Below are 57,671 nucleotides of genomic sequence, written 5' to 3'. Positions count from 1 at the left end.
GGATAGCGGTTCAGTATATGGGAAAGGAGCCGCCGATTCAAGAAAGACGGCATGGATGAAAAGAATGAAGTGAAGAATAATAGTACCAAGGGCTGTCTGCTGTCTATCCGGTTGACAGGAAGACAATCTACGAGACAAAAGAAGGAGCTTTTGAGTAGATTTTAGAAGGACATAATAATGTCAAAAGACGAGTATTTAATCACAGACACACCACTGAAAGCACTGACTGTTTTTGCAATGCCCCTGATTCTCGGCAGCTTCTTTCAGCAAGTATATAATATGACGGATTCAATCATAGTCGGTCAGTTTGTTGGATCCTCAGCACTTGCGGCTGTTGGTGCTTGTGCCGCACTTACGAATGTTTTTATTTGTGTGGCACTAGGTGCCGGTGTGGGTGCGGGTGTGCTTGTGAGTCGATATTTCGGCGCCAGAAATTACAGCAAAATGAAAACAATCGTATCAACATCATTGATTAGCTTTTTATTTCTAAGTATAATCCTGGGCGCTTTTGGCTTTTGTTTTTCTCATTTGATGATGAACTTATTAGAAACACCTGCTGATATACTGGATGAAGCAGTGCTGTATTTGCGTGTATATTTTGTGGGATTCCCTTTTTTATTTATGTACAACATACTTTCAACCATGTGATATTGTCAATAATGGTTGACAGATTTTCCTCAAGGATTTACAACCCTAAGCTGATTCCTGTAAAGATGAATAGTATTGTTGTCTCTTGACCATGGGTGGAAGGCCATCATTTGCGGAACAGATTCGACGGTTATTCCAGTAGCTCATGTAGTAACGCCAGATAAGCTCTTTTAGCTCTGTTACAGTCATCTTCTCGGTATCATAGCGATCATATAAGAGTTCAGATTTTCATTCTCGCCCACATGCTCTCGCAACGAGCATTATCATGGCAACGGCCACCATCACTGTTCATGCTCTGTGTTATATGGCAGTCCTGGACGGCTCTACGGTAGCAATCACTGGTGTACTGTACTCCGCGATCGCTATGGCAGATCGCACCTTGATCTCCGGGTAAGCCTTATGAGCATTCCTCAGGGTTCGGGCACACAACGGGGCCTTCATGTTGGTAGCCATTGCCAGTCCTAAGACAGCCAGATCGAAGCAGTCAAACATAGCAGAAACATAGAGTCTACCATCACTTGCCTTGATTTCGGTTATGTCCGTAACACATTTTGTCAGTGGCTCTGTTGACCTGAAATCCCGCTTGAGCAGATCATCCGATTTACGAGCAGCCTTGTCGGCTTTCGTTATTCCATTTGGCTTACGCTTTGGACGATGACTGATGCCGATTTCTTCCATTACTCGATAGACGGTCCGCTCACTCGGGATATCGATATCCTTCGGCTTCTTCTGCAGAAGAGCGTCGCGCATCCTGGAACGACCATAGGTATCATTACATTCATCTTCCTTTAGGATATCCCGCATAGCATCGGCCAGCTTCTGATATTTCCAAGGCCGATCCTTACGTTGCAGGTATTTATAGAATGCCTGGCGGCTCACATGGAGCATCCGACAGTAGAATGTAAGTTTCCCTTTAATCATGCCGCCTTCTGTCTTAACAGTGATATATTTCAGTCTTTCATTTTTGCTGACTTCAGACGGCTCGCGGCAAAAAAAGCGCTGGCTTCCTCCAGGAACTCGTTTTCTTCTTTAAGACGGCGAATTTCCTTATCCTGATCTTTGACCTGCTTACGTAAGGTGATCAGCTCCTCATTCAGGGTCATAGCACTTTTGGGGGTCTGGGATCCCGCTCCAAGATCCAGATTTCCGAGCCTATTAGCGCGTATCCATGTATAGAGCGTGTTTTTGGGGATGCCTAGTTCACGTGCAGCTTTTGCCTGGCCAATCTCTTTTGCCAGCTTAACTGCCTGGATTTTGTACTCCTGATCGTACTGTCTGTTAGTTGCCACCGTAAACGCCTCCTTATTCTCTTATAATTATAATGAAATCCTTGAGAATAAGATGTCAACTTTATTTATACAGCATCAATGTTTACTTCAATCGGAGAATCAAAAATTCCGTTGGGCCTTCTGATATTCTCATCTGTTTTAAATATTTTTATGGATCTTTGGATGGTGGCCGGCCTTGGTCTTGGCGTGCTCGGTGCAGCGCTTGCAACCCTTATTGCGCAAGGAATTTCCGCAGTATTTTCGCTTTTGCTTTTCGTTTATCGGATTCGGCAATATAAAGGTCATTTTAACTGGTTTGTCAGGCAGGAATTACATTCAATGCTTCAAATTGCCGTTCCGTCGGTTCTCCAGCAGTCCACAGTGTCAGTCGGTATGATGATAGTACAGGCAGTTGTGAATCCCTTCGGAACACAGGCACTTGCAGGTTATGCGGCGACGATGAGGGTAGAGAATGTTTTTTCACTGATGTTTGTATCCATTGGTAATGCCGTTTCGCCATATGTTTCCCAGAATCTTGGAGCAAGGAAAACCGGGCGGATCAAAAAGGGTTACCACGCTGCACTGGTATTAGACATATGTTTTGCAATCCTTGCCTTTATAATCATTGAAACACTGCACACGCAAATCTCTTCGCTATTCCTGGGGAAAGATGGAACGGCCCTCGCATATCAGGTATCCGGTGATTATATGAGATGGCTCGGCTATTTTTTCATCTTCATGGGTATCAAAATGGCAACAGACGGAGTCATTCGTGGACTCGGGATCATGCGTCCGTTTCTCGTTGCAAATATGGTAAACCTTGCTGTTCGCTTGTCGGTTGCTTTGATCTTTGCACCGCGTTTTGGCATTGCGTTTGTCTGGCTTGCTGTACCGGCCGGCTGGCTTGCAAACTTTTTGATTTCCTATATGGCGCTCAGAAAATCATGGCCAATTGATAAAGCGACATCGTAAGGCGTGCGATTATTAAGACTCGCTCTAGGTGTTGAGTTCATATGGTTTACGATGCGTTTTACGTCTGTCTGCGTGAGATATTCAATGCGGGCTCCTTTTAGCAGGACATCTCGAAGTATGGTGTGCGCCTGTTCGAGGACACCCTTTTGACCACTTCTCATAGGATCACAGAAGTAGATGCTGGAAGACTGGATACCATCGACTCGGGTTTCTAAAGTTTCCAGATCACCAATTCACTTCCGAGGTCAGTCAAGACATATTTGAAATTGCTCCTGGAAATGAAAGATTCCCATTCATCTCTCTAAACGATCAAAGACAGCCCGTACAGCACCGATAGAGCAATGATTGATTGGAAAAGCGAGAAGTTTCTCTTCGGTGCAGAAAAGTGTCAACTTTATTTATACGGGATCAGGAAGGGGATTACAACATTGTGTTCACAGGCTTTGATTGCTTGTGAGCCATAATCGCGCAGGCTGTGATGGCATTCTTCAGCAATGGTCAATGCCATGAGTAATCAGAGATTTATTCCGCGAACATCTGATTACCATGAATGGAACTGCGTGCAGAATACAGTTTCCGGTACTGGGCGGGGGTAGTGCCCGCCTCATTCCGAAAGCATTTGATGAAATAGTTGGGCGTGCGGAAAGCCAGCTGCTCGGAGATGCTCCTGACGCTCAGATCACTGGTCTCAAGAAGAAGCTTGGCCCGCGCAATCTTGGCCCGGCGGATGTAAAGGAAGAGGGGAAGTCCGGTCTCCTTCTTGAATTTCTCTGTCAGATAGTAATTGCTGTAGCCGGTCAGGGCGGCCAGGTCAGAGATCCGGATGGCTTTGCCCAAGCTCAGAGCAATGTAGTCGCAGCATTTCTGGATGGCAGTGGAGTAATGAGGATTGGTCTTGTTCTGGTGAACCCGGCAAATAAAGTCGTGGTACATGGTCGCAGCTAGAGCGCTGAGTTCTCCGAAGTCCCTGCTTCTAAGGGCGGCGGCGATGTATGAGTCACCTAGAGGATAGGCGATCTCCGGGTGAAGCCCTCCTTCCATGGCGGCGCGGCTGACAAGGGTGGTAAAGATAATAATATTTGCCCTGGTCTGCTGTATGGCGTCTGGCAGAGGAACGCCGGAACTCATGGTAAGACTCTGGATCAAAAACCCCTCATAGTTGATATCCCCTTCACGTACCATTCTCAGCAGAGCCTGCTCTGCCAGGTATATCTTGCTGCGGTCGTGGTTATGACTGGGAGAGGGCTCCTGGCATTTACTTCCTTTCGGACGGAAGACTGAGATGTCCAGCTGTTCTTTGGTCAGCATATTATGGACCATGATAACGTAGCGGATGAAGACAGCGTAGGGAAGGACAGGCAAGCTGGAGAGATGGGAGAGGAGCATTCTTTCCAGCCGCAGCTGGCGGACGCCATGATCAGGACTGCGCATGGCGGTCTGAATCTGCTCTTTGCGGGGACTGCTGTAGAAGACGGGACCCATAACGAAGAGAAGATCGGATCCCCGTTCTGTCTCGCAGGTGACGGCCCACTGCATGCCAAGGGAGGAACTGATCAGCAGGGGAATCCTCTTGTCCAAAGCGGCATAAGCGACTGCCTGATCAAGTCCGCCTAAGCTGCGAAAGAGAGTCTCTAAGAGAGGGCGAACCTCTGCGGGACAGGTGGAGCTAAGGCACCTTCCATCCCGGCCAAAGCACCAGAGATAGAATTTCTCTGCGGCCGGAATGACCGAGTGCAGGAAAATCAGATTTTTCTCTGTGGCTGTGATCCGTGTATCTTCCATTTGTAGTGAATCCTCAGTGATCTTTTTCGTATTTTGTGCCAGGGGATGTCAGGAAGTCCCGGAATCAGTATCATTTTTCCCGAATGAATAGCTTTGCCCCTTTGAACTTCTATCATATCATGTATCTGAAAGAGAACAAAAAGATATTTTGGGAAATAGCGTGAGTGTCAGATTGGGGAGTTCAGGTTGGGGTGTTTTTGTAGAGAATACCCGGCTATAAACTTACAAACGAAGAAAAGGGAGGTAGGAACAATGGAGAAGCTATCACAGAGCCAGGTGGATGGAGTTCAGTACAGAAGAGCCAAGCTCTGGCAGATCATTTTGGTGGCCTTTAATGCGTTCAACGGAATGGCAGTCTATTTTTTGATCGGATTATCGAGCTACTCTGCCAGTATCGGTTATGGGATCGCAACGCTTGTGGTCGGAGGGCTTTTGACTTTTACACGGATCTTTGATGCGATCACAGATCCGCTGTTGGCCTTCGTCTATGATCGCTTTCAGTCACCCTTTGGCAAGGTCCGGCCCCTGATGCTGATCGGCTGGACAATTCAGAGTACGGGTCTGCTCTGCCTTTTTCATTTCTTTTCCGGCAAGGGTCACGGGATACCGGTATTCCTGGCTTTCTATATGCTCTATGTTATCGGCTATACCATTGTCAATATGACGGCACAGACCCTGCCCGCCCTGATGACCAATGACCCCAGACAGCGTCCCACGGTCGGCGTGTGGCAGACTGTACTCAACTATCTCACTCCTATGGCTTTAAATATTGTGGTTTATACCAGAATTCTGCCGGCAATGGGAGGCAAGTTCAATCAGAATTTCCTGAATGCGGTTACCTGGCTCTGCGTTGCCATCTCCTTCGTTGGGGTTGCCCTGGTCTGCATCGGCATCTCCGCCTATGATAAACCGGAAAACTTCAAGGGAATCGGAAAGACAGAGAAACTTAGACTTAAGGATATGCTGGATGTTCTGGGACACAACAAACCTCTGCAGAGCTACATCATCTCTGCCTCCTCTGACAAGATCGCCCAGCAGGCAGCTTCTGTCTCTATTGTGGGAACCATGGTTAACGGTATTCTGATTGGAGATATGGGACTTGCAACCACCCTGGGCGTGATCGGGATGCTTCCTTCCATCCTCTTTGCCATGTATGGAGCGCACTATGCCGGCAAGCACGGTAATAAGGAGTCCATCATTACCTGGACGCGGGTCTGTATTCTGGCTAATATCGCAATGATCGTCTTCTTCGTTGCCACCTATATGACGGTGGGGACGCGGGTGATTTCCCAACAGATGATCTTTAAATGTCTCTTTGTCATTCTGACTTTCCTGACGAATGGCTTTGCTATGGGGATTACAACGGCAAATGCTGCGTTCATGGCAGATATTATTGATTTTGAATTGGATCGAAGCGGCAAGTATATTCCGGCTGTTGTCACCGGTACATACAGCCTTGTAGATAAGCTGGTATCTTCTTTTTCAGCAGCGATTGCGACAGGTTGTGTGGCCTTGATCGGGTATACAAGCACTATGCCGCAGCCAACGGATCCGATGACTCCGGGAGTCCTGGGAATCTCCATGTTCCTTCGCCATGGATTGGCCATTCTGGGATTCCTCTGTACACTTATCGCCATGCGCAGCTGTAAGCTGGGCAAGAGCCAGATGGTTGAGGTACAGAAGAGAATCGCGCAGAAGAAGGCACAGATGCAGGAAAAATTTTACACAGAGCAGTTGCATAAAGGAGATCCCGGTCAGGTGTAATGTGGCTCAGCAAATGGAAGAATGGAGGTGACCATGCACTATATCTGTAATCCTTTAAATATCAACTATCGCTATCAGTTCAATGCTGACCCCCGCAAGCGAGGATTGCTTCAGATATGCCGGGAGGCAGCAGATCCTTCTATGATTTTATTTGGTGGCCGCTACTATATCTTCGCCTCCATGTCCCTGGGTGTCCTTGTCTCGGAGGATTTGGCCCACTGGGAATATCACTCCCTGCCCAAGGAGCTCCCCCTCTATGACTATGCGCCGGATGTGAGGGTTATGGGAGACTATGTCTACTTCTGCGCATCCAATCGGGAGAAGAACTGCGACCGCTGGAGAACGAAGAACATCTTAGAAGGACCCTACGAGAAGCTGGAGGGGAGCTTCCCATTTTGGGATCCCAATCTTTTTGTTGATGAGGATGGAAGAGTTTACTTCTACTGGGGCTGCTCCAATATCACTCCGATCTATGGCGTGGAATTAGACCCGAAGACGATGCTGCCTATGGGAGAGAAGGTCGCCCTGATTGAGGGACATCCTGAGACGATTGGCTATGAGCGGGTGGGGGAGAACAACAGCAGGCTGCCAGCCTCAGAGGAAGAGATTGAGCGGCGCTATCAGGCCTTTATTGCAAATGGTAGGGTTTGTGAGGATCAGATTCCGGAGGGAGTTAAGCCGTTGATCCGCGGTATGCTCTCAGATAAGCCCTACATTGAAGGTGCCTGGATGGATCGTTATCAGGATAGGTACTACCTGCAGTATGCGGCGCCGGGAACCCAGTACAATACTTATTCGGACGGAGTCTATGTCGCTGATCATCCCCTGGGGCCTTTCTGGCTGGCAGAGAACAATCCCTACTCCTATCGGCCGGGCGGCTTTATGCCGGGGGCAGGACATGGATCAACTATGCGGGACAAAAAAGGAGCTTACTGGCACACGGCAACGATGCGCATCTCTGCCAACCATGACTTCGAGCGAAGAATCGGCATCTGGCCGGCTGGCTTTGATGCAAATGGACAGCTCTTTAGCAATCAGCGCTATGGGGACTGGCCCATGTCTCTTGAAGCCGCCGCTGAAGATCCCTGGAGGGACCCGGACTGGATGCTTTTAAGCTTGGGAAAGAGGGCCAGTGCCTCATCCTCGACCGAGGGACATGGAGCGGAGCTAGCTTGTGAGGAGAACGCTAAAAGCTGGTGGCAGGCCAAAAGCGCAGACCGATCTGAGTGGCTGCAAGTGGATCTGGGCAGCATTTACCAGGTGTATGCCATTCAGATCAACTTTGCGGATGATAAGATTAATATTCCCTGCCCGGGTCAGATTCATCCCGGCTCACAGGCTCGCTATATTGATGAGGCAGACCATGTCACGCAGTGGAAACTGGAGGGAAGTCTGGATGGAGAGAACTGGTTTGTCATTGAGGATAAGAGCCGGGCGAAGACGGATCTTTCCCATGACCTTCTGATTCGGGAGGAGGGATTGCAACTTCGCTACGTTCGCGTCAGTCAGATACAGGTGCCTTTCGATCAGGCTCCCTGCATCTCTGGTCTCCGTATTTTTGGAAGAGGAGAGGGAGAAATACCTGCGGTGCCCGACTTCACAGCGCACCGGGATTCTGACATTGATATGACGGTTGCGATTAAAGAGCAGGAGGATGCCTTAGGCTACAATATTCTCTTCGGCAATTCCGAGGATAAGCTCTACCACAGCCTGCTCTGCTTTGAGGCGGGGACGCATCGGGTCGGTGCCTTGATTCAGGGAAGAGAGTATTTCGTCCGTGTGGACGCCTTCAATGAGAATGGAATCCGCAGGGGAGAATGCAGGAAGTTGTAGGAAAATCATGGCAGACGATTCAGAAAGTGCAGTTGTCTCAGCTCATCCACTTCATCACAGATGGGATGAAGGGGGCAGAGATCACAGTCGGAAACAAGACCTTTCAGGATGTGGTCGAAGGCATCTGTGATTTCTTCGATCTTGCGGGCCTCCTTCTCCAGCTGTCCGATGGCATTCAATTCTTCTGTGATAAAGATGATTTCAGCCCGATTCACGCGAGCTGCTTTTTTGTAATGATCAATAAAAAGCTTTCCGATCGTCGTGAAGTCCAGTCCGTTCTGGATGGCCTTTTTACTAACTCTTATGTTCTCGCGGTTTTCCATGCTGGAAGACAGGATCATATACCCCTTCGGGATGATCTTGAATCTTGTGAAGTCCAATCTCCTGACGGTCTGATAGGCCTTGTTCGGATCCTCGATGGGATCGATATGAAGGAAGGTAATTCTGGAGAAGACCGTGTCATTCTTTATTTCGGGCAGATCTCTCCCGTAGAGGAGAATACGGTCCTGCTCCAGAAGCTCGCTGTCGCTGGTGACGGCATTGTAGCAGACACCGGGCCTGGTTCGGATGCCGAGCTCGTAGGCGACATCTCTCTGCAGAAGGAATTCATTTTCTTTGAGTAAAGGCCAGGGCTTCCCCTTGCTCACGGGAAGCTCTCTGGCTTGATAGGAGGAGAGAAGCTCACGGGTCTCTTTGATGACGCTGTCATAAACATTCATAGTTAAATCTTGTCCTCAACCACTTTATTGTGGTGGAATTCCCAAAGCTTATCATATATGAATTCAACCAGCTTTGAATCGGCATTGGTGATGTACACAATGAATAGAATTCCGGTGAGAAGCAGGAGGACTGCCAGAAGTATCTCAAACTTGCGCATGATATCTTTCATATTTCGTCTTCTTTCTCATTGATGTGTCGGGCAGGTTCTTCGAATCTGTCGTCAGGGAAACTGCAATGGATCCGCCGGTCGTAATTTACAGAAGTTCCTTGTCCAGACCTTTCTGGCGGGCAAATTCAGCGGCGCCCAGAGCGCCCATCAACTGAGGATCGATATTCAGGTCGATGACTTTGATCCGCAGAACCTTCTCAATCGCGCGCTTTAAGCCCTCGTTCTTGGCGCAGCCGCCGGTGAGAGTGATTGAATTCTTTGCGCCTGCCTTTTTCGCCATGACAAAGCATCGCTTGGCGACAGCCTGCTGGATTCCGGCCGCGATTTCATCTCTGGGTTGTCCCTCTCCCACCAGGGTAATGACTTCGGATTCCGCAAATACCGTGCACTGTGCTGTAATGGGAATCACATTTTTGGCAGTAAGACTCAGTTTTGAGAACTCATCCAGCGAGACTTCGAAGGCATTCGCCATAGACTCAAAGAATCTGCCTGTTCCGGCCGCGCACTTGTCATTCATCGCGAAGGTTTTTACTGTTCCGTCGGAGTCTACGGCAATTCCCTTGACATCCTGTCCGCCGATATCAATGATTGCCTCTACCTCAGGATTCGTAATGTGAACGCCCATGGCATGACAGCTGATCTCACTGATGTTTTCCTGAGCCTGAGGGACCTTGTTTCTTCCGTAGCCTGTTCCGATCAGGTATGAAAGGTCTGAGATTTCTTTCAATCCGGCGTCATTCAGAGCATTTTTTAAACTCAGCTCGGCGCTTTCACGGCTGTTGATTTTGCTCTTGATGGTATTTGAAGCGACCATCTTGCCCTGTTCGTCTAAAATCACGGTCTTTGTGTAGGTTGAGCCTACGTCACATCCTCCAAAATATTTCATATCGACACTTTGTCCTTTCTGCTCTCTTACCAGGTGAGTTCATCTGAATAGTCAGCATAGGTCGGATCCAGAGGCGTTTCCCGGAACACATTGACCATGTACTTGTTGACGGCATCTCTCATCGCTTTTCTTGAGACCGTGCGCGGATCCATAAGGTCATGGGATACCCAGATCAGATGGATTCCCCTTTCCCGGGCCTGATCTTCGAAGAGGCCGTGAAGCCCGCCGAAGTTCTTGCAGGATACGTGATCGTACATAATGACGATGTTCGCGTTGAATTTCTCACACATTTTCCAGCACTCATCCAGAGCGTTTGCGTATCCTCCGTTAGAGTGGGATCGCATCATCATGCGTTCATAGGCCATTGCAATATCCGCAAGAGCCGCGTCCTTTTCGCCGATGTGGTAGAAGTGGTGGCTGAGCATACTCTCCATATCGACCAGGGTTTTGATCCCCCATACCTGTTCGGCCCAGGTCGTAAAGTGCGTATAGTAGTGGGCGGGACAGCACCATACGATAGCCCGGTATTTGTAATCGCGTCTGTCTGCCAGCTTATCTTCTTCGTATCCCTGAAGCATCATATCCGTGACCTTAAGATCCTGACTGGTCATATAGGGATCCAGACATCCCGCAGTCTGGAATTCATATTCTCGCTGGAGAGAGAGGGCGCTTCCTGTCACTTGGGGATAGGGCGTGCAGTTGACATCCCATTTATCGAGCATGCACTGCGTTGTGAGGTTGTATTCCTTGGCTTTTTCCCAGAAACGATCCCAGTTCCATTTGACGCCATAGGTCCTTTCGATGAAATGGATGCAGTTGCGAACGTCTTTCACCGCATACGCAAGTGTCTCGGGCTCGTTAAAACGCTGCGGAGGCGTGAGCGCGAATCGCGGAAGATCATGGAAGTATCTGCCGGTGAAGAGAGCGGCGCCGATGGAGCCGTCACAGGGCATGGAGCTTGTCACAAAGGAGGATCCCACGCGGGGATAATCATCAACAATGGCACATCCTACTTCCGCGGAGGGGAGGGGACATACATCCGCTGCCAGTCCCTGCCGTTCAGCTGCGTCTACGTAGTAAATATTGGCAAACTGATCCACTTCTCCCGGAAGGCAGACGGGAGACATGGCGACATCAATCCAGTCAAGGTCCGGAAATCCGGCCATGATAATGGAGGGAGTCATTTCGTCGAACATGACTGTCTTATCTCTGAGTCTTGCGGCTCTCCTGTTGTTGGGGCTGTGCAGGTTGGCGTCCCGCTCAATGATGTGGAGAATCACTTCAACGGAGTTGTGGATGACACCGAAGAACTGTTCTTCCGTGTATCGAAGCTGCCTGCCTCTGAGACCGAGCTTGTGCCGATCCATCATGTTCGCGGCGGTGAGATAGCTTGCCATCCAGGGGTATCTGATGAAGGCCTTCATGAGGGCATAGGGGTGAGTGCCTAAGGTCGCAAGCATATAGCCGTAGAGTTTCAGCCATCGTCTGAAATCATAGGCGGTGTCCTTGACCCCTTTCCATTCTCTTTGATTAAATGACCGGTAGCCCTCCGTATAGTAGTCGCCCTTTCCTTCAATATGAAGGCGGAATCTCGGTTTGAGATAGTGCCTTGCGTCCTCCGCCGCCTGCGTCTTCAGGGTTTCTTTGTTTTCTTTTATGTAGTTTGTGATCACGGGTACGGCAGCCTTCATATCGTTGACCATATATGGGATGTCTGCGGCTGCTCCTCTCAGGTATTCCATCAGCGCAGGAAGCCTGCTTTTTCGTTTATTGAACATGTTGAGCCTCCCTCTTTGCGGCTCTCGCCTTGATCTGTTTGATCTCCAGACTCTCGACAAATGCCTGCACTCTTGTCTTGAGCTGACCGGATGCCCCTGCCCGGTAAGGCCTGTCAATGGAAAGGGTGGGAATCCCGTACTCCTCAGCCAGCACATGGCTCTGCAGGGTTCTCTCATAGGACCAGTAGGTACAGAACTTCATCTGTTCATAGATAATGCCGTCTGCGTGGTAGTCTTTGGCCAGCTGTTTCGCCTCTTCCTGCCGGTAGAGAATCTTATTGTCCGTAATATACCTGGGGCAGGAGGTCTGCCGGATATTGATCCTTACAATCTGGGAGAGTGCGTCTTCCCTGTCATTCAGTTCGATTCTCTGTCTCCCCGGAATGGAACCATAGCAGAAACGATCCGCCACAATCAGCGCTCCGCTTTCCTCGCAGAGCTCAATCATTTCGGGGTCGTCGATCTCTCCGCCTACAATTACAAGCCTTGCCCTGAATTTCTTCTCATCTGCCGCTCTTGTCCTGATTTCTTCCAGTGTCTCCTTGAGTTTGTCTTTGATCAGATACTGGGGACAGACATAAGTGGCAAGACAGATTTTGTGAAATTCAGCTCCCGTGATTGGAGCGGGATCCAGCTTTCTGAAGTTGCCGATTTCCGTGATCAGATCGCAGATTTCATTGTGATCTTCGACCGCTTTGCGCAGAGCCTGATCGGATATGTCGATGCCGTAGTTTACATGCAGGGGCTTCAGCAGTTTCCTCTGCAGCTGCTCTGTGACGTGATCGACCGAAATCTCCTCGTCTTTTCCGGGAACGTCAATATAGGACAGGAAGAATTTGTCGTTTCCTTCCCCTACGCAGCCGAGAAGCTCCATGTTTTCGTAACAGCGGTTCATGCACTCGCAGATATCCACGCCCGCAATGGCATCGAGGAAACGGTATCCGCCCTCAATGCCCCGTTCCAGAAGCGCCCTGGAGAATTCACATGAGCTGCTGGCCAGATAATAGGTCGCAATGTCGGTGGACCCCATAAAAGGAGCGCGGAGTCGAACCGAGAAGCATCCGGGCAGATTCAGAATCGCCTCCGGAATATGGAAGCAGGTATAGCCGATGGCAATTTTTCCGTCTTTTTCCCGGGCCTGTCTGACCAGGTCGTTGTGGGCGCTTTCGAGGACTTTCTCGAAGAAAATCATATGTTTCAGATCTTTCATATTCAGCCTCCAAGATTCTCTAATGCCCTTTCGGCTCCTCTGACTGCGGCGGAATCACCGGGAAGTTCAAGGAGACTTCTCCCCTCGAAATCATATTCAGCCAGTATGGGATCCGATGCAATTGCGGCAAGGAGCTTCAGATCCGCCAGGCCGAGCTTATCGACTCTTGATATGTCTTCCACCCGATTTACAATCACGCCGAGTTCGTCGTATGAGACCATGCCGGAGGCGACACGGGCTATGGTTTTGATGACTTCAACCCCCTTTTTGCTGGTGTCGGTTACCAGAAGCAGGTGGGTGACCTTCTCCATGACTCTTCGGTTGATTTGCTCGATGCCGGCTTCCCCGTCGATGACGACATAGTCGAACTGATCGGCGACCATGGTGATGACCTCTTTCAGATAGGCGTTGATTCTGCAGTAACAGCCTGCTGACTCCGGCCTGCCGATGGCCAGAAAGGCAAACGAATCTGTCTCTACGATCGCCTCCGCGATTTTGTATCTTGACTCCGAAATCAGTTCCATTGCCGCCTTGGAATTCCCATCTTCTACATGCGCGACAATTTCATTTCGTATGTCATTCAGTGTGAGAGAAGCCCGGATTCCCAGGGCAGTTGCCAGGCCGATTGCCGGGTCCGCGTCGATTGCCAGAATCTTTTTGTCGGGATATTTTTCGGTCAGAACCTTCACGAGAGCGGCGGAAACGGAGGTCTTTCCGACACCGCCCTTTCCGGTCAGAGCATAGATCTTTGGCTTGTGTTTCATTTCTGTTGTCAATCCTTTCATAGGGGATTCATCTATACGCGGATGCCTGTTCTGTAGGCGGCCCTTGCCGCCTCGAGCACTCTGCCGGCTCTTTCGCTGTCGCCGATATTCAGGATCTCGGGAGCGAGATGGCCCTTAAGACAGTTAAAGTACAGATCCTGATCCGCTTTTCCGCCCAGTGCCAAAACCACCAGGTCTGCGTCCACTGTGATAGGGTTTCTGGAATTGCCGGGTTTCTTAGCCAGGGGGTTGGGAATATTGTCGGGCAGCAGGGGCTGCCAGGTATTGTAGGGGTTCGGAACCGCAGCCGAGCTGTTCCTGAGGATATGCACCTGATTCTTTCCAAAAGAAATCACTCTGGCACAGTTCATCAGCTTTACCCCGCCCTTCTCAAGGTAATGGAGCAGATGTCCTCGGTTCGCCGTGCATACGCCCTCCATGAAATCGGGCATCATTTCTACGACGGTCACGTCTCTGCCATATTCGTATTTCAGCCAGTAAGCGGTTTCACATCCGACTACGCCTCCTCCGATGACTGCGATCTTCTGAGCGTCTCCCATGAGAGAGGGATTATCCAGGAGATCAACGCCGAGGACCCAGTGGACTTGATCGAACCCTTCAAAAGGCGGGACGATTTCACGGGTTCCGTAGGCGCATACGATGGTGTCGTAATTTCCTGCTTTGAGAAGATCCGGATCAACGTTTGTATTCAATTTCAGGGTTAGATCACAGTTCTCTTCCGCCATCTTCAGTTGATGCTTCAGATAATCAACATAGTTTGCCAGGTCGAACTTGATCTTCGGTACGCTTCCCGGATTTAACTTGCCGCCCACCTGTGCGCTCTTCTCGAAAAGAGTCACCTTATGTCCTCTTTGCGCGGCGGTCAACGCAAAAATAATTCCGGCAGGACCGGCGCCTGCGACCGCGATATTTTTCTTGATTTTTGCCGGCGCAAGCTCTTCTGGGAGGACGTCTTCGAAGCCTGTCCTTGGATTGACGGCGCATTGAGGATGGCCTCCCAGAATGAATTCATTGACGCAGCCTTCCTGGCATCCGATACAGGGGCGAATTTCGTTCACTTTTCCGCTGTATGCTTTTTTACACCAGTCTGCGTCGCTGAGAAGAGGTCTTGCCAGCATCACCATGTCGCAGTCTCCGTCCCGAAGGGCTTTTTCCGCAAGATCCGGATAGCCGAGCTTACCGACCGCAACAACAGGAACTTTTTCTCCGGCATTTGACAGAATCTTATTCTGAGCGAAGTACTCCCTGGCAATTCTTGAAATATCAAGGAAACAGCCGGCAGGCATTCCGGCGGGAGGGTGAGGAAGCCACCAGTTGTCATAGCATCCGATGTCAACGTCAAACATATCAACACCGGCTTCAACCAGATGCTTCATATAAGACAGCGTTGCCTGGATGCTGCGCCCATGCTTGAATTTCCTGAGAGAGGGGACGGTGTCCATCTTTTCTCGATAGGTTTCATTCAGGGCCAGGGAGAGGTCAATGCGGTACATGATAGGATAGTCGGAACCGACCCTGTCCCGGATTTTTCTGACGATTTCAAGTCCGAATTGCTCGGGATCCGCGTAGCGTCCCAGAAGCCTTCTGTTAAACGCCGGATTTGTAAGCTGTTCCAGCAGATATCCCTCGTGTCCATGGAGGTATATGCCGTCAAGGCCTATTTCTCTCGCGTCGGCTGCCGCCTGCCCGCAGTTGTTCACGATTTTTCGCAGGCTGAAATCTGTAAGCCTCATACATGGAAGCTCAGGAATGTAGAAGTTTGGATTTAAAGATGCGGATCTTGGAAGCTTATGCTTTGTTATAAAGCAAGTCGGAGGCCCGACTCTTCCCAGCCCGGGTGTGATCTGGACGAACATTTTGGAGCCGTAAGCGTGAACTCCCTGGGCCAGATCTCTCCACCCGGCGAATACCGTTCTGTACTTGTCGATTCTCGGGAACATACTTCTGTCTCCCGCCTCAGTCACGGTAGGATCAATTCCGTGGCTTACAGGAATCAGACCGGTTGTAAGAAGACCTACCCCTCCTTTCGCCCTCGCAAAGAAGTACTCGAGCATTTTTTGATTCGGACGGCCGGTTTCTTCGCACATCATGAGGTTTCCCATTGGCCCCATGACAACTCTGTTTTTAATAACCGTTTTGTTGACTTTGATAGGCGAAAAGAGCTCCTTATAGGGATAGAGGGAATTTGTGAGTTTTGCATATTCCTGGCCCGGAAATGCCGAGGTATTCCTGACCCAATTACCGAAAAAATCATCGAGTTCTAATAATTTTGCGTTGTAATCCATAAAGTTACCCCCATTTAACCTGATAAGAACAAAAATATTAGTTATAATGACCATTATAACATATTGACATATTTTAACTAGATGGAAGAGAGACTTCTTCCATCGTCCCTGCGTTTTCGTCTGTCCAGCGCGGATCACAGTTGTGATAAAATACCATTGAAAATGGTATGGAAAGCATAAAGTGAAAACAGATTATAGCAACATCGAAAAAATATCAGATCATTGAGAACAAGGAGAGCCATGAGAAAATTAAAAATATCCTATAATGCCCCTGTCGTTTTAACGTTCTGCCTGATCTGCCTTGTCTCGGTCGTCCTGGGCCAGATGACCGGCGGAGTCAGCACACGCCTTTTCTTTATGACTTACCATTCGTCTCTTCTGGATCCTCTGACCTATCCCCGCTTCTTCACCCATGTGATCGGGCACAGCGGCTGGCAGCATTTTATTGGAAATGCCAGTTACCTCCTTCTTCTGGGTCCCATGCTGGAGGAAAAGTACGGATCCAAGACCTTGATTGAGATCATGGTAATCACCGCCTTTGTGACGGGGATCATCAATTATATGTTCTTTCCCAGTGTGGCTCTCTGCGGAGCCAGTGGGATTGTCTTTGCCTTCATTGTGCTGGCCTCCTTCACCGGTTTTCGAGAGGGGGAGATCCCTCTGACCTTTCTGCTTGTGGCGGCTATTTACATAGGTCAGCAGGTCTATCAGGGGATTACGGTTGTGGATAATATCTCCAATATGGCCCATATCGTAGGCGGAGCTGTTGGATCCGTGACGGGCTACCTGCTGAATAAGAGGAGTTAGAAAAAATCTGGTTTATTTACAAGTGAAAACAAGTGGAAAACCGTTTTGCCAGAATGGATTTTACTAAAAATTATTCTGACAAAGGCATGAAAAAAGAGAAGAAAAGTCCAGGAAAGAGACGATGTGCGCTTATGACACAGGCGGGATTCAAAAAAATCACAAGAAGAGATGTCGCCAGGGAGGCCGGTGTGACAGAGACCATCGTCTCCTATGTACTCAACAATAATCGTTATGTCAATACCGATAAGAGAAAGCGTGTGCTCGCGGCAGTGGAGAAGCTGGGTTACAAGCCAAACACAGCGGCCAGAGCGCTCAAGGGGAAGAGCCTGAACCACATCGTTTTTATTGCGGATCAGATTGTGACGGAGCATTTTTCGCTCCTTTTGAGTGAGATGGATAAGAGGGCCTATGATCTGGGCTATATGATTTCTCTGTGTCAGAATCGCAATACAGAGGATTTTGTCAACAGCATTATCTCCAGACAATTTGACGGTGTGATTATCAGCTCCATCAGTTTTTCCAAGGGTTATATCCGTCAACTCATCAAGGCCGGGATTCCGGTTGTCCTGATTGAGAATCGTGATTACTCCGATGTTGAAAATGCAGGAAAAATCAATAACGGACTCTATGAGGGGGCCAGGTCCTTTGAGGCAATCCTGGAGACGCTGCCACAGATTGAAACGACTTTAGATCAGGTCTTTTCAGAACCATATGACAGCTTGATTTTTACAGGCTGCGGAACCAGTTTCTACCTGGCACAGACCGCGTCCTATCTGTGGAGGGCGCTGAATGATACGCCGGCGATCGCGGTTCCCTGCAGTGAACTTCTCTTTTTTCCGGAGAATTATATCAAGGGGAATCAGACGTTGGTTCTTCCAATTACCAGAAAAAGCTGTACTACGGAGGTAAGACAGGCCATGGATCGGGTTCATGAGATCCCGGGAGTCAGCAGTCTGGCCATTACCTGCGATGCGGACAGCAGTCACTATAATGAAAATTATATTCTCGCACCGGAGACGGCAGAGGATAGTGTGATTATGACCAGATCCTTCACGTCAATGATTTTTTTGGCCGAGATTCTCAGTATGCATGTCTCAGGGCATGAGGAGATGATCAATGCGATGAGAGATTATCCGGTAGAGGCAGAGAAACTTTTAAAGGAGTGCGACGGATTGGCGGAGAAGATCCTGAGAGAGCATCCTGAAGCAGACCTGTTCGTGACCCTGGGACAGGGCGCTTATTATGGCGTCAGTAACGAGTGCATGAACAAGATGAAGGAGATGGGAATCGCTAACAGCGAGGCCTATTACTCTATGGAGTACCGACATGGGCCTATGAGTCTTGTGGATGAGAATACCTTTCTTCTGCTCCTGTCGAATGAGAAGACCCGGAAGACAGATGAGGATTTGATGGAACAGATGAGATCCTTCGGAGGAGTGACTTGCGGACTGGGGCCTGATACAGATCAGATGCGGGGACTGGATTACGCGCTTAAGACGCCTGAGGCCTACAGCGAGCTTCAGGCAGCCGCCCTGATGGGCTTGATCGGACAGTTCCTGGGCTATTATATTTCGCTGCGAAAGGATATAGACGCAGATTCCCCCAGACACCTGTCACAGGCGATTGTGCTGAAATAAGCAGGCGTGGAAGTGATACAGAGATCAAAGATTCAGCGGCATTGCCAGGAAGAGGCGAAAGAACACCCCGCCCACTCAGATCCGAGTGGACGGGGTGCAGACATGGTGCGCTGTTTTTATGGGACAGTCGATAGGTTCTCTAATGAACAAAAATCAGAGACATCAGGAAGACAATCACAATGGTCGTGATTCCCATGACACCGGTCATGCCGGTCTGACAGCGGTAGGCCTGCTCGGTGTCCATATCGGAGAACTGAGAGACAACCCAGAAGTAAGAGTCGTTGGCATGGGATACTGTCATGGAACCGGCGCCGATGGCCATAATCACAAGAACCCTGGCGATGGGAGAGGTGAATCCCAGAGAGTCCATCATGGGAACCATCATGGCGGAGGTTGTGATCATCGCGACGGTAGATGCGCCCATCGCGCACTTTAAGAGCGCGGCGATGATAAATGGAAGGAAGACGCCGACACCCAGTCCGAGCAGATTGGCGCTGAGAACATCCGCAATGGGCAGCTTCTGGATGATAGCGCCGAAGGAGCCGCCGGCCCCGGTAATCGCCAGAATACCGGCCGAGTTGGTGACGCCCTCCGTGATCCACTTGAGTGTATTCTTAGATTCGGATTTGGGAATCAGTGTCATGGCAATGAAGACACCCAGGATCAGGGCGACAACTGGATTGCCGATGAAGGAGAAGAAATTCTTGACGGCACCTGATCCGAAGGGAGCGCTGGGAAAGTCACTGATCGACTTTAAGGCGATGAGGACAATCGGAAGAAGAATCGGGGCAAAGCTATGAGCGGCACCGGGAAGCTTTCCGTATTTCTCAATGAGTTCTTCAACGGTATTCTCAGGGTTGGCCGGGATCTGAACCTTGCCTGATACCCTGCGGGCGTAAATATAGGCGACCAGAGTGGCGGGGATGGAGACCACCAGACCGACGAGAATGGTCAGTCCCAGATCGGCGTTTAGGGTGCCGGCCATAGCGATGGGGCCGGGAGTCGGCGGAACCAGGCAGTGGGTCGCGTAGAGACCGCCGGATAAGGCGGTTGCCATCACGGCCAGAGAGATATCAGACTGGGCCGCCAGAGCTCTCATAATAGGGCTTAGGATGACGAAACCGGAATCGCAGAAGACAGGGATGCCTGTGATGTAGCCGGTGATGGCCATGGTTAGAATACTGCGTTTTTTTCCGACAAGGTGCAGGATGGAATTGGCCATGGTAAGGGCGGCTCCGGTCTTCTCAAGGATGGTTCCGATGATCGTGCCGCAGAGGATAACAATGCCGATATTTCCCATGATACTGCCAAAACCGCTCTTCACGGTCTTGATGACATCCTCTGTGCCAAGACCACAGACGAGACCGACAAGAATGGAGATGACAGTCATGACGATGAAAGGATGCAGATGGAATTTCTGGATCGCCAGAATCATCAGTATGACTGCAACGAGAATAACAACAAGATAAAACATAATAAACCTCCTTACGACTTCCCCTTTCTGCAGGGTTGTTCATCCTGCAAGTTACTATCCTTCTTCCGCACGAAAGGCAATCAGCATGCGGATAAAAAGTTCTCTTTCAAATGGGGCCACATCGTTCAAGCCCAGGATTTCATATAAGCGATTCAGCCGGTAAAGCAGGGTATTTCTGTGAATTTGAAGGGCCTGGGCAGCCTGGCTGACCGAACCGTCCATGAGGAAGTAGGTTTTTGCATTTTCCAGCAGGGTTTGCTCCTGCTGTGCCGACACCTCATTTCGCAAAGTTCGGTTGAGCTGCTGGATGTAGTGCGAACCGCCGTGCTGCAAGAGCTTGCCGAGATAGAGCTTGCTTTTTGCCCTAGCCTCGGAGAGTCGGTCGATACCGTCTCCGGAGAGGGACAGGAGGGCCTTTGCCTCCTTGTAGCCCTCTACGATCTCGCCGGCATTAGCGCAGCTGTCGCTGATGACCATCCGAAGTTCTTTTTTCCCCCGGCAGAGATTAGCGGCGATATCCTCGAAATGGTCGGGCCTTTTGGAACCGGTGAAAGAGCGGATCAGAATGAAAATGTTGTCCTTGGCCCCGTAGATATCATTGCGGCTGAAGACTTCATCATTTCCGAAATATTGGCGCAGAATATCATAAATGCCCGAAATTCCCGATGGCGCCGTCGTCTTTAAGACAATGACGGTGACAGGAAAGCAAAGGTGGCAGGAGAGGACATCCGACAGTTGCTCGATGTTCTCCTGGCTATCCGGATTGCCAAGGAGGTAGAGGTCTAAGAGCTGACTGCGGAGCTCTCCCTCCATAACCTGCCTGCGGGCGATGACCTGCTGCTTAAAGCTTTGCGTGACATAGACCCTGAGAAGATTGGCAACGTCCTGGACTTCTTCCTCCTGCCCGTAGACGCCGACGACGCCGATGACCTGCCCGTTTTGAAAAATCGGCATATTGTAGCCCTCTTTGGCCCCCTTATATTTGGGCAGGTCCGCCTTGGCAATACGGACGGGCCGACCTGTTTCGATCGCCTCTTTGGCCCCCTGGTGAAAGTTGCCGATCCGACCGTGTTCCGTCGAGGCAATGATCATCCCCTTGGTATCCATAAGATTAATGGTGCGTCCCCGTACCAAAGAGGAGGTTGCCTCAACAAAATCCTGGGCCAGATCAGAGAACACCGACATCGTTATATTTTTCATTCATCCCCCTAAGCTGTCCTGTATTTTTGCCCCGATTTATGTCGGCTGCATGTCCATGGCGCCTGCGCCCTCCTCCTCTGGAATCAGAAGGCCGTCGCCGACGGCGAGGTGGGCGGCGCGAAGATCTGGGAATTCCCTGCTCATGATTTCGGACATGCGGCTGCCGGAGCAGTGATTAAAACCGATGGAGCAAATTCCCATCGATCGCATGATTTCTAAGGTCCTGCGGATCCTGTCGTCGGAGGCCTCCATCAGGTGTGTTCCTCCTGCCACCGCGACGATAGGAAGATCAAACGTTTTTTGGACGCCGGTGAGAATATTGAGAATGCCGGGATGGCTGCAGCCGACAATGACAGCCAGGCCGTCTCTTACGCGGATGATCAGACAGATTTCGTCGTCGAAGTGATCCTCCTGCCAATGCGGACTGACAGGAGAGGTGGCCGAAGATGATCCGAGCATAAAGCGTCTGGGGATGGTCTCGAAGTCGTACTCCCGTTGGAAACGGTTCATGACCCAGCACTGCCCGCTCAGCTGCAGAAGGCCGTCACACTCCAGGTGTTCGATTTGGTTGGCCTCCAGAAATGTCTGGTCAAATCCGTTTCCAAGGTAGGTCATACGGATTCCGCTGACGGCGTATTTTTCCCGGAAGTAGCCCCTTCCGGTGACAAGGGGAGCGCGCAGGCCGGACCGGACCAGGGCGGGGTATCCGCCGGCATGGTCATAGTGACCATGGCTTCCAACCATATAGTTAACGGAAGAGAGGGGGAGATTTAAGGCGCGGGCATTGTCCAGGGTATGGCTTCCGGCCCCGAAATCAAAGAGAATTCTGGCGGAGGCTGTCTCGATATAGAAAGAGAGACCATGCTCGTGGTATAGGCCGAGATGCTCACTGGCTTGATCGTCCATAAGGGTCATCAGCTTCATCTTCCGGCTCCTTTCAGATCGGCAGGATGGGAAAAAGATTTCTAACAACAGTATAAGCAATCGGCAGGCCTTTATCACTGTGACAGAGCACAAATTTAAGATTAATTATTTGTATCAGAGGTATTTGACGAAAAATTTACAGCCCGATTTCTGCGGGAAAAATGCCGGAGAAAATGTACAGCCCGATTTCATCATAGAAAAGAGGTACCCAACCTGTTAAGCCTGCTCATGCAAGGCGTCATGGGATTTGCTAGAATAGGGGTGATGTATGAGGGAATCCCTGTCCGGGGAATAAATCATTGAAGAGAATAAGAGCACATGACCAAGTCGATCAATTGGAGAGAAGCGATCCACCTGCGGAAGATGAAACGGGAGGATGCCCGGCGTCAGCCCGGCTTTCTGCCGGACCACAGTGACGCCTGGTGTCAGAATATCCTGTCCCTGCAGAAATTTGTCTTTCTCGCGGGGGCAATCATCAGTGCCAACGCGACCCTGGTTCTTATCGCGACAAGTATGCATTCCGGTCAGGCGCTTCTCTTGATCAAGCAGGTCATTGATCAGCTCGTCGATCAGGTGGCTGATCTGATCCCGGTGATTCTTGTGCTCGGTTTTTTGGCTGGGCCGCTCTGCCTCTTCGCGATCTGGTGTCTGATCTATTTTTTCGTGACCAGGGGAATCCTACAGGGGATCTTTCGGACAGGGACTTATCTGGAGATGACAGGGACCCGTCACGTGGGGCTCTTCGGAAATGAGAGAAAGATTTCCTATGATGATTGGGCTATGTCCATACGGCAGGGCCATTATTTCTATGACAGTACGGCCGTATCTTTTTTCTGCCGGGGAGCCAGGTTAAGTTTCCATTATGAGATCGGCAGTCTGGATGACCGCAAGCACACAGAGGAATGTTACAAGATCTTCTGCCAGCATTTACCCCTGGGGATGCTGGAGGAGATGCCCAGGTTTTATCTGGATCAGGGCAGGCTCTTTGACCATAAATACTTCTATGAAGCTGCCTTCAGGAATCGCTTTTTCCTTGTGATATTGTTCTTTGCCGCGGGAATGGTGCTGATAGGAAACTACGGGACGCTGTCGAATCTCCTGGCGATCGGCCTCCCTGTGCTCTATGCTGTTTCCTGCGGGGCCCTCCTTCATAGCTACGATAAAAATCGCAGACTCTACGCTCAGAACAAAGAGGCTGTTATACACCAGACCGGGGGAAAGGCCCGGGGCCATGTGCGCTATTACCCGGCCCTGCTCCTTGAAATCATTTTTTTTATTGCGGTTTATGCGGTGAATGTCATCCTTTTGTGCGCCTTGTTTCAAAGATGACGTCTCTTGCATGAAGGCGACTCCTGCACGAAGGAGAAGCGAGGATGAAAACAATGTTCATGTCGCATGGACAAAGGTCTGCCCTCTCTTGCATGGGATGAAGGCTGATGTGGAGTCCCAGGCAGATGCCTCAAAATTTGACTCCTCCTACGTGGGGATGAAGCAGGAGCCTGAATGCGAAATATTGTGATTTGGTACATTTGCGCAGAGAGGAGTTATCATGCTGGCAGAAGAGCTGTATATGAAAAGGCATGCCGGCAGAGCCTTCCATACCACATGGAATCCGGGGACCAGCGATGTACTGCGTCTGCACCTGATTTTTCCCCGCTATGTTTTGGGCAGGAGGCCGCCGGCCATTGTCATCATCAATGGAAAGGATTTCCTGCCCCTTTCACGTTACAGGGCGATTCTTCTGGCGGAAGTGATTGAAGTGATCAATGCCCGCATGTCAGTATCGGGATCAGGGACGTACAGGAGACTTCCGGCAGAGGAAAAGGTCAAAGAAAGGTTGCCAGTCTCCGGGGGCAGGAAAGCGGCCAGAGAAGGGTCGCCGGTCTCCGGGGGCAGGAAAGCGGCCAGAGAAGGGTTGCCAGTCTCCGGGGGCAGGAAAGAGGCCAGAGAAGGGTTGCCGGTCTCCGGGGGCAGGAAAGAGGCCAGAGAGGGGTTGCTGGTCTCCGGGGGCAGGAAAGAGGCCAGAGAGGGGTCGCCGGTCTCCGGGGGCAGGAAAGAGACCAGAGAGGGGTCGCCGGTCTCCGGGGGCAGGAAAGAGACTAGAGAAGGGACACCGGCCTTCGGGGGTAGAGATGGGGTCTTCGCGGAGGAGAAAAATGACCGGAATTCCGTCACGAGTAGTAATCACTTGGCGGAAGTCCTGCAGGAAGCTTTTGGAAATGTGCAGAAATACTACACGGGAGCTTCTGTGGCTCAATTAGCTCATGAACTGGAGACCCTGATGGGGGTCATTGAGGATATCAACAGCGGGCGGGAACCGGATGCTGAACTGAGAGATATGGCGCTTGGGGATTATGCGCCTTATATGCCGGCACCTCACCGGATGGATCTCATGGTTTCCGCGATGACAAAAGATGGGCGCTGGCACTGCAATCAGAGATGTCTTCACTGCTATGCGGCAGGCCAGGAAATGGGGCAGGTCAGAGAGCTGTCCACCGGGGAGTGGAAGCAGATCATTGACCGCTGTTATCAGGCGGGGATTTCACAGCTGACCTTCACAGGGGGCGAGCCCACCATGCGGGAGGATCTGCCGGAACTGATCGCCTACGCCCGCTGGTTCATCACCCGCCTCAACACCAACGGAGTCAGACTCACAGAGGATTTCTGTCAGAAGCTGGCCTGGGCAGAGCTGGATAACGTACAGATCACCTTCTACTCTGCCGACCGCCATGTGCACAACCATCTGGTCGGGGCAGACCGCTTCGATGAGACGGTCGCCGGAATCCGCAATGCCCTGGCCGCGGGTTTAGGCATTTCTGTCAATACCCCTCTCTGCTCTGTCAACGCGGATTACCTGAAGACCCTGCGCTTTCTGTATGGATTGGGGGTTCGCTTCGTTACAGTCTCCGGTTTGATTGTAACCGGCAACGCGAGGTCAATCGGGTCCAGAGCGTCGACACTGACAGAAAAGATGTTGACTCAGATCTTGAAAGAGGCCTGCGATTTCGTCTATGCTCATGACATGGAACTTAATTTCACCTCGCCGGGACTGGTGGACAGTGGGACTCTGCGGGCTTTGGCGCTGGATGTACCGGGATGCGGAGCCGCTCTCTCCAACATGGCCATCGCCCCGAACGGGGATCTCGTCCCATGTCAGTCCTGGCTGTCAGACCGTCCGCTGGGGAACATGCTGCAGGACCCCTGGAAGAAGATCTGGAATGCGCCGCGAACCAGGCAGATTCGAACGCATTCGGCGAAGAATAGTCTCTTCTGTCCGCTCAGTCAGCGGGAGGGGGATGAGCCAGATGAGAATGTTGGTTCGGAATATGTTCGCGCCAGATCAGAAAGCGTTTGAATGAGATCGGAGCGTATTCGCATGAGAAGAGGAAAGCGGAAAAATAAATTTATTGGCCGGTATCTGTCCCTGCCCGGTTTTCTGCTGGGCATGGTTTTTGTACTGTCCGGGATTCTGTCTTTCGGAACAAGAATTTCTCTGACTGAGGCAATCCGGTCAGATAAAGAGCAGAGGGTCTCCGGCAGGGAAACAGGCGCTCCTCTTGCGAGAGGAGAGCAGGGCGCTGGCAGGGTCTATGCCTACAAGTCCTATCCCCTGGATGAAATTCAGCGCTATGACATTCGCCTGACGATCAATGAGGATGGCTCCGCCCGCATTCGCTATGATCTGAAATGGAAAGTCCTGGATGACAGTTCGGAGGGGCCTCTGACCTGGGTTAAGATAGGAATCGGCAATCAGCACGCCAAAGACTTTGAGGGCAAAAGTGATACAGTCAAGAGCGTCAAGTATATGCGTGATCAGGGAGGAGACTATGCGCGTGTCGACCTGGATGGCAAATACTACGCGGGAGATATTGTTGACTTCTCCTTTGAACTGACCCAGTACAATATTTTCCAGGAGGATTCGGAGAACCGGAAGGTAGTTTATACCTTCACGCCCGGTTGGTTTGACGATACGCCGGTCGATGAGATGAACATCTACTGGGGGACGGATAAGGTCAGGCAAACGGATGGGTTTCTGCGATCAGATGATGGGCAGGAAGCGCAGACCCTCATGATTGACGGCAGGCAGTACTACCATGCCGGGCGCACAGGCTTGGACCAGGGAGAGAAAATGACGGTCAGTGTCTCCTATGATCCGGACGCCTATGGCTTTGTGGATGGCAGCAGCATCCGTCCCAATGGCAATCTCTATCTCTATCTGGTCCTGATTATGCTGGGCGGTCCCGTCCTGGTCTTTGTCCTCCTTCGTTTTCTGGGGAGGGGGAAGACCCTGGTGGATACCTATGATGCCAATGCGGGTAGTGGCAGGGCTTATTTTCACGGAAGAGGAAGCGGAGGCGGCGGGAGCTGTGCCTGCGCCTGCGCCTGCGCTGGCGGTGGCAGGGCCGGCTGCTCCAGGAAGGATTTTTACGGAACCAAAGTGTCCACGCTGAAAGTCAGAGCGGCCCTGCGGGAAGTGACCAGGGCAGAGAGAGATTCGTCAAGCGTACATTCCGCAGATCATCAATAAGACCGGCCGCTTTTCCAGGGGCAATGGGAGGCGGGCGCATGACGTCCAAAATCATGGAATCAGCTTGAAGTAAAATTGGACTGTGTGGGTTTCACTGATTGGAATCAGTGAAAATAGAGAGAACAAGATGGTGGAGAAATGGCATATTTCAACAATCAGAAGGCCCGGATGCGGGCCGGGAAGAAGAAAGTAACCTTTCGGGGAACCATGGCCAATGCCGACTGGATCGCCCTCTTTGACAGGGCGGCGACAGGGGATCTGGATGCAATTATGAAGCTGGCAGAGGGTTATCTCCTTGGCAGCTATGGAGAGAAGAATCTGATCAAGGCGAGAAAGTGGGCCTCGTTCGCTGCCAGGAAGGAGCATCCGGGGGCCAGGGAATTGCTGGAGAAGATAAAAAAGGAATCCGGGTGAAGGGATAAAAATGGAAATTCAGCAGCTGATAAGGGAAGCGACTGGTTGGCCTGAACCATTGCAGGACAGGTTGGAATCCTGTATTTTCCCGTGATAAGCAGGGGGAAATATGCTAGTATTGTTGCACTGTAAGCCGGGGCCGCAGTCATGCGGTCTCGTTTTCTTATCTGCCCCGTGAACCATAGCAATTTGTAACGAGGAGAACATATGTCTGAATACAAAGAAAATAAGATGGGAACCATGGCGATTAAGCCTCTGGTTGTTTCGATGTCCTTTCCCATTATGATCTCCATGCTGGTGCAGGCGCTCTACAATATTGTAGATTCCTACTTTATCGGTCAGTATGATCCCAACTACGGTGTGGCGGCTCTGACGGTGGCCTTTCCTCTGCAGACTCTGATGATCGCATTCGGATCCGGAACCGGCGTCGGATTTAATGCAATTTTATCCCGCTCTCTCGGAGAGAAGAATCCCCAAAAGGCGGGTGCGTCTGCTAATACGGGGATTCTGCTGAATCTGATCAACTACCTTATCTTTCTGATCCTGTCGATCACAGTGACCTCCGCTTTTGTTCATGGACAGACCTCTCAGGCACAGACGATTGCTTACGCTGAGAACTACCTGCATATCGTCCTGGGACTTTCCGCGGGACTTTTTCTGCAGATGACCTTTGAGCGGATGCTGCAGGCCACCGGCCGCAGTCACTTGTCCATGATTTCTCAGATCACGGGCGCGCTTGTCAATACGATTCTGGACTATATGATGATCTTCGGACACGGACCCTTTTCGAAGATGGGCGTTGCAGGTGCAGCCTACGCGACTGTTATCGGCCAGTTCGTGGCCGCTGCTGTGGGACTCTCTTTGAACCTGTATTTCTGCCGTGAATTCCGTCTGTCTTTGGCCAGGGTTTTTCGCCCGCAGGCGGCCATGGTGCGCGAAATCTACTATGTGGGCATTCCCACGGTTGCCATGATGGCTGTCGGCTCTGTCATGTCCTGGGGCATGAATTTGATCCTGGGTCACGCGGCCGGGGATAATGGACTGACTATCTTCGGCATTTACTTCAAGCTGCAGTCCTTCTTCTTCATGCCGGTATTTGGTCTTAACAATGGAATCATTCCGATCCTCGCATATAACTACGGGGCCAGACGAAAGAACCGCATCAAGCAGACGCTTCGCTTTGGCATCATGCTGGCAGCAGTGATTATGGTTACTGGAACTCTGGTCTTCTGGATCTTTCCCAATGGCCTGCTCAAGCTTTTTAACGCAAGCCCGCAGGTGACTGCTATGGGAATCGTCGCCCTGCGGATCATCTCCATTCATTTTCCTCTGGCCGCGGTGGGAATCCTCTTCGGGGGGATTTTTCAGGCCTTTGCCAAGTCCACCTATTCCCTTGTGGTCTCCCTGGGACGACAGATGTTTGTCCTTCTGCCGGTGGCCTGGTTTCTCTCCCTTTTTGGAAATGTGAATATCATATGGTTCTGTTTTATTATTGCGGAGGGGGTTTCTCTGGCCCTTTCCATTATCTTCTATCGCAAGGTTCGCTGTGAGATGATTGAACCCCTGCGTGAGTGAAGAGGAGGAGCAGAAGGTGAATATTCAGATTTTTGGAGTGAAGAAAAGCGCGGATACCCGCAAGGCCGAGCGCTTCTTTCAGGAGAGGGGAATTCGTTTCCAGAGTGTCGATCTCAGGGAGAAAGGCTTCTCCAGGGGAGAATTGCGGTCCGTCTTAAATGCCGTCGGAGGCCATCTGGAGCTTTTGATCGACGAGAGGGCAAAGGATCAGAAGATGGTGACGCTTCTTCGCTATCTGGCTGAGGAAGATCGCTTTGATAAACTCCTGGAGAATCCCCAGGTTATGAAGATGCCTGTTGTCAGAAATGGCAGACAGGCTACGATCGGCTATCAGCCGAAGACCTGGAAGGACTGGGAGTAGAAAAGCCGGCCGATATCGTGATATAGTTATCGACAGTTGACACCCGGAGGGCCAAGAGAGCGAAGAGCAGAAAGGCTCTGTTTTCCAGGAGAGAGATGAATGATTAAGCGAGAAGCCATATTACACATTCCCCTGTCCCAATATGCCTTTGCGAACACGGAGTCGAATATGACCATTCGGCTCAGAACCGCCAGGAACAATGTTGAGAGGGTCGTTCTCTGGTATGGAGATCGGGTGCCGCCCAGCGACCCGAGCCATTTCATTCCTGTCCAGATGGATAAGATCATGTCCGCAGGTCTCTTTGACTACTTTGACGCGACGTTTGAGACCCCCTTTGAACGCGTCTGCTATTATTTTCAGCTGATCAGCGAGGAGGAAATGCTCTACCACTATGCGGAACAGACGGAGGAGATCCCTCCCCGGGAAAGCGACGACTGCTATCAGTATCCCTATATCCGGAGGGAGGAGCTGGGCTGGGAACCCAGGTGGTTTCAGGAGGCGATTGTCTATAACATCTTTCCGGACAGTTTCGTAAGTGAGAAAGAGGAGATGAATGCCGCTGGGGAGAAAATGCCCTGGGAGAGGGGGATTCAGCTCGAAAGCAGATTAGGAGGGACAATCAACAGCATCAGAGAAAAACTTGGATATATTCAGGAGCTGGGATTTAACTGCATCTACTTAAATCCGATTTTTACGGCAGGCGCCTATCACAAATACGATTTGCTGGATTACTTTCACATCTCGCCGAATCTTGGAACAGATGAAGATTTTCGTCATCTGGTCAAAGAAGCGCATCGTCGGGGGATGCGTATTATCATTGACGGGGTTTTTAATCATTGCAGCTGGTACTTTTCTAAATTTGATGATGTCGTCAAAAATGGCGCGAAGTCCCAATATGCGGACTGGTTTTATCGTCTGGAACATCCGGTGATCAGGTCAGGGAAAAGAGGAGAGAAACCCCGCTACAGCTGTTTCGCTTACAGTCACAAGATGCCAAAGTGGAATACGTCAAATCCTGATGTCAGGGCCTATTTTATGGAGGTGTGCCGATACTGGCTAAAGGAGTTTGGGATTGATGGCTGGCGGCTGGATGTGGCCAATGAAGTGGATCGGGAATTCTGGCGGGAGTTTAAGCGCGTGTCAAGGGCAAGCAACCCGCAGAGCGTTCTGATTGGAGAAGTGTGGGAGAGCGCTGAAACCTGGCTCAACGGGGATATGTTTGACTCCACGATGAATTACAGCTTTCGCAGGATCTGCCTGGATTTTTTCGGACAAGGGAAGATCGGAACGGAAGTCTTCCATGATCGGGTTGCCAAAATGCTCTTGCGTTACCGCACAAGCAGTCTGCGTGTACAGCTGAACCTGCTTGACAGCCACGATGTGAATCGTTTCCTGTCAGACTGCCAGGGGGATGAGAACAGATTCAAGCTGGCGGAAGTATTCCTGTTCACATCTCCTGGGATTCCCTGCGTCTTCTATGGAGATGAGCTTGGAATGGACGGGGATACGGAGTCCGCTCTTCGCGGGCCGATGCCCTGGGAGAGAGCGGGACTGGGTTACAGCGATTTCTTCAGGCGTCTGATCGCTCTGCGAAAGCAGAATCCGGTTCTCACATATGGGAAGTTCAGGCTGGTTCGCAAGAACGAAGCGGGCCTGTACATTTTCTCCCGTTCCGATGAAGAGGAAGAACTGATCATCTGCCTGAACAACAGCGCAGAAGAATTTGATATCAGTGCTGATCTGCAGGGGGGAGAACTCCTGATGCAGGAGGGCTGCAGTGATCAGATCCTGGGCGGCATGGGATATGCGATTCTTCGAAGGGGGCTGGATCAAGGTGGTGAGTAATCCCCGTCCTCTCAGACCACCCTGCGTACCGTTCGGTACACGGCGGTTTTAATCGTTGACCTGTAAAGGCTGATACGCACTGGCTGGATCATAAAAGCCTGTGCGTATCAGCCTTTCTTTTTGCGTCCGGCGGCGTGCGTCTCGCATTGCTGATGTTTGCGCCCAGACATCTTCCGGGAAGAGAAAGGCGGAAACTGACTTGGGGAAACTGACTTGCGTAAGCTGACTTGAGGAAACTGGCTTAAAGAAGCCAGATATCTTCCTCCTCCTCCGATCGATCAGGAAGGGACGACGGCTTTTCTGTTTTCTTCTTATCCTTTTTGGCAGAGGGGACGCTGCCCGCTGAGGATGCTTCATGTGTCTGCGATATGGGACCGGGGACGGCCTCCATTCCAAACATCTGCAGGGCCTGGTTGACCTTGTCCATACGGACGGTCTTCTTGCCCTGCTCTAACTCTCTCACAAAGCGAAGACCCAGTCCGGAACGGACGGCGAACTCCTCCTGGGTGATGCCGAGTCTGCGTCGGTTTTCCTTTACATAGTCGCCAATTCGGCTCATTATGGCCTCCTTTTCTTTGGAAATTCGATGGATCAGGTCGATAAATTATACCATAAGAGGTATAAAACGACATCAGATATTCTATTTTGATGAGTTTATCTAGGACATCAGTGAGAGAAAGACAATTTTCGGTATTAAGGAATCCCACCGAAGACGGAGTCGATCCGGACTTTCTGTTGAGAAATTTGGATAAAACAGAGCAGAATCGTAGTAATCCACTGGTTTCAGGTTGATGGTCAGGCCTCGAAATCCAGACAAACTCTGGAAGCGGTATAGGGCCGAACGATACCGTCGGCGACTGCTACGTGGGCGGGGTGAATAGAGTAACCCTTCAGATGTTCAAAACTGTCAAAGCTGGCATCCAGCATGAGGTCCGCGTTGGAGGTTTCAAGGCCATTGGTATGAACCGTGATTTTCACCAGTCCGGGGATCTGTCCGGCCAGACTTTCCAGTCCTTCTTTGATTCTCCGTTTGATCTCGGTCTTTCTGGCTGTGTTGTATTCATCTTTCAGTGTCCACAAAATAACGTGTTTAACCATATGAAATTCCCCCCTCTGTCAGGACTAAGAATATTGAGATGCAGCAGGTATCAAAAGCCTATGTCCCACTGGTAAGAAGATCCCTTGGGGAAATACTTTTGAAGCTGCATATATCATATATATTATAAGATCAGACATCGGGATGTGTCACGATTGATCCGCAATCATTTGCCTGGCGGGAATTTACGGCAGGAAATCAGCTGTCTTCCCCGCTGTAATCTTTAAGCCCCTTATCGGACGGCTGAGTGAGCTGATTGATACGATCCTGCCAGTAGAGATCTTCTGTCAGCAGATCTACCTGCTTTCGTGAAGAGGGGGAAAGCTGATAATAGCGGATCAGATGTTGATCCAGCGCGTCGCGCAGCGTATCGGGATCGGTCTCGCGCAGTTCTGCCGGAATGATGTGGTCTGCCAAGTAGAGGTCCGCGGGACTGACGCCAAAGAAAGAGGCTAATCTGGCCTCCCTTTCGGGAGTTGGAAGAATCTGCCCCCGATAGTAGCGGGTGATCGTCTCGTAGCGGACGCCGACATAATCACCCAATTCCTTTTTGCTTACGGGATGCCGCAGGGTCAGATAATTGAGATTCTTAGCCAGAAGAGCAGCGCGTCTGAGACGCTCCGGATCCTTCGTGATATCGTGATACTTGAATGAATCCGAATCTGCTTTCCTGCGTCCCATGAACCTGCTCCTCTCTGTAAAGAATAGGTTCAGTTTACAGAAAGCTTGCGTGGCAGACTGGACATTTACGGGATAAATCATGCGTTTGCACGATATGTAATTTCAGATGTAGCCGCCGTCAAGGCCGATCACCTGACCGGTCAGATAATCGCCGGAATCCAGAAGGGCGATCAGGGCGCGGGCGACATCCTGGGCGGTGCCCATCCGGTCGGCAGGAATGTCCCTGATGATGGCAGTCTTATCTTCTTGGGAGAGCATGGCGTTCATCCGGGTGTCAATCATGCCGCAGGCCAGGGCGTTGACCTGGATATGGGAGGGGGCTAATTCCTTGGCAAGAGCCATGGTGAAAGCGTTGACGGCTCCCTTTGAGGCCGAGTAGGCCACCTCGCAGGAGGCTCCGACCCGACCCCACATCGAGGAGATATTGACGATTTGCCCCTTCTGCGCCCGGATCATGGAGGGGACCAGAAATTTACTGGTGTAAAAGAGGGCGTTTACGTTGACGTCCATCAGGCGCTGCCAGTCGCCGACGGACATATCTGTGATCAGGCCCAGATGGGCGATCCCGGCGTTGTTGACGATGAGGTCGATGGAACCGTATTGCTCTAAATGCCTTCGGGCCGCCTCCTCTACAAAAGCCGGATCCGCAATGTCTCCGAGCAGGGGGAGGACCCTGATAGCGGAGTCCTGGTTTTTAGAAGCAGAGCGCAGTTCTTCTGTCAGATTTTGCAGCGCTTCCTCCGAGTGATAGCCCAGGAGTGTCAGCTGATAGCCCCTCTGAGCCAGAGCCCTTGCTATGACAGATCCGATTCCACCGGAGGCGCCGGTCACAAAGGCAGACCCCGGGCAGGGCGGGTTGAGGGCGGGAGAGTGGGGACTTGTAGAAAAGACGGCAGAGGAAAAATGCGGTTTTTGATGTAAAGAAGTTTGAGCAGAAGATGTCATTGATTTAACTCCGGGAATGATAGGGGAATGAAGGATGACAGAGCTCATGGAGTCCATAAAGCCCATGAGATGTCCACAGATAAGTCTATTATAAATGATCTGGCGGTCAATTACTTATCAAATAAAATGAATAAAGGATCAGAAATTATCAGAATATATTAAGGCAAATTGCTTGATGGCAGGTCATAAATGCTTATAATAAGAGTATGAGGGGGACAAGTCCTCTCGCCTTAGAAACTGGAGGTGACTTTTATGAAGACGACAATTACCGGACGCAACATTGAACTGACCGATGGATTGAAGAGCGCTGTGGAGGACGCGCTCTCTAAGTTAGATCGATATTTTCGTGAGGATACACTGGCGCATGTGACAATGAGTGTCGATAAGGCCGGACAGAGGGTTGAGCTGACCATTCCTGTCAAGGGAGGTATTGTCCGCTGTGAGAAGACAACAGACGATATGTATGTATCCATTGACGCGGCTTCTGAGGGAATTGAGGATCAGCTGACCAAGTATCGCCACAAGCTGGTTGACCGGGCTCATAAGGGAGCCGTGTTAAACGCCGCTTTTGAGGAGGGCTTTGACGAGGACGAGGAGGAAGAGATTAAGATCGTCCGCACCAAGAAGTTTGACTTAAAACCCATGTACGCCGAGGATGCCTGCGCGCAGATGGAGCTTCTGGGGCATAGCTTCTTTGTCTTCACCAATGCGGAGACAGATGCTGTCAATGTGGTTTACCGCCGAAAGAATGGAAGCTACGGATTGATCGAGCCGGAGGAGTAACAGGCTTTGCGGCCATTCTTTTCTCATTGCACTTATTTTGAAAATCATGGACTGCGCGTCGCAAGCATTCTATCGTCATAAATTATGACAAGTCTGCACCGTAGGCATTCCAACAGTTATGAATCATGAAAAGCCCGCCCAAAAGGCCTCCCGCGATTGCATGGGATGTCATGAACGGCGGGCTTTTTTGGATGATAAAATCAAATCAGGCAGATTTTTATTCATGGCAGCAGACAGATGGAAAAGTCGCGTCTCGTTGCCTTTGGGGGAGAATAAAAATTCGCGAGGCAAATCGTAAGAACTGTTTGTTAAGGGGAGGTATGTTATGACAAAGATGAGAGGCCCGGCCTATGCCAGGCCTGGTTTTACGTGCAACCAGGATCAGATCGGGGGACTGATCCGGCAAAGAAGAGAGGAACTTGGCATTTCCCAGACCCGATTGTGCGAGGGGCTCTGCTCCTGCAGCACCATGTCCCGCATTGAGACAGGAGAGCAGATGCCCGGATTTCGCCTCTTGATGCAGATTCTGGACCGACTGGGTCTGCCCATTGAGTTCTGCTGGTCCTGCTCGAATACGGAGGAGTATCTGACCGAGCAGATCAAGCAGAGACTCTATCGGCTGCTTGAGCTTGGGATCCTGGAGGAAGACCCGGACTGGCTCTGGATCTTAGAGCAGCTGGCACAGCACGATGATCTGGCCGCAAGACAGTACCTGGAACTGCTGGGGCTTCTGGAGATGATCAAGGAGAAGCGCCAGATGATTCAGGCCCGGGGCGAGAACTTCTTCCCGGGTACGGGGACGATGAAGGCGGAGAAGGCGTCGGAGGCTGCAAGGCAATGGGATAATGTAACGGTCTCCTTTGACAGATATCATAGAAGTAAAAAGCTGGCGGAGGGAGAAGAAAGATATGGGATACATCAGCGTTTTTTGAAGGAGAACAATGCGATTGACGCGGAACAGATCCGCTTCTATCACAGACTGGAGCAGGCGGCATTACAGGCGATGGCGATCACCCGCAGGGACTTCGATCCCATGGCCTCCATCCCGGCCATGGGGCCGGATCGCCTGGAGATTCATCTGTTGAATATTCTTGGTCTGGTCTATCTATATGGAGGGGAAGGCAGGAAGGCGGCCCATCTTCTGGGCGGCGTTATGACAGTGATCAAGGAGAGAAGCCGCAATCAGGTTCCCCTGCGCAGATTGCTGGCGGTCGCTCAGAACAATCTGGCTCTCTGCTATGCCTCGAGGCAGATCTATGAGTTTGCCCTCATTTACGTCAATGAGGCAATCTCCAATATGCGGAGGGATGGGAGCGCTCTGCTTCTGGCAAGACTTTTGCGCACGCATATGGAGATCCTGCGGGCAATGGGAGATGAGGAGGGATATCAGCGAGATCGGCGATCCATCCACGGAATCTGCACGCTTCTGCCCGGCCGCAAGGTGGACGAGATGGAAGAACAGCGGATTATGCAGAGACCTCTCGGGATCGCCATATTGTGACAGGATCCTTGCGGTTTTGCCCTGTATGAAGTACACTTGACCAGACATTTGAGCCCTGCGGATGCAGTGCCGCGGGAGCTTTTCGCACCGGTTCTCGGATATGAAGGAGCGTTAGAGATGAAGATTGTTGTTCTGGCAGGTGGCTTAAGTACCGAGCGGGATGTGTCTTTCAAGTCCGGGGATATGGTGGCCAGGGCTCTTCGCCGCAAGGGACACCAGGTTCTGCTTTTGGACGTCTTCATGGGCTATGGGGATGCGGAGTGCGATATCAGCGATATCTTCGACCGGGCGGAGGAGGTCTCTGTCAGGGTGGAGGATATCCCCAAAACAGCGCCGGATATTGCGGCCATCCGTGCCGGGCGTAAGGATCAGTCCAAGACCTTCTTCGGTCCCAATGTGATCGCAATCTGTCAGGCGGCCGATATCGTCTTCATGGCTCTGCATGGGGCCGATGGAGAGAACGGAAAAGTACAGGCTGCGTTTGACCTCTTTGGCATTCAATATACAGGGAATTCTTATCTGCCCTGTGCCATTGCCATGGATAAGGGAGTGGCCAAGACCTTCTTTACAGCCTATGGAATACCGACGCCCAGCGGAATCACATTGGAGAAAGAGGAACGTCAGGACGCGGCTAAGAAGGCAAAGATTCACTATCCCTGTGTGGTCAAGCCCGCCTGCGGGGGGTCTTCTGTGGGAGTCACAATTGTGGAGGACCCCGGTCGGCTTGAGGAGGCCCTGGATGAGGCCTTCTACTGGGAGGACGAGGTTGTCATTGAGGAGTATATCAAGGGCAGGGAGTTCTCTGTCGGCGTCATGGAGGATCAGGTTCTTCCCGTGATAGAGATCGCTCCCATCCGGGGATTCTATGACTTCAAAAACAAGTACGCGGCGGGATCCGCGGTTGAGACCTGCCCCGCGGACCTGCCCCAGGAGACAAGCAGGCTCATGCAGAAGTATGCCGCAGATGTCTGCAAGGCGCTGGGACTGACGACGTATTCCCGACAGGATTTTCTCCTGGATGAATCCGGCCGCATCTTCTGTCTGGAGGCCAATACCCTTCCGGGTATGACACCGACTTCTCTGCTCCCCCAGGAGGAGGCGGTTCTGGGCATGTCCTATGATGACCTGTGTGAGGAGATCATTCGCATCTCCCTCAAAAAATATCAGAAATAAAATGAGACCGAATCAGATTCCAAACCCTCTGTACCATTGCGGACAGAGGGTTTTTTGTGCAGAATAGGAGAAGTTAAGACAGGATGGATCAGAGAGGGGAGAGTAAGATGAAGAACATGACCCTGGCAAATATTGCGGCTGCCTGTGGAGGAGAGCTGATCTTTCCGGCTGAAGAGCCTTACGCAAACGGCCGTGTGAAGGCCGACTATGAGCGGCTGACCATTGCCGGAGTGGTCACAGACAACCGGCAGGTGGAGAGAGATTTTCTCTTTATCCCCTTTGTCGGCGAGAAGGTAGACGCCCATCGCTTCATTCCCCAGGCCTTCGAGCAGGGGGCGGCCTGTTCCCTCTCGGAAGAGGATTTGACGGATCCCGTCGGCCCCTGTATCCGTGTAGAGAGCTCGCAGAGAGCCCTGATGGACATTGCCGCGTATTATCGCCGGCAGCTGAAGCTTCCCCTGGTGGGTATTATCGGCAGTGTGGGAAAGACCTCAACCAAGGAGATGGTAGCCTCGGTATTAAGTCGGCACTACTCTGTTCTTAAGACGGAGGGGAATTTCAACAATGAGATCGGCATGCCCATGACAGTCTTGAAGATTCGCGACCATCACCAGGTCGCCGTTGTGGAGATGGGAATTGATAACTTCGGGCAGATGTCCGCCCTGGCCGCCGTTGCCCGTCCAAATATTGTCGTCATTACGAACATCGGCGAGGCGCACCTGGAATTCATGAAGACCAGAGACGGGATCCTGGCCTCTAAGACGGAAGTTTTTGACTATCTGGCGGACGGGGCAAGCGTTATTTTAAACGGCGATGATGACCATCTCAACTGTATCCGCAGGGCAGGCGGCGCCAGAATTATCTTTTATGGTCTGGGAGTAGATTCCTCCGCGGCTGCCAGGGAGAAGGATAAAGACAAGCTGGCCCGGCTGAATGGGCAGATCGCGGAGCATCTGGCCAAGGCTAAGGATCGAGATGGTCTGGCTGACGGCTGTTTTGATATGAGCGCCGCCTATACGGACCAGGAGCGCCTGGCCAGGGAGACCTATCGAGCCGAGAATCTGTCGGCCCTGGGCATGGAGGGGATGTCAGCCTCCTTTATTACACCCGAAGGGGATTTTGAGGCGGTCATTCCCATTCCCGGTGAGCACAATGTCTACAACGCGCTGGCGGCTGCAGCTGTCGGACAGAGCCTGGGACTTGATCTGGATGAGATCAAGGCGGGGATGGAGACGGCCAGCACCATTTCCGGCAGAGCTCATTTCCTGCATCTGGGCGGGCTGACTCTGATTGATGACTGCTACAATGCCAACCCCTCTTCGATGCGGGCCTCTCTTGCGGTTCTGGCAAGGGCAAAGGGACGCAGGATCGCCGTCTTGGGAGATATGGGAGAGCTGGGAGAAAATGCCCCCGCTATGCACTACGAACTCGGGGAAAGAGCGGCAGAGGAAGGGATAGATATGCTCTATGCCGCAGGAGCTCTGGGCCGGGAGATCGCAAGAGGGGCCAGTGATGCCTCTTTGAACAGGAGGGAGGAAGGAGCTTTCTTTGCTGAGGAAGGGGGAGGTGCCCATCGGCGCGAGAAGCCGATGGAAATCTATGCCTGTCCCGATCGGGACGCATTGCTGGCGGATCTCCTTGGCCGGCTCAAGGAGGGCGATACCGTTTTAGTCAAGGCGTCACATTTCATGGGCTTTGAGGAAGTGGTGAAGGCGATTCAGGAGAGCTATGGAAAAGAGGATACCCATGGCGGGGACAGAGAGTAGAGAACGGGTTTGCTCCGGGACGTGTGTCGATGGATAGGATTTTTGTTGCTCTGGAGCGAATTTACTCTTGATCAGTTTGATGGAGACAGAGGAGGAAGGATGGCTACGATCAGGCGGATCCATAAGATTACGGATGAGAAGTTCCTGAACATGTATATCCTGGAGGGAGAGAAGAAGACTGGCGCTCCCATGCGCTACCAGCTGGCCTCCCGTGCCGGACGGGTGGAAGATTTGAAGATGAAGTCGCAAAAAGAGGATGCGGACGCGGTGATCGTCTATGCCCTCTATGCGGGAGAAGAAGCCTTCGACTCAAAAGATGAGGCGGCCTGTCAGAGCCTTCGCGAATCCGCGGATCTTCGGGTTGTGATGGTCCGTCAATACCGGGCGGCAGTGGACTCTTTTGTCTATGAATTGCCCGCCGGCCTGGTCGATCCGGGAGAGGACATGCGCCAGGCCGCGGCTCGGGAGACCTTCGAGGAGACCGGACTGAAGCTGGACATACTGGATGTCGATCCCATCTTTGAGAAGGCTCGCTTCACCACGATTGGCATGACGGATGAGAACAACGGGATCGTCTACGGCTACGCCTACGGCCTGCCTGATACAGCGCATGAGGAGGACAGCGAGGAAATCGAGGTGATTCTGGCCGATCGAAAAAGAGTCAGAGAGATCCTGGCGAAAGGCAAGGTCAGCATGCCGACGGCTTATCAGCTCATGCATTTTCTGGGGGAGGGGGATCCCTTTGCCTTCTTAAGCTGAGCAGAGGGCCTCAGGCGTCTGCCCCGGGAGGCCATGAAATGGAATTTGCGGGGGTTCCCGGAGAGGCGGAAGGCGAAAGAACTGCTTTCAGGGTATGGATTTGTATGAGAGCCCGCGTGGGCGTAGAGTCCGCGTGGGAAAAGAAGTGCTAGACGAAGCTCCTCAGATGTGTGAAGATATTAACGATATGCGCGGTATGTGGGAGTACCGCAGTGTATTGTTGCATCTATGAAAGGAGTTCAACGATGATCTACACAACAGAAGTACAGAATATGTGCCCGATCGCCAAGGGCGCAAAGCATGAACCGGCTCCCATCCCCGAGGAGGGAAAGTGGGTTCATGCCAAGCAGATTGGCGATATCTCAGGATTCACCCATGGCGTTGGCTGGTGCGCGCCGCAGCAGGGTGCCTGCAAGCTCTCTTTGAATATCAAGAACGGCATCATTGAGGAGGCCCTGATCGAGACGATCGGATGTTCGGGAATGACCCATTCCGCCGCGATGGCAGCGGAGATCCTCCAGGGCAAGACCATTCTCGAGGCCCTCAATACCGACCTTGTATGTGATGCAATCAATACCGCAATGCGCGAGCTCTTCCTTCAGATTGTCTATGGGCGCTCTCAGTCCGCCTTTTCTGATGACGGACTCGCTGTCGGCGCCGGCCTTGAGGACCTGGGCAAGGGCCTTCGTTCTCAGGTTGGAACCATGTACGCGACCAATTCCAAGGGAGTCCGCTATCTGGAGATGACAGAGGGTTATGTCACGGACCTGGCTTTAGATGAGGACAATCAGGTAATCGGTTACAAATACGTCTCACTCGGTAAGATGACAGACTTTATTAAGAAGGGTGACGATCCCAACACAGCATGGGAGAAGGCCAGGGGCCAGTATGGCCGCATCGATGACGCTGTTAAGTTCATCGATCCCCGTAAAGAGTGATCATTCGAGAGGAAGGAGACGATAATCATGGCATTATTTGAGAATTATGAGGGAAGAATCGAGAAGATCACTTCCGTGTTAAACAGCTATGGGATCAAGGACATTGAGGAGGCTAAGAAGATCACAGAGGACGCCGGTCTCGATGTCTATCATATGGTAGAGGGAATTCAGAATATCTGCTTCGAGAATGCCAAGTGGGCATATACGGTCGGCGCGGCCATCGCGATCAAGAAGGGCTGCCGCAGGGCTGCCGATGCAGCCGCCGCAATCGGTGAGGGACTGCAGGCTTTCTGTATTCCGGGCTCGGTCGCAGACCACCGCAAGGTAGGACTTGGCCATGGAAATCTTGGTAAAATGCTCCTGGAGGAGGAGACAGAGTGCTTCTGCTTTTTGGCAGGACACGAGTCCTTTGCCGCAGCCGAGGGGGCGATCGGCATTGCGAGCAAGGCCAACAAGGTTCGCCAGAAGCCTCTGCGTGTGATCTTAAACGGACTGGGCAAGGACGCCGCCCAGATCATTTCCCGGATCAATGGATTCACCTTTGTAGAGACACAGTACGACTATCACAGTGCCAAGCTGAACATCACCAGTGAGACTCCCTACTCCAAGGGGATACGCGCGTCCGTCAAGTGCTACGGAGCCGATGATGTCCAGGAGGGCGTTGCGATTATGCACCAGGAGAATGTCGGCGTATCCATCACCGGCAATTCCACGAACCCCACCCGCTTCCAGCATCCCGTCGCAGGCACCTATAAGAAGGAGTGTAATGAGATGGGTAAGAAGTACTTCTCAGTTGCGTCCGGCGGCGGCACCGGCCGTACCCTGCATCCGGATAATATGGCCGCAGGCCCGGCTTCTTACGGTATGACCGATACCATGGGCCGCATGCACTCGGATGCTCAGTTTGCGGGTTCTTCCTCTGTCCCTGCCCATGTTGAGATGATGGGTCTGATCGGTATGGGGAATAACCCCATGGTCGGGGCAACGGTTGCCGTAGCTGTTTCTGTTGAGGAGGCCGCTAAGGACGGAAAGTTCTAAAGAGCTGCGCAGATCAGAAGACTTGCGCAGGCCCGATGAGGCGATAAGCAGGAAGACTGCGGTCAGGCGAGAGATTCCCCTGGCCGCGGTCTTTTTTGTGCAGCATAGTTTGCTGTACGCAGCATAGATTTTCTGTATATTCCATTTTTGCCGCAGGCAGTATCGTTTGCTGTACGTCGCATAGAGTTGCTGTCTGTCGTGCACGGTATGAGTTTGCTGTCTGCGACCGGAATCAATCAGCGGGCTGCGACCGGAATAAATCGGAGGGCACACTGCAGAAGAAGGGGACACTATGCTAGAATAGGTTGGTGAATGAGCTGAACAATGAGGACAAAAGCATGCCCGACAACAATCGAAATATATCACCCAAAGACACACGCCGGCCCCGTCGGAATACCGGCTGGTATATCCTTCTGCCCTTTCTGGCGGCGGCCCTGGTCCAGAACCTGGTGGCGGTTTTTGCCAGTCAGATCCTGGTGGTGGATCAGGCCATTCACTTCGAGGGAGGCTCCTATGCCGATTTCATCCGCTCCTCTTTTGAGCGGATGCAGGGGCAGGCTTTTACCAGCCTGACCCTGCTTGTCTACGCTTTCATCTGCGTGATCTGGTTCGGCATCTGGTATCGCAGAGAATTTCTTCTGACCCAGAAGCCCGCCAGGGATTACCGCTGCCTGGTCCGCCAGTACAAGCACTGGTCCTGGATGCTGATCCCGGGGATCCTGCTTTTTATCCTGGGAGCTCAGTACCTGTCCACTTATATCATGAACACTCTGGCAGCCCTGGTTCCCCAGTGGATGGCTGAATATCAGGGGATCCTCCGCTCGTCGGGACTGGATGACATTCAGACCTCCCTTCCCATGATCCTCTATGCCGTCTGTCTGGGCCCTGTCTGCGAGGAACTCTGCTTTCGAGGTCTGACCATGAGTTATGCCCGCCGCGTCGGTGGATTCTGGATGGCGAATATCCTCCAGGCCCTGCTCTTTGGTTTCTTCCACATGAATATGCTGCAGGGGACCATGGCCTTTCTCCTGGGGCTGGCTCTGGGTTATGTCAAGGAGAAGTCACAGAATCTGACGCTGGTGATTCTTCTGCATATGGCATTTAACGCCACGAGCGCCTTCATCCCCGGACTTGTTATCTCCGCGGATAATCCGGTCAGTTATTTTGTCTGCCTGTTTGGCGGACTGATCGCGGCTTACGCGGGGCTGGAGCTTTTGGTTCGCGGCAGCTCTCCACGGATTGTCGAGGTAGAGTGAGAGGAGTTGTAAATGTCCTTTGTCCATCTTCACAGCCACACCCAGTTCAGTCTCCTGGACGGATCAAATAAGATCCGCGATTATGTGAGCCGGGTCAGGGAACTGGGAATGAATGCCGCGGCGATCACCGACCACGGTGTCATGTACGGCGTGATTGAATTTTATAAGGAGTGCCATGCGCAGGGAATCAAGCCCCTGATCGGATGTGAGGTCTATGTCGCGACCGGCTCCCGCTTTGACAGAAATTCCGGGTCGGCGGGGGAGGATCGCTACTACCATCTGATTCTGATCGCCGAGAACAACCGTGGCTACGCTAACCTGATCAAGATCGTATCCGCGGGATTCGTGGACGGCTACTACTATAAACCCCGCGTTGACCGGGAGATCTTAGAGCGCTATCACGAGGGCATTATCTGCACCTCCGCCTGCCTGGCGGGACAGGTGCAGAAGTATCTGCAGAGAGGTCAGTATGAGGCGGCGAAGGAGGCGGCCCTCTGGCACGAGAATACCTTCGGCCATGGCAACTACTATCTGGAATTGCAGGATCACGGACAGGCCGTCGACGGACGCGTGGTTCAGGAATTGATCCGCCTCTCGGGGGAGACCGGGATTCCCTTGGTGGCGACCAATGACTGCCACTATACCATGGCTGAGGACTGGGAAGCTCACGATGTCCTGCTCTGCATTCAGACAGGCAAGAAGATCACGGACACAGACCGCATGCGCTATGAGGGCGGTCAATACTATGTCAAAAGTGAGGAAGAGATGCGCAAGCTCTTCCCCTTCGCCCCGGAGGCCATCGAGAACACCCAGAAGATTGCCGACCGCTGCCAGGTGACCATAGAGTTTGGTGTGACCAAGATGCCTCATTACGCGGTGCCCCGGGGCTATGACGCCTGGACCTATCTCAACAAACTCTGCTATGAGGGTTTAGACCGGCGCTACGGGGATGGGGCGGATGCCCTGAAGCCTCAGTTGAGCTACGAGCTGGGCGTCATCCAAAAGATGGGCTATGTGGATTACTTCCTGATCGTCTGGGACTACATCAATTACGCCAGGACCCACGGCTGTACCGTCGGTCCCGGCCGCGGGTCCGCCGCCGGTTCTCTGGTGGCCTATACGACCGGGATCACGGATATTGACCCCATCCGCTTTCAGCTCATTTTCGAGCGCTTTTTAAATCCGGAGAGAGTCACCATGCCGGATATCGATGTGGATTTCGACTATGAGCACCGGGGCGACGTCATCCGCTATGTCACTGAGAAATACGGGGAAGACGCGGTCACACAGATCATCACATTCGGAACGCTGGCGCCCAGAAATGCCATTCGAGATGTGGGGCGTGTCCTGGATCTCCCCTATGGCCTGGTGGATACGGTGGCCAAGTCTGTTCCGCAGGAGCTGAAGATCACGATTGACAAGGCGCTGAAGGCCAATCCGGAGCTGAAGAAGTCCTACGATGAGGACGAGGAGGTCCATAATCTGATTGATATGGCCCGGAAGCTGGAGGGCCTCCCCCGCAATTCCTCTACCCACGCCGCCGGTGTGGTAATCGCAGCCAAGGCAATGGATGAGTATGTGCCCCTGGCCAGAGGAACCGACGGAAATGTCGTCACCCAGTTCAATATGATTGAGGTGGAGGAGCTTGGCCTGCTCAAGATGGATTTTCTGGGGCTTCGCACCTTAAATGTCATTGCAGATGCCGTTCGGGACGCCAGGGCCAATCATCCCGGGCTTGACCTGGATATCAACCGGATCCCCTATGACGATCCCGAGGTCTACGCCATGATCGGCAGGGGCCAGTGTGAAGGGGTGTTTCAGCTGGAGTCCGCCGGCATGAAGTCCTTCATGAAGGAGCTCAAGCCCGCCAATCTGGATGACATTATCGCGGGAATCGCCCTCTACCGGCCCGGCCCCATGGACTTTATTCCCCGCTATATCAAGGGCAAGAAGAATGCGGACGCCATCGTCTACGACTGTCCCCAGCTCAAGCCGATCCTGGAGTCGACCTATGGCTGTATTGTCTATCAGGAGCAGGTGATGCAGATCGTCCAGCAGCTGGCCGGTTATTCCCTGGGCAGAGCGGATCTGGTTCGCCGCGCCATGTCCAAAAAGCACGCGGATGAGATGGAGAGGGAGCGCCATAACTTTATCTTCGGGAACAGGGAAGAGGGTGTGGCCGGCTGTCTTGCCAATGGAATTTCCGAAGCAGTTGCCAGTAAGATCTACGATGAGATGATGGATTTCGCCAACTATGCGTTTAACAAGTCCCATGCGGCCTGTTACGCGGTGATTACCTACCAGACAGCCTATCTCAAACACTACTATCCCAGGGAGTTTATGGCAGCCCTGATGACGACCTTTATCAACCAGTCGGACAAGGTATCTCAGTATATTGCCCATTGCAGGGAGATCGGGATTGAGGTTCTGCCCCCCGATATCAACTCCGGGGATGGGCGCTTTGTGGCGGATGACAAGGGGGTTCGCTACGGAATGTATGCGATCAAGAGCGTCGGACATCCGGTCATTGACGCCATTGTCGCGGAGAGAAATGCCCGCGGGCCTTTCAAGACCCTCGAGGATTTCCTGACCCGGGTGTCCGACAAGGCGGTCAATAAGCGGTCTGTCGAGAACCTGATCAAGGCGGGAGCCTGTGACTCCCTGGATGGAAATCGCAGGCAGATGACCTATATCTTTCCGACGATTATGGATCAGGTCAGCTCTGAGAAGAAGCACTCCATGGCCGGACAGATGAGTCTCTTTGATATCGCCGGGGAAGAGGGCAGAGAGGATTTCGCCTTTAAGATGCCGGATGTGGAGGAGTTTGACAGGCAGCAGCTGTTGGCCTTCGAGAAGGAAGTTCTGGGGATCTATGTCTCGGGACACCCCCTGGAAGACGATCTGGATTTGATCCGAAAGAATACGAGCGATAATACACTGGAATTTCGGCTGGATCAGGAGAAGGGACAGGCTCCGATCCAGGACAAGAAGCAGGTGGTTTTAGCGGGGATGATCACTTCCAAGAATGTTCGCTTCACTCGCAACAACCAGCCCATGGCGATCCTCAACCTGGAGGACCTCTACGGGACGGTCGAGCTTGTCGTCTTCCCGAAGGCCTTCGAGAGAGTTCGGGATTTTCTGGAGCTGGACACCAAGGTCTTAGTCTACGGCAGAGCGGGTGTGGAGATTGACAGGGATGCCAAGGTTCTGGTTGAGGATCTGGTCTTATTTGACCAGGTGCCCCGGGAGATATGGATCCAGATCCGGGATCAGGCCGAGTACGATGAGAAAGCGGACGCGCTGAAGAAGCTCTGTCAGATTTCGCGGGAGCGTCAGGCCGCGGCCGGATCCGCCGATTTGATCATTTACCGCAGAGCAGACAGGGCGATCCGCCGTATGCCGGCGGACTGGCAGATGGGGACAGATTCGGAGTCCCTGACCTCTCTTGGTCAGATGTTCGGACAGGACAATGTCAGACTTGTCAGCGGCAAATATTTATTCGGCAGAAAGCGGCAGGGATATCGCCCGGATCTGCCCTAGCAGAAGAGCGTGAGGGGAAAGAGAAAAGATGATCAGAGAGCGCCTCATAGGACCCTGACTCTTCTTCTCTATTGAAAAGAAAGAGGATGGGCGGTAAAATGAGCCCGATATTATAGAAACTGGAGGAAGAGTCCATGGTGAAAGAGATTAAATGCATTGGCGTGTTGACCAGCGGAGGCGATGCGCCCGGAATGAATGCAGCCATTCGCGCCGTTGTTCGAAAGGCGCTGGCAGCCGGCCGGCAGGTCAAGGGAATTCATCGGGGTTATGCGGGCCTGCTCAATGAGGAGATTGTGGAGATGAACGCCCACAGTGTCTCTGATATCATCGGCAAGGGTGGGACGATTCTTCAGACGGCCCGTTGCCTGGAGTTTGCCCAGGAAGAATATCAGAAGAAGGCTGCCGATATCTGCAAGAAGCATGGGATTGACGGCCTGGTTGTCATCGGAGGCGATGGATCCTTCAAGGGGGCACAGAAACTTGCCGCCCACGGGATCAACACCATCGGCCTGCCCGGAACCATTGACCTGGATATCTCATGTACCGAGTACACCATCGGCTTCGACACGGCAGTGAATACCGCCATGGAGGCGATCGACAAGGTGCGTGATACATCGACATCGCATGAGAGGTGCTCCATCATTGAGGTGATGGGACGGGGGGCCGGCTACATTGCCCTCTGGTGCGGTATCGCCAACGGCGCCGAGGATGTTCTCCTCCCGGAGATCTATAACTATGATGAGCAGTCCATAGTGGACCACATTATCGCGGATCGCCGCAGGGGCAAGCAGCATCACATTATTGTCAACGCGGAGGGCATCGGACACTCCATGTCCATGGCCAAGAGAATTGAGGCCGCGACCGGAATCGAAACCAGAGCAACCATCCTGGGTCACATGCAGCGGGGGGGGTCTCCCACGGCTAAAGACCGCGTCTACGCCTCCACCATGGGAGCCATGGCAGTGGATCTCCTCTGTGAGGGTAGAACCAACCGGGTTGTGGGCTATAATCATGGCGAGTTCCAGGACTTTGATATTGACGAGGCCCTGGCGATGAATAAGGACTTGGACAAGTATCAGGTGGAGATTTGCCGCGTCCTGTCCAATTGATGGACCAAGAGAGGACTGGCAGTAAGAAGCGGGACCAAAGAGATAGAGGAGGCAGGCGGCTGCTCCCTCTATTTTCTTATGGAAGAGTCCTGACTGTAGAAGCGGACCCTGCTGCAGACTCGTTGGAAGCGGGCCTGAAGGCAGGAATGAATCCCTGTCATAGAGCCTCGGATTTTTAAAGAGAAAAGGGGAACAATGATCTCAAGCACATCCAATGAACATGTCAGACAGGTTTGCCAATTGCAGAAGAAGAGCAGGATTCGCCGCAAGGAGGGGCTCTTTGTGGCGGAGGGGCTTCGCATGGTCTGCGAGACCCCGGCGGAGCTGGTCAGAGAGATCTACGTCTCAGAGCGCTTCCTCGCAGAGCACGGAGAGGACAGGGGATATCGGGATTTCCTGGACAGCCTGGAAGCGGGCCGAAATCAAAACAGAAAAACGCAGGGCGGACAAACAGGTCCGCTGGAAGTCTCTGATCCTGTGATGGAGTACATGTCCGATACCGTGACACCCCAGGGAATCCTGGCAGTGGTCCGACAGCCCGCCTATCAGTGGGAGGAGCTTCTGGGCGGACACAAGACCCTTCTTATGATTTTAGAAAACATTCAGGATCCCGGCAATCTGGGGACGATCTTTCGCACGGCAGAAGGGGCGGGAGCAACGGGCATTCTGATGAGCAGAGATACGGTGGATCTCTTCTCCCCCAAGGTGATTCGGTCTACCATGGGTTCCCTCTATCGGGTTCCCTGGCTGATCACAGAGGATTTGTCCTCCTATCTTAAGAGGGCCAGGGAGTCAGGCGTTTGTCTCTACGCGGCTGACCTGCAGGCCAAGTGTGATTATGATCAGGCGGACTGCAGGACAGCCTGCGGATTCTTGATCGGCAATGAGGGGAGCGGCTTGAGGGATGCGACGGCTGCCCTCGCAGAGGCCAGAATCCGTATCCCTATGGGGGGACGATTGGAGTCTTTAAATGCGGCGATGGCGGCCGGAATCCTCATGTATGAGGCGGCGAGACAGAGAAGGCGAGGATAAGATGAGGATTGACTTTCGGGAGATTGCCTCGGGCAGAAATATCGCTGATTACACGGTGGAAGACAAGAGTAATCAAAGTCGGACCAGGAAGATTTATGGGGCGATCGAAGAGGCCTGTTATGCCCTTGATCTTCCCAGGCCCATCTGGCTGGACCAGAATATTCGTGAGTTCAAGCGGCACGCGAAAACGCGTTTCGGGCAGGACTCTTTCCTGGAAGAGCTCTCCTTTGACTTCCTGGAGATTCAAGTGCTTGAAGAAGATCTATGGTAGAATAGAAGGAGTGAGTACCAGGCCGGGAGGTGGAAGATGGAAGCTCTTGAAGCGATCGGCGAGGGGCCGGACAGCTGGAATACGATGATGCTCCTGTACAATGCGGCGCTCAAGGAGATCAATACCAAGGTTGAGATCCTGATCGATGAATTTCAGCATGTGCACCGCTACAATCCCATCGAGTATGTGAAGTCAAGAATCAAGTCCCCTGAGAGTATTGTGGCCAAATTAAAGAGATACGGCTATGAGCCGACCATTCATAACATGGTTCAGTACTGCAATGACATCTCGGGAATCCGTATCGTGTGCGCCTTTACCTCTGATATCTATCGAATCGTCGAGTCGATCCAGAGACAGAATGACCTGCGGATTCTCCAGGTCAAGGACTATATTTCCAAGCCCAAAGAATCCGGCTATAAATCTTATCATCTGTTGGTTTCTGTGCCTATTTTCCTGTCAGATCGGGTGGTGGACACCAAGGTGGAGATCCAGATCCGCACCATAGCTATGGATTTCTGGGCCTCTTTAGAGCATAAGATCTATTACAAGTTCGAGGGCAAGGCCCCGGCTTATATCAGCAGAGATCTGAGGGAGTGCGCGGATTTCGTCTCTATGCTGGATGCCAAGATGCTCTCCCTCAACGAGGCCATCCAGGCGGCCAAAAAGGTCAACGAGGAAGAGGCTGAGGCGGAGCGGAAAGCCCCGCGTCCTGCAGACTGACGCCGGGGTTAGAGGGGGAGGCCTTGCCTGCGGCAAATTCTCTTAATTCCAGGGCAGAGGCCTCGTGCTGCCAGACTTCTCCGTTTTCCAGAAGCATTCCTGCCAGACAGGAGCGAACCTGATCGGGGAGCCGGCGGATGGCCTGACGGTCCAGATCCGCGGTTTCAATGGCGGGGCCGAAGGTCAGGATCAAAGTGGATTTGCGCGTCCAGGGCAGGCGGGGGAATTGATCCTCCAGAGCTCTGGAGCTGTTGCTGATGGCAACCGGTATAATGGGGGCGCCTGATTTGCTGGCAATCTTAAAACTGCCCCCGTGGAAGGGGAGCATGGAATCGGTCTTGGACCGGCTGCCCTCGGGGTAGATAAAAATGGAGTGTCCGCGCCCGAGCATATCAATGGCTTCCAGGACCATTTTCAGGCCTTCACGGGTATTTTTGCGGTTTAAAAAGAGGACATCAAGACAGGACATCCAGGTGGACAGAAGGGGGATCCTGGAGAATTCCTTTTTCCCGATATAAGAAGTGGGACCGGGCAGCAGGGGAAGAGTACAGAGGACATCAAAGAAGCTCCGGTGGTTGCCCATATAGATAAGAGCCCTGTCCCGGGGAATATTCTCTAGACCGCGGACGACCAGTCTGACGCCCACCAGTCGCTGGATCATAGTCACAGCCCAGGATAAGATCCTGTGGCTGACGCGCCAGGCTGAGTCGGGAGATGCCTTGTGCCAGAGCCAGAGCGCGAGAAGCAGAGGGCTGGTTACAAGCAGAAAGAGGATGACAAAAAGAAGGGTGATGACGCCTCGGATCATTGCGGTCTCCTTTGAAAGATCAATTCACATGATGACCCTATCATATCATATGAAGGGGATAAAATTCTTCCGGCGGGCCAAGCTGCTTTGGAGTATTTTAGGGAAGAAGACGAAGCAAATGTTACAGATAAATAACCGGGTCGAAGATCAGGGAAATGCTACCGTATCAAAATCAAGTAAATGTTACAGAACTTTGACAAAATACAGATGAGATGTTATCATAGACCAAAATGTGATCCGCCTTATCTGGAGCTCTTGACTCTGGCGTCTATCGCGTGGATCCGACACCAGGAAGGATAATAGATGGAAACTTCAGACTTCGATAAGGTACGGGCTTCCGTTGCCCAGAGCTGCGGCAGCAGAGTTCGTCTTCAACTCGATCGCGGAAGGAACAAGATCGATGTTCAGGAAGGCGTGATTCAGGAGGCCTATCCAAGTGTCTTCACGATTTTGGTGGATGACAGAGAAGAGAGGAAACCGGCTCAGCTTCTGAGTTTCAGTTACACGGACATTATTACCAAAGAGATTCGCATGCAGTTGTGCGAGGATTGAGGATTAAGGAGTTTTCAGAATGCGCAGACGTACTTTTCAGCTGGCAGCCAAGGGAATTACCTTTTCGCTTGTTTTGACATCAGCTCTTGTGATGATGCCTGCTTCCTATCCCCAGGTAGAAGCGGCGGAGATCAGCGACATTGAGGCTCAGCAGGCACAGGTTCAGAGTGAGCTCGCCTCTTTGGACAGTAATCTGGTGCAGGTGGTCAAGCAGCTGGAGGATCTGCAGACGCAGATCTCAGACAAGCAGCAGGAGATCGCAAGCACGGAGCAGAGCATTAAGGACGGGCAGGCTGCTGCGGATCAGCAGTATCGGGATATGAAGGCCCGTATGAAGAGCATGTATGAGACAGGGGATAATAATTCCCTCCTGGCCATCATGGCGGAATCCGGCAGCCTGGCCGAACTGGTCAGCCGCGTGGAGTACTCCAATCAGCTTTACACCTATGATCGAAATCTTCTGGGTTCTTACAAGGCGACCGTAGAAGAGGTGACTGCCCTCAAGGGGTCTCTGGAATCCGAGAAGGCTGAGTTGAGCGCTCGTCAGGGAGAGCTGAAGACGACGCAGACCAATCTCAACACCATGATTTCTTCCAAGCAGGGGGAGGCAAGCAATTTGTCCGCCCAGCTGGAGGAGGCCAAGGCCTTAGCTGCAAAACAGGCGGAACTGGAGCGCCAGAAGCAGGAGCGGGAGGCTGCCGCGAGACTCGCGCAGATTCAGAGCCAGAATCGCACTAACCAGACCAGACAAGCGAATAACAGTCAGGACAGTTCCAACAACAATGGTGGGAATACTTCCAGGAAGAACTCGAACAATGGAGGGAACACCACACCTTCAAAGAATACTACCAATAAGAATACCTCCACGAACAGGAATAATAGCAGCAATACGACAACAGAGCGCTATTCAGGCGGGAACGCCATCGTCGCTTATGCCTGCCAGTTTGTGGGACGCAGGTATGTCTGGGGAGGAGCGTCATTGACCAATGGAGCGGACTGCTCCGGCTTTGTCGGCCAGGTGATGGCGCATTTCGGCCTGCTCAGTCAGGCGCAGGCAGACAAACACGGTTACACCTCAGAGAGCTTGGTAAATGTGGGTAAGCCGGTGGCCGAGAGGGATATGCAGCCGGGAGATATCATCTGTTACCCTGGCCATGTGGCGATTTATGCCGGCAACGGAGTTGTCGTTGAGGCTCAGAATGAGCAGTGCGGGATCCGCTATGGCCGCCCTTACAATAAGTATTTCGGCTCCATCACCGCGATTCGCCGTCTGGGCGTCTGAGACAGGGCACTTGATTTTAACAGGAACATCTATTTCAATAAGAAGAATTGACTGGCAGGCCGGCCACTATCAATCGTAATCTTGCGCTTGACGCAGATGCGCTGATAGTGGTCGGTCTGTTAGTCTGACAAGGGGGCTGTCTTCTCCCGGAAGATGAAGTGCCCCTCTTGATATAAGTCGAAGACGAAATGCTCCCTTTTTGAGATGGGGTAAAGACAGCATGCCCCTCTTGATATGAGTTGAAGATGAAATGCTCCCTTTTTGAGATGAGGTAAAGACAGCATGCCTCTCTTGAGATGGGATGAAGACGAAATGCTCCTCTTGAGTTGACAGATCAGGAATCAGAGAGCAGAATTGCATTGGATTCCAAAGAAAGGACAAGTTCAGGATCCTGTTCAAGAATTTTTGTGCAGAACCAATTCTGTGTATAGAAAGAAGCGGAAGATGAAAGTTGGAAGAAATGATCCCTGTTGGTGCGGCAGCGGACGCAAGTACAAGCAGTGCCATATGGCGTTTGACCAGAAGCTGGATCATCTGGCCAGTCAGGGGCACATTGTTCCCCGTCGTGACCTGATCAAGACGCAGGAGGACATTGCCATGATTCGGGAGGCCGCCAAGGTCAACCGGGCCGTTTTAGATGAGGTGGCAGAGAAGATCTGTGAGGGGATGCCCACTTCGGACATTGACCGCATCGTTGCGGAGAAGACGGCCAGCTATGGCGCTGTCTGCGCCCCGCTCAACTATGAGGGCTTTCCATACAGCGTCTGCACTTCGGTCAACGATCAGGTCTGCCACGGCTTTCCCTCTGAGAACGTATTTCTCAAGGAAGGGGATATCATCAATGTGGACTGCACTTCCATTTTAAATGGGAAATATGCCGACTCCTCCCGGATGTTCATGATCGGGCAGGTTTCCGAGGAGGCCAGAAAGCTGGTGGAGGCAACCAAGAAGGCCTGTGATCTGGGTCTGGAGCAGGTCAAGCCCTGGGGCTTTCTGGGCGATGTCGGTCAGGCGGTTAACGACTATGCGACTTCCTGCGGCTATCAGGTGGTTCGGGAGATCGGAGGCCACGGGGTAGGCAATGGCTTTCACGAGGATCCCTGGGTCGGGTTCACGACCAGGCGGGGAAGCGAGATGGTTATGGCGCCGGGACTTATGTTTACTATTGAACCCATGATCAATGCCGGGAGCAGTAAGGTATATACGGACAAAAAGAACGGCTGGGAGATTTACACGCTGGATGGTTCTCTGTCCGCCCAGTGGGAGTATCAGGTCCTTGTCACCGAGGACGGCTATGAGATGATTTCCTGGTAGTATCACCCTGCTTAATCGAAAGTCCGCTATGGGCTCTTAAGGATCCCGCCCCAACATTTGACATAGAGCCAAAAAAGCGAGGACCTTGGCCTTTCTCTTCGACCAGGATCCCCGCCTACGGATTAACATCTATTAAATTGTCCAACGGACTTTTACCCCCTTTCGGGTAACAGTCAACGGTTACAATACAGCGAGCCCTGCTCGCGCCTCTTTTCCTCCCGGATCATCTGACGACTTCATACATGTCTCATCTCGTATCACTTCGCTCTGTCTCTTCTGGTTCTCCTTCTGGAACCTAAGCTGAAATAGCTTCTATCATAAAGTCGGATGTGTATGGTTCAGGAAGATCCTATCAACTTATACCGGCTGATGGCGGTTGGGGTAGTTCGTATGTGACCCTTCGGACTGTACCTCCAATCTGATGAAAGTTTAATGTTGAATAAAGAAGTAAGAAGTTTGGTTATCCGATCGGCTCTTCTTGTTTCTTTGTGACTTCATCATACACAGGTAGATCAGCCTTGTCAAGAAAAAACTGCAAACAAATAATATTCAGAATAGTTTATGGATATAAAACAATAAATATTGAGAAAATTCTGACAACTATGGAGACAGAAAACTTGTGAACAATCTTTGGTTCGTGCTAAAATGTCGCTTAGCGCAGAGGAGGCCTGATTTCGCCTCACGGCCTTCCTTGAAGACAGCGCGCGCGATCTGATCTTAGGATGGATCAAGGGATAGATGAGGCGGAGCGCAGGAGCAGAAAGAGCAGCCAAAACAGCTTTCACTTTTTATTTAGTTTATAGCGATGAAATGCCCGTGAGGCGCATTTGACCGCCGCAGGAGATAAGATGGGTTTAGCAAGTAAATTTTTTGGAACGCACAGTCAGCGTGAGGTCAAGCGCCTTATGTCTCTGGTCAGAAAGGTCGAGTCCTATGACGAGGCCATGCAGGCCTTGACCGATGAGGAGCTGGCAGCGAAGACGAGAGAATTCAAGGATCGCTATTCTACCGGCGAGAGCCTGGAGGATCTGCTCCCGGAGGCCTATGCCGCCGTGCGCGAGGCGGATTACCGGGTGCTTGGCATGAAGCCCTTTCAGGTTCAGATAATCGGAGGGATTATTCTTCACCAGGGTCGTATCGCCGAGATGAAGACCGGAGAAGGTAAGACGCTGGTTGCGACCATGCCGGCCTACCTGAATGCCCTGACCGGCCAGGGAGTTCACATCGTCACAGTCAATGATTATCTGGCCAAGCGTGACGCGGATCAGATGGGGCAGGTTCATCGCTTCATGGGGCTGACCTGCGGCTGTGTCCTCAATGATATGGACAAGGACTCCCGCCGCGAGGCCTATGAGAACGATATTACCTATATTACGAACAATGAGCTCGGATTCGACTATCTGCGCGACAACATGGTTGTCTATGAGAAGGATATGGTTCAGCGGGGCCTGCACTACTGTATCATCGACGAGGTCGATTCGGTCCTGATCGATGAGGCCAGAACTCCTCTGATCATCTCCGGCCAATCCGGCAAGTCCACCCGCCTCTATGAGGCCTGTGATGTGCTGGCCAACCAGTTGAAGCGCGGGGCCGATATGCCGGAGCTCTCCAAGATGGATGCTCTCATGGGAGAAATGCCTGAGGAGACAGGGGATTTCATTGTCAATGAGAAGGACAAGGTGGTCAGTCTGACCCAGGACGGCGTCAGGAAGGTCGAGAACTTCTTCCATTTGGACAATCTGGCGGATGCTGAGAATCTGGAGATTCAGCACAATGTGATCCTTGCCCTGCGCGCCCATCAGCTCATGCACCGGGATCAGGACTATGTTGTCAAGGACAATGAGGTCTTGATCGTAGATTCCTTCACCGGCCGTATTATGCCCGGCCGCCGCTTCTCCGATGGTCTGCACCAGGCCATTGAGGCCAAGGAGCACGTGAAGGTCAAGAGGGAGAGCCAGACTCTGGCCACCATCACCTTCCAGAACTTCTTCAATAAATATGATAAGAAGGCAGGAATGACCGGTACGGCTCTTACGGAAGAGCAGGAGTTCAGAGATATTTACGGGATGGATGTCGTCGAGGTCCCCACCAATATGCCGGTGATCCGGCTGGATCACAATGACGTGGTCTATAAGACCAAGAAGGAGAAGTACAAGGCTGTCGTTGAGGCGGCCCTGGAGGCGCATGAGAAGGGACAGCCGGTTCTGATCGGCACCATCAATATTGACGTCTCAGAGCTTCTCTCGAAAATGCTCTCCCGCCAGGGAATCGCGCACAACGTCTTAAACGCCAAGTTCCATGAGAAGGAGGCGGAGATCGTTGCCAACGCAGGCCTGCACGGAGCTGTGACCATTGCGACCAATATGGCCGGCCGTGGTACGGATATCAAGCTGGATGAGGGAGCCAGGGCTGCCGGGGGTCTTAAGATTATCGGCACCGAGCGCCATGAGTCCCGCCGTATCGACAATCAGCTGCGGGGCCGTTCCGGCCGTCAGGGCGATCCCGGCGAGTCCCAGTTCTTTATTTCCCTGGAAGATGATCTGATGCGTCTTTTCGGCTCCGAGAAGCTGATTGGCATGTTTGAGTCCTTGGGGGTTCCCGAGGATGAACCCATTCAGCACAAGATGCTTTCCTCGGCCATCGAAAACGCGCAGAAGAAGATTGAGTCCAACAACTTCGCCATCCGCAAGAATCTTCTCGAATACGATCAGGTCATGAACGAGCAGCGGGAGGTGATCTACGAGCAGCGTCGTCGTGTCCTGGACGGCGAGAATATGAGGGACAATATTCTGGATATGATCGACACGAATATTGAGAGTCTGGTCGACACGGTCATCACGCCCGAATTGGATCGTGAGGAGTGGGATATCCATGAGCTCAAGCGGGTTCTAATCCCGGTAATTCCCCTGGAGAATTTGACCGTGGAAAGTCTGGCGGACATCAAGAGGGTCGACAAGCTTAAGGAGCGTCTGAAAGAACAGGCAGTTGAGCTCTACGAGAAGAAGGAGGCGGAATTCGAGAATCCGGATGACTTCCGCGAGATCGAGCGCGTTGTACTCCTGCGGGCCATTGACCAGCACTGGATGCAGGAGATCGACGATATGGACCAGCTTCGCCAGGGAATCGGCCTGCAGGGATATGGCCAGCGCAATCCTGTGGATGAGTACAAGAGAATCTCCTATGACATGGTGGATGAGATGAATCAGGCCATCCGTGAGGATACGGTGCAGATGCTCTATCGCATTCGGATTGAGCGGCCTGTTGAACGCGAAGAGGTGGCCCAGGAGACCGGGACCAATCTGTCTGAATCCGCCTCCGGTCCTAGGGTGCGCCGACATGCCAAGGTATATCCCAACGATCCTTGCCCCTGTGGCTCCGGGAAGAAGTACAAGTATTGTCATGGAGCGGGGAAGTGACAGTCTGAGTGACTGCCGTGGCGGGAAAGTGACAGTCTGAGTGACTGCTGTGGCGGGGAAATGACACCCTGAATGACTGCTGCGGAGCTTATCTTTGATTTTGGACAGGAACAGTACAGAGAAAGGGGAGGCCGAGGGGCTTCCTCTTTTTCAGCCATTGCGGGGCCTGATGCAGCTGTGGGGGAAATGCGAAAATGGGGAGAAATGCGGGAAATAGGGGAAAGGCGGCGAAATTTGTCAGGGCACTGGACAGGGGGAGTAGTCGTGCTATAATATGCGAACCAGAATACATGTTCGAAAAGAGGGACCTGGAACAGAGGCGTCCGGAAGCTGAGATTGAGGAGAATCATGGATCATTTTGTCTTACATTCCAAATACAAGCCGACCGGAGACCAGCCTCAGGCCATTGACGCTCTGGTCAAGGGCTTCAGAGAGGGCGACCAGTTCGCCACGCTGAAGGGGGTTACCGGCTCCGGCAAGACCTTTACCATGGCTAACGTCATCCAGAAGCTGAACAAACCCACTTTGATTATCAGCCACAACAAGACCCTGGCCGGCCAGCTCTACGGAGAGATGAAGGAGTTCTTTCCAGAGAACGCCGTCGAGTATTTTGTCTCCTACTATGACTACTACCAGCCCGAGGCCTATGTGCCGCAGAGCGATACCTATATTGCCAAGGATTCCGCAATCAATGACGAGATTGACAAGCTGCGCCTGTCAGCGACGGCGGCCCTGGCAGAGCGGAGGGATGTGGTGATTGTGGCGTCGGTGTCCTGCATTTACGGGATTGGATCGCCGGAGGACTACGAGAACATGATGGTTTCTT

The 57,671-nt window shown here is 52.2% G+C and carries 47 protein-coding genes and 3 pseudogenes (2 of these 50 running past the window's edge); 32 read left to right on the top strand and 18 right to left on the bottom strand.

What is annotated here, in order from left to right:
- Together GCWU000342_RS07560 and GCWU000342_RS07555 are read left to right on the top strand one after the other, a co-directional pair.
- On the top strand, positions 1–59 hold the 3' end of the coding sequence (locus GCWU000342_RS07560; RefSeq protein ID WP_006906788.1) for a DUF6688 domain-containing protein. 1,195 nt of this gene lie to the left of the window's left edge; the window shows 59 of its 1,254 coding nt (coding positions 1,196–1,254); its start codon lies off the left edge, out of view; its stop codon occupies positions 57–59.
- 118 nt (positions 60–177) lie between these two features.
- Positions 178–645 (top strand): annotated as a pseudogene (locus GCWU000342_RS07555) (MATE family efflux transporter); the annotation flags it as partial.
- Positions 646–693: 48 nt separating this feature from the next.
- Here GCWU000342_RS07555 and GCWU000342_RS07550 read toward each other — a convergent pair.
- Together GCWU000342_RS07550 and GCWU000342_RS07545 are read right to left on the bottom strand one after the other, a co-directional pair.
- Positions 694–1,569 (bottom strand): annotated as a pseudogene (locus tag GCWU000342_RS07550) (IS3 family transposase).
- Positions 1,570–1,598: 29 nt separating this feature from the next.
- A complete protein-coding gene (locus GCWU000342_RS07545; RefSeq protein ID WP_006905209.1) occupies positions 1,599–1,937 on the bottom strand; it encodes a transposase in 339 nt (112 codons plus the stop codon).
- Positions 1,938–2,012: 75 nt separating this feature from the next.
- Here GCWU000342_RS07545 and GCWU000342_RS07540 point away from each other — a divergent pair.
- Positions 2,013–2,888: pseudogene (locus tag GCWU000342_RS07540) on the top strand (MATE family efflux transporter); the annotation flags it as partial.
- A 522-nt stretch (positions 2,889–3,410) separates the two neighbouring features.
- On the opposite strand, the gene GCWU000342_RS07535 reads toward GCWU000342_RS07540, so the two are convergent.
- Positions 3,411–4,670: a helix-turn-helix transcriptional regulator gene (locus GCWU000342_RS07535; protein ID WP_049921663.1), complete on the bottom strand. Its 1,260-nt coding sequence runs from the start codon at positions 4,668–4,670 to the stop codon at positions 3,411–3,413.
- A 252-nt stretch (positions 4,671–4,922) separates the two neighbouring features.
- Here GCWU000342_RS07535 and GCWU000342_RS07530 point away from each other — a divergent pair, with 252 nt between their 5' ends.
- Positions 4,923–6,434 carry an MFS transporter gene (locus GCWU000342_RS07530; protein ID WP_006906780.1) on the top strand — a complete coding sequence of 504 codons (1,512 nt, stop codon included), beginning with the start codon at positions 4,923–4,925 and terminating at the stop codon, positions 6,432–6,434.
- Between the two features lie 21 nt (positions 6,435–6,455).
- Complete coding sequence (locus tag GCWU000342_RS07525) at positions 6,456–8,267, top strand: family 43 glycosylhydrolase (RefSeq protein ID WP_006906779.1); 1,812 nt, start codon at positions 6,456–6,458, stop codon at positions 8,265–8,267.
- A 5-nt stretch (positions 8,268–8,272) separates the two neighbouring features.
- Here the strand turns inward: GCWU000342_RS07525 and GCWU000342_RS07520 are convergent, their stop codons facing one another.
- The 7 genes from GCWU000342_RS07520 to GCWU000342_RS07495 form a co-directional block, all read right to left on the bottom strand.
- A complete protein-coding gene (locus GCWU000342_RS07520; protein ID WP_006906778.1) occupies positions 8,273–8,986 on the bottom strand; it encodes a hypothetical protein in 714 nt (237 codons plus the stop codon).
- 2 nt (positions 8,987–8,988) lie between these two features.
- Positions 8,989–9,156, bottom strand: a complete 168-nt coding sequence (locus tag GCWU000342_RS10660; protein WP_006906777.1) for a hypothetical protein — start codon at positions 9,154–9,156, stop codon at positions 8,989–8,991.
- 85 nt (positions 9,157–9,241) lie between these two features.
- A complete protein-coding gene (locus GCWU000342_RS07515) occupies positions 9,242–10,042 on the bottom strand; it encodes an acyl-CoA dehydratase activase (protein WP_006906776.1) in 801 nt (266 codons plus the stop codon).
- A 26-nt stretch (positions 10,043–10,068) separates the two neighbouring features.
- Positions 10,069–11,820: a 2-hydroxyacyl-CoA dehydratase family protein gene (locus tag GCWU000342_RS07510; protein ID WP_006906775.1), complete on the bottom strand. Its 1,752-nt coding sequence runs from the start codon at positions 11,818–11,820 to the stop codon at positions 10,069–10,071.
- Positions 11,810–13,030, bottom strand: coding sequence for a 2-hydroxyacyl-CoA dehydratase family protein (locus GCWU000342_RS07505; protein WP_006906774.1), 1,221 nt, complete (start codon positions 13,028–13,030; stop codon positions 11,810–11,812). Before GCWU000342_RS07505 ends, GCWU000342_RS07510 begins: the two co-directional genes overlap by 11 nt.
- 2 nt (positions 13,031–13,032) lie before the next feature.
- Entirely contained in the window at positions 13,033–13,815 is a 783-nt protein-coding gene (locus GCWU000342_RS07500) for an ATP-binding protein (RefSeq protein WP_006906773.1), read from the bottom strand.
- Positions 13,816–13,826: 11 nt separating this feature from the next.
- On the bottom strand, positions 13,827–16,100 hold the full coding sequence (locus tag GCWU000342_RS07495; protein WP_045000882.1) for an FAD-dependent oxidoreductase: 2,274 nt from the start codon (positions 16,098–16,100) through the stop codon (positions 13,827–13,829).
- Positions 16,101–16,340: 240 nt separating this feature from the next.
- Here GCWU000342_RS07495 and GCWU000342_RS07490 point away from each other — a divergent pair, with 240 nt between their 5' ends.
- Positions 16,341–16,907, top strand: coding sequence for a rhomboid family intramembrane serine protease (locus GCWU000342_RS07490; protein WP_044960968.1), 567 nt, complete (start codon positions 16,341–16,343; stop codon positions 16,905–16,907).
- A gap of 131 nt (positions 16,908–17,038) precedes the next feature.
- A complete protein-coding gene (locus tag GCWU000342_RS10525; RefSeq protein WP_242649996.1) occupies positions 17,039–18,544 on the top strand; it encodes a LacI family DNA-binding transcriptional regulator in 1,506 nt (501 codons plus the stop codon).
- 139 nt (positions 18,545–18,683) lie between these two features.
- On the opposite strand, the gene GCWU000342_RS07475 is transcribed toward GCWU000342_RS10525, so the two are convergent.
- Genes GCWU000342_RS07475 through GCWU000342_RS07465 form a run of 3 tightly spaced genes read right to left on the bottom strand, consistent with a single transcriptional unit; the run spans position 18,684 to position 22,142 of the window.
- Positions 18,684–20,018 (bottom strand): GntP family permease, encoded by a 1,335-nt coding sequence (locus tag GCWU000342_RS07475; RefSeq protein ID WP_006906768.1) that lies wholly within the window; start codon positions 20,016–20,018, stop codon positions 18,684–18,686.
- Positions 20,019–20,072: 54 nt separating this feature from the next.
- The gene (locus GCWU000342_RS07470; RefSeq protein ID WP_006906767.1) at positions 20,073–21,218 is read right to left on the bottom strand and encodes a CdaR family transcriptional regulator; all 1,146 of its coding nucleotides are present in this window, start codon (positions 21,216–21,218) and stop codon (positions 20,073–20,075) included.
- Between the two features lie 36 nt (positions 21,219–21,254).
- Positions 21,255–22,142 carry an MBL fold metallo-hydrolase gene (locus GCWU000342_RS07465; RefSeq protein ID WP_006906766.1) on the bottom strand — a complete coding sequence of 296 codons (888 nt, stop codon included), beginning with the start codon at positions 22,140–22,142 and terminating at the stop codon, positions 21,255–21,257.
- Positions 22,143–22,460: 318 nt separating this feature from the next.
- Between GCWU000342_RS07465 and GCWU000342_RS07460 the strand changes: the two genes are divergently transcribed.
- From GCWU000342_RS07460 to GCWU000342_RS07425, 7 genes are all read left to right on the top strand, one after another.
- Complete coding sequence (locus tag GCWU000342_RS07460) at positions 22,461–23,471, top strand: hypothetical protein (protein WP_006906765.1); 1,011 nt, start codon at positions 22,461–22,463, stop codon at positions 23,469–23,471.
- Between the two features lie 220 nt (positions 23,472–23,691).
- Entirely contained in the window at positions 23,692–25,497 is a 1,806-nt protein-coding gene (locus GCWU000342_RS10000; RefSeq protein ID WP_006906763.1) for a radical SAM protein, read from the top strand.
- 21 nt (positions 25,498–25,518) lie between these two features.
- Entirely contained in the window at positions 25,519–26,670 is a 1,152-nt protein-coding gene (locus GCWU000342_RS07445) for a hypothetical protein (RefSeq protein ID WP_156784529.1), read from the top strand.
- Positions 26,671–26,808: 138 nt separating this feature from the next.
- A complete protein-coding gene (locus tag GCWU000342_RS07440) occupies positions 26,809–27,084 on the top strand; it encodes a hypothetical protein (protein WP_006906761.1) in 276 nt (91 codons plus the stop codon).
- Positions 27,085–27,291: 207 nt separating this feature from the next.
- Positions 27,292–28,659, top strand: a complete 1,368-nt coding sequence (locus tag GCWU000342_RS07435) for an MATE family efflux transporter (RefSeq protein WP_006906760.1) — start codon at positions 27,292–27,294, stop codon at positions 28,657–28,659.
- Positions 28,660–28,675: 16 nt separating this feature from the next.
- A complete protein-coding gene (locus GCWU000342_RS07430; RefSeq protein WP_045001077.1) occupies positions 28,676–29,020 on the top strand; it encodes an arsenate reductase family protein in 345 nt (114 codons plus the stop codon).
- A gap of 99 nt (positions 29,021–29,119) precedes the next feature.
- Positions 29,120–30,865 (top strand): glycoside hydrolase family 13 protein, encoded by a 1,746-nt coding sequence (locus GCWU000342_RS07425; protein ID WP_006906758.1) that lies wholly within the window; start codon positions 29,120–29,122, stop codon positions 30,863–30,865.
- Between the two features lie 241 nt (positions 30,866–31,106).
- Here GCWU000342_RS07425 and GCWU000342_RS10225 read toward each other — a convergent pair whose 3' ends face one another.
- The 4 genes from GCWU000342_RS10225 to ymfI all read right to left on the bottom strand — a co-directional run bounded on the left by GCWU000342_RS10225 (position 31,107) and on the right by ymfI (position 33,587).
- Positions 31,107–31,424: a helix-turn-helix transcriptional regulator gene (locus GCWU000342_RS10225; RefSeq protein WP_006906757.1), complete on the bottom strand. Its 318-nt coding sequence runs from the start codon at positions 31,422–31,424 to the stop codon at positions 31,107–31,109.
- Positions 31,425–31,660: 236 nt separating this feature from the next.
- Positions 31,661–31,963 (bottom strand): Dabb family protein, encoded by a 303-nt coding sequence (locus GCWU000342_RS07415; RefSeq protein ID WP_006906755.1) that lies wholly within the window; start codon positions 31,961–31,963, stop codon positions 31,661–31,663.
- A gap of 196 nt (positions 31,964–32,159) precedes the next feature.
- Positions 32,160–32,642, bottom strand: coding sequence for a helix-turn-helix domain-containing protein (locus GCWU000342_RS07410; RefSeq protein ID WP_045000877.1), 483 nt, complete (start codon positions 32,640–32,642; stop codon positions 32,160–32,162).
- A 102-nt stretch (positions 32,643–32,744) separates the two neighbouring features.
- Positions 32,745–33,587 carry an elongation factor P 5-aminopentanone reductase gene (gene ymfI, locus GCWU000342_RS07405; protein ID WP_083790765.1) on the bottom strand — a complete coding sequence of 281 codons (843 nt, stop codon included), beginning with the start codon at positions 33,585–33,587 and terminating at the stop codon, positions 32,745–32,747.
- Between the two features lie 252 nt (positions 33,588–33,839).
- Between ymfI and hpf the strand changes: the two genes are divergently transcribed.
- From hpf to GCWU000342_RS07335, 13 genes are all read left to right on the top strand, one after another.
- Entirely contained in the window at positions 33,840–34,370 is a 531-nt protein-coding gene (hpf, locus tag GCWU000342_RS07400) for a ribosome hibernation-promoting factor, HPF/YfiA family (protein ID WP_006906751.1), read from the top strand.
- A 325-nt stretch (positions 34,371–34,695) separates the two neighbouring features.
- The gene (locus GCWU000342_RS07395) at positions 34,696–35,871 is read left to right on the top strand and encodes a helix-turn-helix domain-containing protein (RefSeq protein WP_006906749.1); all 1,176 of its coding nucleotides are present in this window, start codon (positions 34,696–34,698) and stop codon (positions 35,869–35,871) included.
- Between the two features lie 117 nt (positions 35,872–35,988).
- Positions 35,989–37,044 carry a D-alanine--D-alanine ligase family protein gene (locus GCWU000342_RS07390; protein ID WP_045000875.1) on the top strand — a complete coding sequence of 352 codons (1,056 nt, stop codon included), beginning with the start codon at positions 35,989–35,991 and terminating at the stop codon, positions 37,042–37,044.
- A gap of 83 nt (positions 37,045–37,127) precedes the next feature.
- Positions 37,128–38,810 carry a UDP-N-acetylmuramoyl-tripeptide--D-alanyl-D-alanine ligase gene (locus GCWU000342_RS07385; protein ID WP_006906747.1) on the top strand — a complete coding sequence of 561 codons (1,683 nt, stop codon included), beginning with the start codon at positions 37,128–37,130 and terminating at the stop codon, positions 38,808–38,810.
- Between the two features lie 99 nt (positions 38,811–38,909).
- The gene (locus tag GCWU000342_RS07380) at positions 38,910–39,569 is read left to right on the top strand and encodes an NUDIX hydrolase (protein WP_006906746.1); all 660 of its coding nucleotides are present in this window, start codon (positions 38,910–38,912) and stop codon (positions 39,567–39,569) included.
- Positions 39,570–39,814: 245 nt separating this feature from the next.
- Positions 39,815–40,507 (top strand): iron-sulfur cluster assembly scaffold protein, encoded by a 693-nt coding sequence (locus GCWU000342_RS07375; protein WP_006906745.1) that lies wholly within the window; start codon positions 39,815–39,817, stop codon positions 40,505–40,507.
- A 27-nt stretch (positions 40,508–40,534) separates the two neighbouring features.
- Positions 40,535–41,545 carry a GGGtGRT protein gene (locus tag GCWU000342_RS07370; RefSeq protein WP_006906744.1) on the top strand — a complete coding sequence of 337 codons (1,011 nt, stop codon included), beginning with the start codon at positions 40,535–40,537 and terminating at the stop codon, positions 41,543–41,545.
- A 338-nt stretch (positions 41,546–41,883) separates the two neighbouring features.
- Complete coding sequence (locus GCWU000342_RS07365; protein WP_049921658.1) at positions 41,884–42,801, top strand: CPBP family intramembrane glutamic endopeptidase; 918 nt, start codon at positions 41,884–41,886, stop codon at positions 42,799–42,801.
- A 12-nt stretch (positions 42,802–42,813) separates the two neighbouring features.
- The gene (locus GCWU000342_RS07360) at positions 42,814–46,341 is read left to right on the top strand and encodes a DNA polymerase III subunit alpha (RefSeq protein WP_006906742.1); all 3,528 of its coding nucleotides are present in this window, start codon (positions 42,814–42,816) and stop codon (positions 46,339–46,341) included.
- Positions 46,342–46,475: 134 nt separating this feature from the next.
- Positions 46,476–47,450 (top strand): 6-phosphofructokinase, encoded by a 975-nt coding sequence (pfkA, locus tag GCWU000342_RS07355; protein WP_006906741.1) that lies wholly within the window; start codon positions 46,476–46,478, stop codon positions 47,448–47,450.
- A 195-nt stretch (positions 47,451–47,645) separates the two neighbouring features.
- Positions 47,646–48,482: a TrmH family RNA methyltransferase gene (locus GCWU000342_RS07345; protein ID WP_006906739.1), complete on the top strand. Its 837-nt coding sequence runs from the start codon at positions 47,646–47,648 to the stop codon at positions 48,480–48,482.
- Position 48,483: 1 nt separating this feature from the next.
- On the top strand, positions 48,484–48,753 hold the full coding sequence (locus GCWU000342_RS07340; protein ID WP_006906738.1) for a hypothetical protein: 270 nt from the start codon (positions 48,484–48,486) through the stop codon (positions 48,751–48,753).
- A gap of 36 nt (positions 48,754–48,789) precedes the next feature.
- A complete protein-coding gene (locus GCWU000342_RS07335) occupies positions 48,790–49,473 on the top strand; it encodes a GTP pyrophosphokinase (RefSeq protein ID WP_006906737.1) in 684 nt (227 codons plus the stop codon).
- On the opposite strand, the gene GCWU000342_RS07330 is transcribed toward GCWU000342_RS07335, so the two are convergent.
- A complete protein-coding gene (locus GCWU000342_RS07330; protein ID WP_006906736.1) occupies positions 49,421–50,281 on the bottom strand; it encodes a lysophospholipid acyltransferase family protein in 861 nt (286 codons plus the stop codon). The two genes, GCWU000342_RS07335 and GCWU000342_RS07330, sit on opposite strands and share 53 nt — an antisense overlap.
- A gap of 303 nt (positions 50,282–50,584) precedes the next feature.
- Between GCWU000342_RS07330 and GCWU000342_RS07320 the strand changes: the two genes are divergently transcribed.
- The 5 genes from GCWU000342_RS07320 to uvrB all read left to right on the top strand — a co-directional run.
- Entirely contained in the window at positions 50,585–50,833 is a 249-nt protein-coding gene (locus tag GCWU000342_RS07320) for a Veg family protein (protein ID WP_006906734.1), read from the top strand.
- Positions 50,834–50,852: 19 nt separating this feature from the next.
- On the top strand, positions 50,853–52,115 hold the full coding sequence (locus GCWU000342_RS07315; protein WP_006906733.1) for a coiled-coil domain-containing protein: 1,263 nt from the start codon (positions 50,853–50,855) through the stop codon (positions 52,113–52,115).
- Positions 52,116–52,559: 444 nt separating this feature from the next.
- Positions 52,560–53,429, top strand: coding sequence for a methionyl aminopeptidase (locus GCWU000342_RS07310; protein ID WP_045000872.1), 870 nt, complete (start codon positions 52,560–52,562; stop codon positions 53,427–53,429).
- A gap of 848 nt (positions 53,430–54,277) precedes the next feature.
- Complete coding sequence (gene secA, locus GCWU000342_RS07305; RefSeq protein ID WP_006906730.1) at positions 54,278–56,845, top strand: preprotein translocase subunit SecA; 2,568 nt, start codon at positions 54,278–54,280, stop codon at positions 56,843–56,845.
- Between the two features lie 348 nt (positions 56,846–57,193).
- On the top strand, positions 57,194–57,671 hold the 5' end (the start) of the coding sequence (gene uvrB, locus GCWU000342_RS07295) for an excinuclease ABC subunit UvrB (protein ID WP_006906728.1). Its footprint extends 1,517 nt past the window's final position; only the first 478 of its 1,995 coding nucleotides appear in the window; it begins with the start codon at positions 57,194–57,196; its stop codon lies beyond the right edge, outside the window.

The sequence above is a fragment of the Shuttleworthella satelles DSM 14600 genome, from assembly GCF_000160115.1.
GTDB lineage: Bacteria > Bacillota > Clostridia > Lachnospirales > Lachnospiraceae > Shuttleworthia > Shuttleworthia satelles.
Note: the sequence above shows the minus strand (reverse complement) of the source record. Positions and strands in the feature narration are given on the sequence as shown.

Coding starts and splice junctions, on each gene's coding strand:
- GCWU000342_RS07425 (WP_006906758.1), top strand. CDS start 29,120: ATGATTAAGCGAGAAGCCATATTACACATTCCCCTGTCCCAATATGCC.
- GCWU000342_RS07385 (WP_006906747.1), top strand. CDS start 37,128: ATGGATCAGAGAGGGGAGAGTAAGATGAAGAACATGACCCTGGCAAAT.
- GCWU000342_RS07500 (WP_006906773.1), bottom strand. CDS start 13,815: ATGAAAGGATTGACAACAGAAATGAAACACAAGCCAAAGATCTATGCT.
- GCWU000342_RS07410 (WP_045000877.1), bottom strand. CDS start 32,642: ATGGGACGCAGGAAAGCAGATTCGGATTCATTCAAGTATCACGATATC.
- GCWU000342_RS07510 (WP_006906775.1), bottom strand. CDS start 11,820: ATGTTCAATAAACGAAAAAGCAGGCTTCCTGCGCTGATGGAATACCTG.
- secA (WP_006906730.1), top strand. CDS start 54,278: ATGGGTTTAGCAAGTAAATTTTTTGGAACGCACAGTCAGCGTGAGGTC.
- GCWU000342_RS07470 (WP_006906767.1), bottom strand. CDS start 21,218: ATGAAAAATATAACGATGTCGGTGTTCTCTGATCTGGCCCAGGATTTT.
- GCWU000342_RS07365 (WP_049921658.1), top strand. CDS start 41,884: ATGCCCGACAACAATCGAAATATATCACCCAAAGACACACGCCGGCCC.
- GCWU000342_RS07535 (WP_049921663.1), bottom strand. CDS start 4,670: ATGGAAGATACACGGATCACAGCCACAGAGAAAAATCTGATTTTCCTG.
- GCWU000342_RS07370 (WP_006906744.1), top strand. CDS start 40,535: ATGGCATTATTTGAGAATTATGAGGGAAGAATCGAGAAGATCACTTCC.
- GCWU000342_RS07310 (WP_045000872.1), top strand. CDS start 52,560: ATGAAAGTTGGAAGAAATGATCCCTGTTGGTGCGGCAGCGGACGCAAG.
- GCWU000342_RS07335 (WP_006906737.1), top strand. CDS start 48,790: ATGGAAGCTCTTGAAGCGATCGGCGAGGGGCCGGACAGCTGGAATACG.
- hpf (WP_006906751.1), top strand. CDS start 33,840: ATGAAGACGACAATTACCGGACGCAACATTGAACTGACCGATGGATTG.
- GCWU000342_RS07530 (WP_006906780.1), top strand. CDS start 4,923: ATGGAGAAGCTATCACAGAGCCAGGTGGATGGAGTTCAGTACAGAAGA.
- GCWU000342_RS07445 (WP_156784529.1), top strand. CDS start 25,519: ATGAGAAGAGGAAAGCGGAAAAATAAATTTATTGGCCGGTATCTGTCC.
- GCWU000342_RS10660 (WP_006906777.1), bottom strand. CDS start 9,156: ATGAAAGATATCATGCGCAAGTTTGAGATACTTCTGGCAGTCCTCCTG.
- ymfI (WP_083790765.1), bottom strand. CDS start 33,587: ATGACATCTTCTGCTCAAACTTCTTTACATCAAAAACCGCATTTTTCC.
- GCWU000342_RS07520 (WP_006906778.1), bottom strand. CDS start 8,986: ATGAATGTTTATGACAGCGTCATCAAAGAGACCCGTGAGCTTCTCTCC.
- GCWU000342_RS07395 (WP_006906749.1), top strand. CDS start 34,696: ATGACAAAGATGAGAGGCCCGGCCTATGCCAGGCCTGGTTTTACGTGC.
- GCWU000342_RS07345 (WP_006906739.1), top strand. CDS start 47,646: ATGATCTCAAGCACATCCAATGAACATGTCAGACAGGTTTGCCAATTG.
- GCWU000342_RS07465 (WP_006906766.1), bottom strand. CDS start 22,142: ATGAAGCTGATGACCCTTATGGACGATCAAGCCAGTGAGCATCTCGGC.
- GCWU000342_RS07340 (WP_006906738.1), top strand. CDS start 48,484: ATGAGGATTGACTTTCGGGAGATTGCCTCGGGCAGAAATATCGCTGAT.
- GCWU000342_RS07495 (WP_045000882.1), bottom strand. CDS start 16,100: ATGGATTACAACGCAAAATTATTAGAACTCGATGATTTTTTCGGTAAT.
- pfkA (WP_006906741.1), top strand. CDS start 46,476: ATGGTGAAAGAGATTAAATGCATTGGCGTGTTGACCAGCGGAGGCGAT.
- GCWU000342_RS07315 (WP_006906733.1), top strand. CDS start 50,853: ATGCGCAGACGTACTTTTCAGCTGGCAGCCAAGGGAATTACCTTTTCG.
- GCWU000342_RS07360 (WP_006906742.1), top strand. CDS start 42,814: ATGTCCTTTGTCCATCTTCACAGCCACACCCAGTTCAGTCTCCTGGAC.
- GCWU000342_RS10225 (WP_006906757.1), bottom strand. CDS start 31,424: ATGAGCCGAATTGGCGACTATGTAAAGGAAAACCGACGCAGACTCGGC.
- GCWU000342_RS07525 (WP_006906779.1), top strand. CDS start 6,456: ATGGAGGTGACCATGCACTATATCTGTAATCCTTTAAATATCAACTAT.
- GCWU000342_RS07380 (WP_006906746.1), top strand. CDS start 38,910: ATGGCTACGATCAGGCGGATCCATAAGATTACGGATGAGAAGTTCCTG.
- GCWU000342_RS07475 (WP_006906768.1), bottom strand. CDS start 20,018: ATGTTTTATCTTGTTGTTATTCTCGTTGCAGTCATACTGATGATTCTG.
- GCWU000342_RS07440 (WP_006906761.1), top strand. CDS start 26,809: ATGGCATATTTCAACAATCAGAAGGCCCGGATGCGGGCCGGGAAGAAG.
- GCWU000342_RS07330 (WP_006906736.1), bottom strand. CDS start 50,281: ATGATCCGAGGCGTCATCACCCTTCTTTTTGTCATCCTCTTTCTGCTT.
- GCWU000342_RS07390 (WP_045000875.1), top strand. CDS start 35,989: ATGAAGATTGTTGTTCTGGCAGGTGGCTTAAGTACCGAGCGGGATGTG.
- GCWU000342_RS10000 (WP_006906763.1), top strand. CDS start 23,692: ATGCTGGCAGAAGAGCTGTATATGAAAAGGCATGCCGGCAGAGCCTTC.
- GCWU000342_RS07505 (WP_006906774.1), bottom strand. CDS start 13,030: ATGAAAGATCTGAAACATATGATTTTCTTCGAGAAAGTCCTCGAAAGC.
- GCWU000342_RS07460 (WP_006906765.1), top strand. CDS start 22,461: ATGACCAAGTCGATCAATTGGAGAGAAGCGATCCACCTGCGGAAGATG.
- GCWU000342_RS07320 (WP_006906734.1), top strand. CDS start 50,585: ATGGAAACTTCAGACTTCGATAAGGTACGGGCTTCCGTTGCCCAGAGC.
- GCWU000342_RS07515 (WP_006906776.1), bottom strand. CDS start 10,042: ATGAAATATTTTGGAGGATGTGACGTAGGCTCAACCTACACAAAGACC.
- GCWU000342_RS07490 (WP_044960968.1), top strand. CDS start 16,341: ATGAGAAAATTAAAAATATCCTATAATGCCCCTGTCGTTTTAACGTTC.
- GCWU000342_RS07435 (WP_006906760.1), top strand. CDS start 27,292: ATGTCTGAATACAAAGAAAATAAGATGGGAACCATGGCGATTAAGCCT.
- GCWU000342_RS07375 (WP_006906745.1), top strand. CDS start 39,815: ATGATCTACACAACAGAAGTACAGAATATGTGCCCGATCGCCAAGGGC.
- GCWU000342_RS10525 (WP_242649996.1), top strand. CDS start 17,039: ATGACACAGGCGGGATTCAAAAAAATCACAAGAAGAGATGTCGCCAGG.
- GCWU000342_RS07415 (WP_006906755.1), bottom strand. CDS start 31,963: ATGGTTAAACACGTTATTTTGTGGACACTGAAAGATGAATACAACACA.